This is a genomic window from Streptomyces sp. NBC_01618 (assembly GCF_045209435.1).
GTDB lineage: Bacteria > Actinomycetota > Actinomycetes > Streptomycetales > Streptomycetaceae > Streptomyces.
This window is the reverse complement of the sequence record NZ_CP109297.1, coordinates 6355459-6412059: the sequence shown is the minus strand read 5'-3', so window position 1 is coordinate 6412059 and position 56601 is coordinate 6355459. Positions and strand designations below refer to the sequence as shown.

Here is a 56601-nt window from a genome sequence, read left to right as displayed (position 1 = left end):
CGGGGCAATGATCAGTACCAGACCTTAATCGCCAGTAACGGGCTCGATCCAGTGTCGTGAGTCAGCCGTCGAGGCTACTGCCGACCATGGAGCACGGGGGCGAGGAGACGAGGAGCGTTACATGCTGTTCGAGGTATGGGCACCGGATGCGGACTCGGTGGAACTGCGACTGGCGGGGGCGCCGCGCGCGATGGGGCGTGATCCCCTGCGGGACGGCTGGTGGACGGTCGAGGCGGAGGCATCGGACGGGGACCGCTACGGCTTCGTGCTGAACGGGGGCGAGGCCGGCGCGGGCGGCGAAGGCGCGAGCGCGGGCGGTGGGACCGTGCTGCCCGATCCACGCTCGCGCCGGCAGCCGGACGGGCCGGACGGCGAGAGCGCCGTCGTCGACCACTCGGCGTACGCCTGGCGCCACGACTGGGCGGGCCGGGGGCTTCCGGGCGCCGTCCTGTACGAGCTGCACATCGGTACGTACACCGACGAGGGCACCTTCGACGCCGCGGCGGCCCGGCTCGGCCATCTCGCCGAACTGGGCATCACCCATGTGTCGCTGATGCCGGTCTGCCCCTTCCCCGGCACCCATGGCTGGGGGTACGAGGGTGTGTCGCTCTGGGCCGTGCACGAGCCGTACGGCGGCCCGGAAGGGCTGAAGCGCTTTGTCGACACGGCGCACGGTCTCGGGCTCGCGGTCGTCCTGGACGTGGTACACAACCATCTCGGACCGTCCGGCAACCACCTCCCGGCCTTCGGCCCGTACTTCACCGAGACCCACCACACGCCGTGGGGCGCGGCGGTCAACCTCGACGCGCCCGGTTCGGACGAGGTGCGGGTGTATCTGCTGGGCAGCGCGCTCGCCTGGTTGCGGGACTACCGGCTCGACGGGCTGCGGCTGGACGCCGTCCACGCCCTGGCCGACGACCGGGCGCTGACGTTCCTGGAGGAGCTGGCCGCGGCGACCGACGCGCTCGCCGCCGAACTCGGCCGTCCGCTCTCGCTGATCGCCGAGTCCGACCGCTGTGATCCGCGGACGACGACGCCGCGCGAGTCGGGCGGCATCGGGCTGCACGCCCAATGGAACGACGACTTCCACCACGCTCTGCACACCGCGCTGACCGGCGAGTCCCAGGGCTATTACGCGGACTTCGCCGCGGCCCCGCTGGCCGCCGTCGCCAAGACCGTGACCAGCGCGTTCTTCCACAACGGTACGTACTCCAGCTTCCGCGGCCGTACCCACGGCCGCCCCGTCGACATCGCCCGCACCCCGGCCCACCGCTTCGTCGGCTACACCCAGACCCATGACCAGATCGGCAACCGGGCACGGGGCGACCGGCTCTCCGCCACCCTCTCCCCTGGCCTGCTGGCCTGCGCCGCGACCCTCGTGCTGACCGGGCCGTTCACCCCGATGCTGTTCATGGGCGAGGAGTGGGGCGCCCGTACCCCCTGGCAGTTCTTCACCGACCACACCGACCCGGCGCTCGCCGAGGCGGTACGCAGCGGCAGACGGCGGGAGTTCGCGGCGCACGGCTGGGCGGCGGACGACGTTCCGGACCCGCAGGACCCCGCCACCCGCGACCGCTCCTGCCTGGACTGGAGCGAACCGGCTCGGGAGCCGCACGCCCGGCTGCACGCCTGGTACCGCGAGCTGATCGCGCTGCGCCGCGCCCTGCCCGACCTCTGCGACCCGGACCTGGCGTCGGTGCGCACCGCCCACGACGAGCAGGCGCGCTGGCTGGCGTACCGGAGGGGTGATCTGCGGATCGCCGTCAATCTCGACGAGAAGCCGGCCACGATCCCGCTGGGCGGCGGCCGGCGCCGGGGCGGCGCGGGCAGGGTGGTGGCCGCGTGGGAGCCGCTGGAGGACCCGGGCGGCGACGGGCTGCTGCATCTGCCGCCGGAGTCCTGCGTGGTGCTGGCCGACGACTGATCCGCGGCCCCCGCGGCCGGCTACCCGGATACTCGACTTCCCGGTTAGTCGACTACTCGGTTACCCGGTTACCCGGTTACCCGGTTACTCGACGATCGCGAGTTCGCGCGCGGTGCTGTTGAGGCGACGGCCGCCGTCCTCGGTCACGGTGACGATGTCCTCGATCCGGACACCGAACCGGCCCGGCAGATAGATGCCCGGCTCCACGGAGAAGCACATCCCGGGCACCAGCGGCTGTTCCTCGCCCTCGATCATGTACGGCGGTTCGTGGGTGGTGACGCCGATGCCGTGGCCCGTGCGGTGGATGAACCGCTCGCCGTAACCGAACTCGGTGATGACGGCGCGGGCCGCCCGGTCGATCTCCTGGCAGGCGACGCCGGGCCGGACCGCGTCGCAGCCCGCCTCCTGGGCCTCGCGCACGATGTCGTGGACCCGCTGCTCCTCGGCGGTGGGCTCGCCGACATGGACCGTACGGGAGGTGTCGGATCCGTAGCCGTGCTTGAGGCCGCCGAAGTCGAGCACGACCATGTCGCCCCGCTCGATGGTGCGATCGCCCGCCTCGTGGTGCGGATTGGCGCCGTTGGGGCCGGAGCCGACGACGGTGAAGTCGACCTGGGAGTGACCGAACTGCTTGAGCAGACCGGCCAGATCGGCGGCGATCTCGGTCTCCTTGCGCCCGGCGAAACGCACCTTGAGGATCTCGCCGTACGTGGCGTCCGCGGCGGCCCCGGCGGCCGCGATCCGCTCCAGCTCATGGGCGTCCTTCACCGCGCGCAGCATCGGCAATGCGTCGGTGAGGGAGACGTACGCGGTGCCCGGGAGCGTGCGCTGCAGCCCGAGCAGATGCATCGCCCAGGCGTTGTCGCTGATCCCGAAGCGGCCCCGGTCGTCGAGCAGCGGGGCGGTGACGGCGTACGGGTCCTTGCCGTCGGTCCAGTCCCGCAGGGTCAGGGCCGGTGCGCCGACGGCCTTCTCGGCGTCCGGGGCCTCCAGGGTCGGGACGACGAGGACCGGGTCCTGGCCGGCGCTGAGGACGAGGACGGTGAGGCGTTCGGTGTTCACGGGCTGGTAGCCGGTGAGGTACACCAGGTCGGGTCCGGGGGCGACCAGCACGCCCGCGAGCCCGGCCTCGGCGGCGGTCTCGGCGGCGCGCGCCATCCGGGCCCGGTAGTCGTCGGCGGTGAACGGTACGGGCTGCTGGTTCGGGCTGGGCATGCGGACCTCCTGGCGACGCGACACGGCATACAGCATCCTGCCCGTGCGCTCCGGTCCGCGCGAGCGGGGATCAGGTTTCGCCTGTGATCTCCGCGGACGAGCCGACGGCGTCCCTGGACCCGGAGTCGGCGACGCCGGTGCTCGGTCTGCTGCGGGACGCGGTACGGATCGACGGCCGTACGGTCGTCATGGTCACCCGTGATCCGGTGGCGGCCGCGCATGCTGTGGTCACTGGTCAGTGACCGGCCGCGAGTTCGCCGCTGAGCTTGCCGTGGTGGTGGGCGCTGAAGTCGTTCAGTCCGGCGATCTCGACGGTATTGCCACGCTGGGCGTACTTCGTTTCCACGGCGTCGAGAGCGGCGACGGAGGAGGCGTCCCAGATGTGCGCCGCGCTCAGATCGATCACGACCCTCTCGGGGTCGGTGGCGTAGTCGAACCGGCCGACGAGGTCGTTGGAGGAGGCGAAGAACAGCTCGCCGGTCACCCGGTAGACGACCGTGCTGTCATCGGGGTTGGTGACGGCGGTGACTTCGGCGAGGTGGGCGACGCGCTTGGCGAAGACGACCATTGCAGTGATCGAGCCGACGACGACGGCGAGGTTGTGCGTGGCGACCACGCAGGCGACGGTGATCACCATGACGGCGATCTCCCCGGCGGGCATCCGCCTCCGCCGGCGTGAGGTGCGCTGCCGGACGAACTCCCACTCTTCCCAAGAGCGCCGGGAATTGCCATGCTCCGCCCATGGCCACAGACAAAATGTCTCCGGTGTACGAGGTGCGGTACGGCTGGGACGGCAAGACACTGGGCGTCGTTGCCGCATCGGCTGTCTTCACCGTGATCCTGCTGGTGGCGGACGCTTCGCCCGTCCTGCGGGGACTGGGCCTCGCGCTGTTCGGCGGCGGCGGACTCTTCATGGCCTTCACCGCCATGAGCCGCAAGCCGGCGTTCCGCGTCGACGAGACCGGGGTGCTCCTCGGCGGATCCCCCGCACGCTACCGGGCGACCACGGCGCACGTGCCCTGGCAGGACATCACCGCGATAGTTCTCTGGCGGCAGCGGTCGGCAGCGAACATACCCTGGGTCGGTGTCGCCCGCCGCCCCGGAGCGGCCCCGCTGCCCGGGCCCGGGCAGGGGCGGTTCGCGCAAGCCACAGCGCAAGCATTCGTGCCGGGCGTCCCCGCGGACGTGGTCCTGGCCTCGCGGACGGTCGCGGGCTGGCGTCTCGACCGGACCCGACTGGCTGCGGCCGTCGAGCGCTTCGCCCCAGGAGTCCCGGTGGTCGACGCCGGATAGCGCACCCGCTCTCGTCAGCCCGCCCCAATGCCCTCCAGCGACGCCGGCACCGCAAGCACGCTCCGGTGCACCGTGCCGTCGTCCGGTTGAAGGCCGAGTTCGGCGAAGATCGAGCCGAGGCGCTTGCTCACCGCCCGTTCCGTGACGACCAGTTCGCTACCCGTCCGGCGATTGAGGACAACGCCCGCCGCAGGGCGAGCGCGCCAGGACGGCGGACATCCCGCCCCACCGGGGCACGCGTCACGGCGAAGCCGGCAGCGGCAGCGCCGTCTCCCGTGCCGCCGCCGAGGCCAGCGCGTCGAGCACCGGCGCGATCAGCGGATGGCCCTCCGCGCCGTGCCGCACCGCGGCAAAGACCCGGCGGGTCGGCGCGCTTCCCTCCACCGGCCGGACCACCACCCCCGTGAGGTCCGTTCCGCGCAGCGCGGTCCGCGGCACCAGCGCCACCCCGGCGCCCGCACCGGCCAGCGCGACCACCGCGCGGAAGTCGTCCGAGGAGTGCTCCAGCCTCGGCTGGAACCCGGCGAACTCACAGGCCAGGACCACCACGTCATGGCACGGGTTGCCCGGGTAGGGGCCGATCCACGGGTCCTTCTCCAGGTCGGCGATCGCCACGTGTTCCTGGCCGGCCAGCCGATGTCCGACCGGCAGCACCGCGTCGAACGGCTCCGAGTACAGCGGCACCCGGGTCAGCCGCCGGTCGTCCTCGCCCGGCGCGCCCCGGTACTCCACGGCGACCGCGACATCGACCTGCCGGTCCAGCACCATCGGCACGCTCGCGTCGCCCTCGGCGTCCTGGACGCGGACCCGGATGCCGGGCGCGGTGAGGGTCAGCTCGGCGATCGCGGGTGCGAGGACCAGGCCGATGCCGGTGGCGAACGCGGCGACCGTGACCGTACCGGCGTCCCCCGCACCGTACGCGGCGAGCTCCGCCTCGGCCCGCTCCAGCTGGGCCAGGACGGCATTGGCGTGGGTGAGCAGGATCTCCCCGGCGGCGGTGAGCCGGGCGCCGCGCGCGCCCCGTTCGACCAGCCGGTGTCCGGTCTCCTGCTCCAGCGCGGCGAGCTGCTGGGAGACCGCGGAGGGCGTGAGATACAGCGCGGCGGCTGCGGCAGTCACCGTACGGTGGTCCGCGACCGCACGAAGAATGCGCAGCCGCCGTGCATCGATCATGTGCCCATTGTCCCAGGTCACGGAGGGAACCCCGGCGCCCGGGTGGCGGGGCCGGGCGCTACTCCCCCAGCGCGGCCCGCGCGTCGACGAACGCGTCCACGGCCCGGTTCACGTCCGCCGTGGAGTGCGCGGCGGAGAGCTGGACGCGGATGCGGGCCGCGCCCTGCGGGACGACCGGGTACGAGAACCCGATCACGTACACACCACGCTCCAGGAGCAGCTCCGCCATCCGGCCTGCCTTCGCCGCGTCCCCGATCATGACGGGGGCGATGGCGTGGTCGCCGGGCAGGATGTCGAAGCCTTCCTCGGTCATCCGGGAACGGAAGAGCGTGGTGTTGGCATTGAGTCGCTCGCGCAGGTCGCCGGCCGCCTCCAGCAGGTCCAGGACCTTGAGCGAGGCCGCCGCGATGACCGGGGCGAGGGTGTTGGAGAAGAGGTACGGGCGGGAGCGCTGGCGCAGCAGCGCGACGATCTCGGCGCGGGCCGCGACGTAGCCGCCGGACGCGCCGCCGAGCGCCTTGCCGAGGGTGCCGGTGATGATGTCGACGCGGTCCATCACGTCGTGCAGTTCGGGCGTGCCGCGCCCGCCGGGGCCGACGAAGCCGACGGCGTGCGAGTCGTCGACCATGACCATGGCGTCGTAGCGCTCGGCCAGGTCGCAGATCTCGCGCAGCGGGGCGACGTATCCGTCCATGGAGAAGACGCCGTCGGTGACGACGAGCCGGCGCCGGGCCCCGGACGCCTCCTTGAGCTGTGTCTCCAGGTCGGCCATGTCGCGGTTGGCGTAGCGGAAGCGCTTGGCCTTGGAGAGGCGGATGCCGTCGATGATGGAGGCGTGGTTGAGGGCGTCGGAGATGACCGCGTCCTGTGGGCCGAGGACGGTTTCGAAGACGCCGCCGTTGGCGTCGAAGCAGGAGGAGTAGAGGATCGTGTCCTCCTGACCGAGGAACGTGGCCAGCCGCTGCTCCAGCTCCTTGTGGACCTCCTGGGTGCCGCAGATGAAGCGGACCGAGGCCATGCCGTAGCCCCAGCGGTCGAGCGCCTCGTGGGCGGCGGCGATCACCTCGGGGTGGTCGGCGAGGCCCAGGTAGTTGTTGGCGCAAAAGTTGAGCACCTCGCCGGGGCGGCCGCCCGAGGTGACGGCGACGGTCGCGGACTGCGGGGTGCCGATCACGCGCTCGGGCTTGTGCAGTCCGGCGGCCCGGATCTCGTCGAGGGTGGTACGCAGGTCGTCGCGTACGGAGTCGAACATGAGGGGTGTCTCCCAGCTGTCTACGGTGGCGTCGTCTACGGAGGCGTCGGGTCAGGAGGTCCAGTCGAGGATGACCTTGCCGCCGCGGCCGCTCGCCGCGTCGTCGAAGGCCGCCTCGAAGTCGCGGTAGCCGTACCGGCCGGTGATCACGGGGGCGAGATCGAGGCCGCTCTCAAGCAGTACGGACATGGCGTACCAGGTCTCGTACATCTCGCGGCCGTAGATGCCCTTGATGGTGATCATCGAGGTGACGACGCGGGACCAGTCGACGGGGAACTCCTCGGACGGGAGTCCGAGCATGGCGATCCGGCCGCCGTGCGTCATGTTCTCGATCATGTGGCGCATCGCCTCGGGCCGCCCGGACATCTCCAGGCCGATGTCGAAGCCCTCGCGCAGTCCGAGGCGCTTCTGCCCGTCGAAGATGGTCTCCTCGCTGACGTTGAGAGCGAGGCTGACGCCGACCTTCCGGGCCAGTTCCAGCCGGGCCTCGCTGACGTCGGTGATGACGACGTTACGGGCCCCGGCGTGCCGGGCGACCGCTGCGGCCATGATGCCGATCGGTCCGGCGCCGGTGATCAGGACGTCCTCGCCGACCAGCGGGAACGACAGCGCGGTGTGCACGGCGTTGCCGAACGGGTCGAAGATCGCGGCGACGTCGAGGTCGACGGGGACCCGGTGCACCCACACGTTGGACGCGGGCAGGGCGACGTACTCGGCGAATGCCCCGTCCCGGCCGACGCCGAGCCCGAGCGTGGAGCGGCACAGGTGGCGGCGTCCGGCCAGACAGTTGCGGCACTTCCCGCAGACCAGGTGGCCCTCGCCGCTGACCAGGTCGCCGACGTTGATGTCGACGACGTCGGCGCCGGTCTCCGCGACCTCGCCGACGAACTCGTGGCCGAGGACGAGCGGGGTGCGTACGGCCTGCTGGGCCCAGCCGTCGTAGTTCCGGATGTGCAGGTCGGTGCCGCAGATGCCGGTGCGGAGCACCTTGATCAGTACGTCCGAGGGGCCGATCTCCGGCTCTGGCACGTCCATCAGCCAGAGTCCCGGCTCGGCCTTCTGCTTCACGAGTGCCTTCACGGCTGCGGCTCCCTGCGCTGTACGGCGTTGAGTACCCCGGGCCGGGGCAGCATGGGGGGAAGCCTGCGGCCCGGGGAAGAATGAGAGGGACGGCATGGCAGCGCGCGTCGACCGGCTGCCGCGCTCCATCCTCTGCCGTCACGGAGAAATCTGCCGCACCCCGCGCCACAGGTCCATCGAGGATTTCTTAAGCGCGCCCGCAGCTCCGCTTCATGCCCCGCACCGCACGGCCCGGAGGCCGCCCGCCTCCCGAACAGGCAGAACAGGCGGCCGGCCCCCGCGCACGTGCCGTGATCAGTCGCCGAGCTCCTGCGGCGGGTTGTCGCGGCCCGGCACTTCATGGGGTGCGAGGACGCGGCTGTCGCCCGGGTACGGCTTGGTCCATCCGGTGGACGCGTCCCACTGCGCGGCGACCTCCCGCAACTGCTCGGTCACCTGCGGGCGCTGCGCCCTGAGCCCCAGCGCGAACAGGAACGGCGCGACGAGGCGGCCCGGGCAAACACGGCACGGCACATCACGGGGCGGGGGCAGCTACCGGGAAGCTCACGACGCGTGCCAGCCGCTCCAGCGCAGAACCGAAACCCTGACCACCGGTCCGCCGGGCGGCCGGTCGGCGTACTGCTCGTATTTCGCCGTCAGCAGGCTGATGCCGCGGGCTGCCTCGGAGGACCGGTCCGGCGGCGGGAGCACGCGGGCTTCACCGTCGGCCCTGGCCCACCACAGTCGGCCCCACTCCTCCTCGTAGTGATCGGTGAGCAGGCAGACCGACGGGTTGGCGGCGATATTGGCCAGGCGCTTCAGCCGCGTCGTCCGCTTCGGTTTGTCGTCCACGGCCAGCAGCACCGTGTCGCCGTCCACGGCGAACACCACGGGAACCAGGTGCGGGCGGGCCGCCTCGTCGGCCGTCGCAAGGCGGGCGATGCGCGCCGCGGCGAACCTCTCCCGTGCCTCAGCACTCGTCAGGGCGGGCATCGCCCTCCTTTCCCGGTAATGCGCCAACTAACCGCGATTCAGTGCCACTTGGTGCAGGCCCAGTCTCCGCCGACACCGTCGTAGTGCTCTACGCACGCCCGGTACCGGTAGCTCGACCACACCATGGGGGTATACATGACACGGGTGAACGAAGCGGACTCCACGTACGTCACACCCTTGTGGACCTGGAGCTTGAACCGGAACCCGTCGAAGCCCTTGGGGACGTACGCCCAGGCGGCACTGCACTTGGACGACACCCGCAGCTGGACCACGGGACCGCCACCGGCCGACTTGACCCGGTCGAGGGTCTTCGCTCCCTGGTCGCACTTCGTGGAGTGCGGGTTCTTCCCCGTGCAGGACGACCCCTTGCATCCGGCGGCAGCCAACGACTGCGCCTGGGCCGGAACTTCGGTCTTGGACCGCGGCGCCGCGTGGGCCTGCACGGACGGCACCACCAGAGCCCCCACCGCCGCCATCGCAGTTACCGCAGTTACCGCAGTCGTGATGCGCACACGTACCATTTGTCGCTCTCCTGATGGATCATGGAATTGGTCAGGAGATTTGTACGGTGCGCGCGGATCGACCGCCACCTAATCGGACACCCTGCCCTTCCGACGGGTGAAAAGTCGGATCGCGTCACGACCGGGCGGAGCAGTGAGCAGGGCAGGGCTCCCGGCGTACGGGGTCAGGCTCCGGTGCCGGCGGCTTCCAGAAGGGCCTGGCGGAGCTGACCGACACCGGGCGCTCCGGCCGGGCCTCCAGGGGTGCGGTAGATCCGGCAGGAGAGCGACGGCGTGGCGCCGGGCTCGGCGAACGGGTCGCGGCCGTCGATGAGGACCGTCGGAGAGCCGGTGAAGCCGGACCGCTCGGCCTCGGCCTGGTCGGCGACGACCCGGGTGACGACGGTCGTCGTGGACAGCCCGGCCCCGTCCAGCGCCTGCCGCAGCCGCGTCTCGGCGAGCAGCTGGTTGGGACAGTCGGGCACCACCAGGATCTCAATCTTCATGTGTTCAGGTTCGCACGTCCCGGCGCCGTACGGGCCGCAGGCCCCGACCTGGCCAGACGGCGCGCCCAGCAGAGGGACACCGCCCTCGCAACTGGTCATTCATGAGAATCGTCGCCTGCGACGATCGGCTTCTTCGGTTGCCGGACGGACCGGGTGCTGCGCCCGCCCGAGCCCGCGCCCGTGGCGTACGCCGGAGTGCACGCACCCCGCACTCACAACTCGCCTGTGTCCAGGTCCAGATCAAACGGCTCGGGCAGACGCAGCACGGCCCCGAGTCCCCCCGGCCCCGGCGGGCGCCGCTCGCCCCGCATATCACTGACCTCGATCCGCAGGACGCCGAGCGCGTCCGTATCGCCCGGCGCGTGGGTCAGCCGCAACTCGAAGTCGCGGCCCGGCACCCGGCCGTGCGTTGCCGCGTTCGCGGCCAGCTCGGCGACGATCAGCGCCGCCGCCTCCGATGCGTCACTGCGGTACGGGATGCCCCAGTCGTGCAGCACGTGCAGTGCCAGATGACGGGCGAGACGGCAGCGCCGCCGCTCCGTCTCATCAGCCCCGGCGCGCACTCGGCACACGCGCAGGCGTTCACGGGCCTGGTAGCGGCGCCCTCCTGACCCGAGGGGTTCAGGCGGGGTCGGCCTCGATATGGAAGGGGACGGTGACGATGTTGGAGGCGACGCCCATCAGGCTCAGGTCCTTGGCATCGATCTTCCCATCGCCGTTGAGGTCCTTCACGACGCTGGGTGCGTCGTTGTAGATGCCGTCGTGGTCCAGGTCGTCGACTACGGCCACAGTCAGGGTGGTGTCGACATTCTGGCCCGCGATGGGAGCGCCGACGATCCAGGTGTCCCACAGTTCGGTCTTGTGCGGGGTGCGGTTGGTGACGCCGGAGAGGTTGAACAGGTTGGCCAGGTTGGTGCCGGGCCCGGAGAACCCGGGGAGGGTGCTGTTGGTGGTGGAGTCCAGCACGACCAGTCCAGGGATCTTGTCGTCCTGGCCGGTGGAGAACGTGCCGGGGAAGGGGGCGATATTGTTGTGCGCGGCCGGGCCGGTGAGCTGGAGCCCGTTGAAGCCGGTCTGGGCCAGGGTCTTGCCCCGGAAGGAGAGCTTCAGGTCCACGATCCAGCCCTTGCCCTCCACGCCCGCGTTGTCCCCGCGCTTGGGTGCCAAGACCTCCACCTTGACCGGGTGCGTTGCGGTGGAGGCGGACGTGTCCGGGCTCGAGGCGTTCGCGCTGGACAGCCCGGAGGCCGCGGCGCCCAGGCCGAGGACCATGGCCGAACCCGCGCCGAGGGCCCAGCCGAGCTTCTTCTTCGTCATGACTTGTTCTCCTGAGTGTTGAGAGGCTTGCAGCCATGTGTACGACCACCTGCACCACTCGGTTCAGCCCGCAGGCCGATCAGTAATGCTTTGTTGGGTGGCGCGCGCCGGGGCTGGTAACGGTCGTGTCCCGGTGGTTCCTTGTCCGTGTGACGCCGGACGGTCCCGCAGGGCGCCCCGGGCGATGCCGTCCAGCGCGCCCGTGATCTCAATGCCGGCCCCGTGTCGGCGCTCCTGTGCACACCCCTGCTACCAGGGGCCCCGACGGGCCTTCGCTCCAACGGACGGCGAGAACCCGAATTCGTCCGCTGCCTGCGGGTGAACTCAAACCGCCGACTCGTCGTATACGTAGCCGCAAGGGCACGCGATCAGTGCCTCAGGACGTAAGAAACCGCATGTCGCAGCCGCCCTCGAAGACGACGCCGGCCGGTGCGGTCAGGTATGGAAGTGAGTCGGATGGATCGGATCTGTTACCGCGCCTCCCCAGGGCGCGGACTGTCCACCGCCTGCAGCCCGGGCCCGGCGATGCTCCAAGCGACCCCAGCCTGCGAGACGAGGACATCGAGCGTGACGCCGGACGAGCAGTTGATGACTGCGTTGTACACCGAGCACCACGATGTGCTGCTCTCCTTCGTGCGTAGGTACGTGCACGGTTCTGAGCAGGCGGAGGACGTCGTGCAGGAGACGCTGTTGCGGGCGTGGCGCAGCATCAACAAAATCGAGCCACGCCACGCCACCATCCGCTCCTATCTCTTCACGATCGCCCGCAACGTGCTCACCGACGGCTGGCGCGCTGAGCAGCGGCGTCCGGAACTGCTCTACGACAACGAGGCACTCGCGGCTGTACCTTCTGCCGACGATGTGGAGGCGGCGCTGGAGGGGCACGTGATTACCGCAGCGTTGGAACGCTTGTCCGGCGAGCATCGTGACGTGATCCAGGCGCTGTACTTCGAGGGGCTGACTGTCGCCGAGTCCGCGTCACGGCTCACGATCCCGGAGGGAACGGTCAAGTCCCGCGCCTACTATGCCGTACGCAACCTGCGCGCAGCCTTTGAAGAAATGGGAGTTCTGCGGTGAGCACCGACCACGATGGCGTGCGCATGCTGATCGGCGCGTATGTGCTGGGCGGTCTCAGCGAGACCGACCGCCGCGTCCTGGAGTCCCACCTGCCCATGTGCCAGGAATGCCGTGACGAGCTCGCACACTCGGCCCCGCTGGCGGGACTCCTCCGCCGTGCCCCGGGCATGTCCGCGCCCCGTCCCCAGGCCACGCGCGAGGCCGACACCGATGCGGCGCCCCCGGCTTCGTCGGCCTGGCTCGACCGTTTGCTGGAGCAGGTCCGCGCCGCCGATGTCGCACGCAGGCGCCGGGCTCGTCGGCAGTGGCTGGCATTGGCTGCGGCCCTGATCGTGGTTGCCGGACTCGGACTGGGGTCGATGCTGCCGTTCCGGCACTCGACCGGCCCGGCCACGGCCTTCACCTCGGCCGCCGGGTACTCCGTGTCCGGCCGTGCCACGCTCACGGCCAAGCCCTGGGGCACGGCGGTGAGCGTCACCCTGGCCGACCTGCCCGCAGGAGCACCAGGCCCCTTCGTCCTCCAGGTCTCCTCGGTGGACGGCCGCAAGGAACAGGCGGCCACCTGGGCGATCACCCCCAACGGCAGCGCCGCCGTGACGGGGGCGAGTGCCCTGCGCCTTCCCAACATCCGATCCATCTCCGTGATGGACCACGCGGGACGCCTGGTCGCCACGGCCCGACCACTCTGACCTGCCTCGACCACCATCCCGCGGACCGCTCCACTGCCGGGCCCACGGGATGGTCCCACCTGCCCTGATGCGGGGCCACACGCCACTGAGCTGACGTCGTTGCCCCTGCGAAGCGTTTGCCCCAGCACGTGCGACTCGGGGCAACCGGGCGTGGCGCCGCACCCAAGCCACCTCACCGCAATTCCTACTTCCTACCAAAAGGGGTTACCCCGATGAAGATTCACACCCGCGTCGCATCTGCCGCGGCCATCATGCTCGCCGTCGCCGCCCTGGCGACCGCCTGCTCCTCCGGCGGCGGCAGCACAACCACCGCAGCATCCGCACCGGCTTCGTCGGATGCCGCCGGCGCCGCCGGGGCGGTGAGCACGTCGTCGTCGCCGACGCTGGGCACCATCATCGTCAACGAGGCGGGCCATACCCTGTACGCGTTCGAGAAGGACACCACAAGTCCTCCGGTGTCGAACTGCTACGCGGACTGTGCCGCCAAGTGGCCGGTGGTCCCGGCCACTACCAACGTCAAGGGCATCGACTCCAGCCTGCTCGGCTCGGTCACGCGCAAGGACGGCACCAAGCAGCTCACCATCAAGGATCACCCGGTCTACCTCTTCGCAGGCGACCAGGCGGCCGGTGACACCAACGGCCAGGCACTGAAGGGTGTCTGGCACGCCCTCACCCCCCAGGGAGCCGAGATCAAGACGCCGAAGGCTTGATCGCCGATCTCGGTGCGCAACTGGTGAGAGGCCGTCCGCCGCGTGAACCCCGGCGCACGCGGGCGGCCTTGTGGTTGATCTTCTCCGGGATCACGTGCTGGATGCCTCGATGTCGCAGACAGGCCCCGATCTTGCTGGGCGACGCGGCGAACCGCTCCCGTGCCTCAGTACTCGTCAGAGCAGGCATCGCACGTCTTCCCAACAGTCACGGCGAGTTCGGGATTTCGGATCGGTCCCACTGCCGAGGCGCAGCGGTCTCGGGCACCTCAGCGGTACCGGGCAGCGACTTCGGCCAGTCGGTCCAGGTACTCCAACGTCTCCCGTTCCGGCATTGTCGGTACGTAGAACAGCAGCCGCTCGACCCCCAGACCGGCATAGCCCTCGACCTGCTCGGGGTCGTCGGGAGCCGCGTACACCGTCACCGGCACCTCGCGGTCGGCGAGGGCGCGCAGCCGCTCGATCTGCGGACCGAGTTCCTGCGGCGAAGCGCTGTTGGCCAGCCACGCGTCTCCGAGCTGCGCCACCCGTCGGAACGCGCCCTCGCCACCGCCGACGTAGATCGGCGGATGGGGGCGCTGCACGGGCTTGGGCCAGGCGTAGACCGGATCGAAGTTCACGAACTCGCCGTGGAACTCGGCCTTCTCCTCGGTCCACAGCTCCCGCATGGCGCGCAGCCGCTCGTCGGTGAGCCGACCGCGGGTGGAGGGGTCGGTGCCGTGGTTCCTCATCTCCTCACGGTTCCAGCCGACACCGATGCCGAGAATCACGCGGCCACCGGAGACCAGGTCGAGCGAGGCCACCTCCTTCGCCGTGATGATCGGGTCGCGCTGCGGGATCAGCGCGATGCCGGTCCCCAGCAGCAGCCGCTCGGTCACCACACCGATCGCGGTCAGAGCGACGAAGGGGTCGAGGGTGCGGTAGTAGATCTCCGGCAGCTCACCACCGCCGGGATAGGGCGTCTCGCGGCTCGCCGGGACATGGCTGTGCTCGGCGATGAACAACGAGTCGAAGGCGCGCTCCTCAAGGGCGGTTCCGAGCGAGGTCGGGCTGATGCCCTGGTCGGTGATGAAGGTCGAGACCCCGAATTTCACGACGGCTCCTCGAAGGGTCGGGTACGGGACTGCACAGGTGGCACAGATCCCTGACTACCCGCCCCGGGGCATCCCGCCCCCATGACCACCCGGGAGAACCATCACGGCGCGCTGCGCCCGTCCAGCGTTCCCCTCGTCTGTGTCGCCTCGATGGTCGAGGCGTTCTTGGATTTGAACGCTCGGCTTCGCACCCCGCCGTTACCAGCGACGCACGTGGGCGCGGGGACGGACCTGGACACCAGCCCGAAGTCCGGCCTGCCTACCGCTCCACCACCGCGCAAGCTGCGGAAAACCTTCCTCGGACCCGTTGACCCCCCTGCGACCTGCACTTAGCATCGTCAGTACACCAATGATTGGTGTACTGACTACTTGCTGGCCGGCTTGCAGACACCGTCCCGCGTTCCGCTCGCCGCCCATCCCCGTCTCAACGAGGAGGCCGTATGCCGTCGTCCTTTACATCCCCGCAACTCGCCGTGGTCGGCGGAGGCATCGGCGGGCTGGCCGCCGCCCTGGCTGCCGCCCGCGCGGGGAGGCAGGTGACGCTCGTGGAACGAGCGGCCGAGTTCGGCGAGATCGGAGCCGGCCTGCAGCTGGCCCCCAACGCCTCCCTGGCACTGGAAGAGCTCGGCGTCCTGGCCGAGGTGCGGCAGACGGCCGTCGTGCCGCCCCGGCTGGTCATGATGGACGCCCTCAACGGTGACCGGATCACCGAACTCGACCTGCGCAGCGATGCGTTCCGCGAACGCTTTCGCCACCCGTACCTGGTCACCCACCGCACGGACCTGCATACGGCCCTGCTGACCGCTTGCCGGACACATCCCGCCATCACCCTCCGCACCGGGCGCACCGTCGCCCGCGTCGAGCAGGACGGCTCCGGCGTCCGCCTGCACTTTGCGGAGACCACAGAGGTCCTGGAGGCCGACGCAGTGGTGGCTGCCGACGGGCTGCGCTCCGTGTTGCGCCAGGCACTGGTCGGCGACGGTGATCCGGTCTGCTCCCGCTACGTCGCCTTCCGCGGCGCGCTGCCCACCGTCCGGATGACGGGCCGTATGTCGGAGATTGCCGCCTCGGAGGCGGTGATGGTGTGGGCCGGCCCCCGTATGCACCTCGTGCAGTACCCCGTGCGCCGTGGCGAGCTGTACAACCAGGTCGCGGTCTTCGAAAGCGACCACTACCGGCCCGAGTCGGACGACTGGGGCACGGAGGCCGAACTCGAGGAGCGGTTCGCCGGCGCGTGCCCGGCCGTGCGTGCCGCATTGCCGCTGGTCTCCCGCGACCGTCGCTGGCCGTTGTTCGACCGCGCACCGGTCGACACCTGGGTATACGGACGCATCGCCCTGCTCGGCGACGCGGCACACCCCATGCTCCAGTACCTGGCCCAGGGCGCCTGCCAGGCCCTGGAGGACGCCGTAGCCCTCGGCCGTGCGCTGGTCGAGTCCGCAGACGCGGCCGACGCCTTCGCCTCCTATGCCAAACGGCGCCAGGGACGGGCGGCCCTGATCCAGACCACGGCCCGCAGCTTCGGGGAACTGTGCCACCTGGAGGGCATGGGAGCCGCCGTCCGCAACGCCCTGCTCGCCACCCGTTCCTCGCACGACTTCGACGACATCTCCTGGGTGTGGACACCGGCCCCCGACACCGATTCCGCAGTCTGACCGACCGTACGGAGGACCACCATGACCGACGACGCCGCCTACAAGGCCCTGGAGAACCTGGGCGCCGCCCCGCTGTGGCGCTTCTACGGCAACCTCTTCCCCGCCGAGCCCCGCAGCCGGGCGGTCCCCCATCGCTGGAGCTGGCAGGACCTGCGCCCTCACCTGCTGCACTTCTCGCGGACACTGTCCCTCGACGAGGCCGAGCGCCGGGTACTGATGCTGGTCAATCCCGGTCTCATCGACCCGCCGGCCACCGTCAATACCCTGTACGCCGGGCTGCAGATCATCCTGCCCGGCGAGACCGCCCAGGCCCACCGGCACACCTCCAACGCGTTCCGTTTCATCCTGGAGGGCACCGGCGCCTGGACCACCGTCAACGGGGAACGCGTCCACATGGCCCCCGGCGACCTGCTGCTGACCCCCGGCTGGCACTGGCACGACCACACCCACCAGGGTGACGCGCCCATGATCTGGCTGGACGCCCTGGACTACCCCCTGGTCAACGCACTGGAGGCGGGCTTCTACGAGAAGTACCCGCAGCGTCTGCAGCCGGTCACCCGACCCGACGACGCGGGCAGTCGGCAGTTTCTGCACGGCCGTCTCACGCCGGCCTGGCTGACCCCCGACGGGCCCAACTCACCCGTCACCCGCTACACCTGGGAGGAGACCGCACGCGCCCTCGACGCCGTCGCGGACACCGCCGAGGGCAGCGACATCGACGGCATCGTGCTGGAGTACACCAACCCCTGGACCGGTGGCCCGGTGATGCCGACGATCGGCTGCCGGGTGCAGCGTCTACGCCCCGGGTTCCAGGGAACGGGCCGCCGGCACACAGCGTCCACGATCTTCAACGTGGTCCGCGGCGAAGGTGCCACCGTGGTCGACGGCGTACGGCTGGACTGGTCCGAACACGACACCTTCGCAGTCCCCGGCTGGGCCTCGTACCGGCACCTCAACGCGTCCGCCTCTCAGGACGCCGTCCTCTTCTCCTACAGTGACGAACCGGTGATGCGCTCGCTCGGCCTGTACCGCACCGAGGCATCCGACCCCGGCGCCTGACATCCCGGACGTCCAACCGCTCACCACAGCAAGGAACATGACATGCGTCTGACTCTCTTCAACCAGGGCCGGCTCGGGCTCGTCGACGGCAGCGACATCATCGACGTGACCGAACAGCTCGCCGGCTCCGGTCCCTACGGGCCCGAAGGCGCGCTGCACCGCCACATCGAGCGCCTGGCCGACGGCCACACCGGCCCGCTGGACCTCACCGGCGTCCCCCACACCCCCCTGGCCGGGGCAACACTCGAAGCGCCCCTTCCCCGCCCGGGGAAGATCATCGGCGCTCCCGTCAACTACCTCGACCACAAGGCCGAGATGGCGTACACCACCTCGGTCGCCGACCTCGGCGTCTTCCTCAAGGCGAACTCCTCCGTGATCGGGCCAGGCCAGGACATCCTCCTGCCCTACACCGACAAGCGGACCGACCAGGAGGGCGAGCTGGGTGTCATCATCGGACGCACCGCCTCCCACGTCTCACGTGACGACGCTCTCGATTACGTCTTCGGATACACCTGCCTCCTGGACATCACCGTCCGCTCCGGCGAAGACCGTTCCACCCGCAAGTCCTTCGACACCTTCACTCCCATCGGACCCTGGATCGTGACCGCGGACGAGATCCCGGATCCGGACACGCTGGACCTTCGTTGTGACGTCGCCGGGACCACACGACAGCGAACCAATACGGCAGATCTCATTTTCGGTGTGCGAGAGCTCATCGCTTACACGAGTTCCGTCATGACACTGCGCCCCGGTGACGTGATCGCAACCGGAACCCCAGCGGGTGTCGGCCCGCTCAGCCACGGCGATCGCGTCGTGCTGGAGATCGAGCACGTCGGACGCCTCGAAGTCGGCGTGGACGGGTCACGGGCCACTGCCTACGCGCGACGTCCCGGGCACCACTCCCGCTGACGGGACAGCGCGCACCGAGGCAATGCCGCTCGCTCGTAGACTCCCGGATGGGCCTGCCGTCCGGGAGGAGGGCACCACCTCAGCGGAAGAAAGATGGAACACCGTGGCACGCGCACTGAACCTGGAGAACTACATCGGGCATCTGATCCGCCGCGCGGAGCAAGTGCATACCGCGATGTGGGCTGCTCAGGTTTCCCAAGAGGTCACCTCTCAGCAATTCGCCGTTCTCAACGCTCTGCGGCAGCAGCCCGGTATCGATCAACGCACTCTCGCCTCCGTCATCTCGCTGGACCGCTCCACCGTCAATCTCATTGTCCGCCGCTTCACCGATCAGCAATACGTCACTCAGGTGCGGGACGCGGCAGACCGCAGACGCACTCTGCTGAGTCTGACCGACGATGGCGACCGCCTTCTGAGCTCCCTCATCCCGCCCGCGCAACGCGTCAACGAACAGCTTCTGTCGGCTCTGCCCGCCAGTGAACGCGCTTCGGCCGTGAGTGTCCTGCGCACCATCGCCGACATGGAAGTCACGTCGCCAACCGGCAGTTGACAGCCTCCTGGACTGCGGCTCATCCACCGGCCGGATCAGGACGACTTGTGAACTCTCTATCTGTCCGAGGAGTCACCCATTGCTGCAAGACCACTCTCGCGCAACCGGGGACGACGGACCGGAACACAGCCCAAAAGCACAGGCCAAAGGCGCCTCCGGTACGGGACCTGTGATCAGTCGCGCCCTACAGATCCTCGACGCCTTCAGCGCCCAGTCCCCTCACCTGTCACTCAGTGAACTGGCGCGAAAAGCGCAACTGCCCGTGTCAACCGTCCACCGGATGCTGGGAGAACTACTTGCCTGGGGAGCACTGGAGCGTGACGCCCAGGGACGCTATCGCATCGGGCTGCGCCTGTGGGAGATCGGCTCGCTGGCACCACGCGGTCAGGGGTTGCGCGAGCGAGCCTTGCCCTACCTCGAGGATCTCTCGCTGGTCACCCGCGAAAATGTGCAGCTAGCCGTGCGCGAAGGCACGGAGGCAGTGTTCGTCGAGCGGATCGGGGGAAGCTGCGCAGTCCCGACGCTCACACGTGTAGGCGGCCGACTCGCCATCACCGCGACAGGCGCGGGGCTGGCCCTGCTAGCCCACGCACCGGCCTCCGTCCAGAACGACGTGCTGGAACGGCCCATCGTACGTAACACGCCTTATACGATCACCGATGCCAGCCGGCTGCGAGGGGTGCTGGCACAGGTTCGTGCACGCGGCTACGCGGTGAGCGACCGACAGTTGTCGCTCGACACGCTTTCGGTGGCCGCGCCGGTGCGGTCCCCGCAAGGAGAGGTCGTCGCGGCCGTTTCACTTGTCGTGCCTTGCGGCTCTGCCACCCCTGCGGCCCTGGCCGACCTCGTCCTCACCAGCGCCCGTGCCATCAACCGCGCACTTCACGTGCCCGTTTCCTGACCGGCTCTCTTGCGAAGCAAATGGTTTCCCGGCATACGGAAAAGTGGCTGGTTGCAGCCGCGCCGGATTCGGACCATGTGTGCGTCGACTGCTGGAGCGAGCCGCTGGATGTGAGCTGGTTCAAAGGCGTCGGCCCTATCGCAGTCGACAACGGAGTGCTCCCATGTTCATGCGTTTCGAGTTCCATGCCACCCAGCGAGTCGTCCGGTGAGCGCGCCCCTGCGCGAGGCCCTGGATAACGGGCCCATGACCCGTTTTCAGTGGACTGCGATCGGTGTGTGTGTCCTGCTGAATGTGCTCGACGGGTTCGACGTCCTGGTCATGGCCTTCACCGGGAAGACCATCTCCGGTGAGTGGAATCTGAATTCCGGCACACTGGGGCTCCTCCTCAGCTGCGGCCTCATCGGTATGGCTGTGGGAGCACTGCTCGTGGCACCCTGGGCGGACCGGATTGGACGAAAGCCCGTCATACTGGGCGGTCTGTCGCTGGCGGCTGCGGGCATGCTGCTGTCCGCGACGAGTCAGAACTGGCAGCAGCTGGGATTGCTGCGCATTGTCACGGGCATCGGCATCGGCGCTGTCCTTGCGTCCAGTAACGTCATCGCCGGCGAGTTCGCCTCCCGCCGCTGGCGCGGCCTGGCCGTCAGCCTGAACTCCACCGGTTACGCGGTGGGCGCGACAGTCGGCGGTCTCGCGTCCGTCACCCTCATCGACCATTTCGGGTGGCACTCGGTCTTCCTCGCCGGCGGCATTGCCACCGTGGCCGCCATTCCCCTGGTGATGTTCCTGCTACCGGAGTCTCTCGACTTCCTCATCACGCAGAGGCCGCCAGGGGCTCTCTCCAAAATCAACAACCTTGCCCGGCGCATGGGACAGGCGGAACTCGACTCACTTCCCCCCGCTGCCGCTGCTCACCGGCTGAGTGCTGGATTCCGCCTCCTGCTGGCACCGGGCCTGCGCCGCGTCACGCTCGTGCTGTGGTCCGCGTTCTTCCTGGTGATGGCCGCTTTCTACTTCGTGACCAGTTGGACGCCGACCCTGCTCGTCGAAGCCGGCCTGTCCTCCACCCAGGGTCTCACCGGCGGCACTCTGCTCAATCTCGGCGGAATTTTCGGCGCCACGCTCCTCGGCGTACTGGCTGCCCGCTACGCACTGGTGAAGGTGAACCGTGGCTATCTGTTCGCCTCCGGTCTGCTCGTGGTGGCGTTCGCGGTCTCGACCGAGAATCTTGCCCTGGCCTTCAGTTTCGGTGCAGTCGTCGGTGTCGCCGTCAACGGGTGCATCGCGGGTCTCTACGCACTGACCCCAGCCATCTACGACACCCGTCTGCGCGCTACGGGAGTCGGTGCTGCCATCAGTGTCGGCCGCGTCGGCGCCATCATCGCCCCCACTGCCGCTGGGTGGCTGCTGGATGCCGGCTGGACACCGCATGCCCTCTACATCGCCGTCGGCGTGATCTTCGCGGCTGCCGGCCTGCTGTTGTTCTTCATGCAGTCCGGCAGTAGGCCCGCTGCCATAACTGCCGACCAGGCCGCCGCTACGATTTAGACCGACCGGCAAATGGGGGGCGGGAGAAGGAGCGGGGCTGGGTGCGTGCAGCTGCAAGGCGGAGGATTGAGGCAGATGGGGTCTCCCCTGCTCGAGCGAAGCCGAGAGCTTGGGGAAGGAGCGTTGGTGATTGACGACAACGCCGCAGATGCGACGCGCCCCCGCCGCGGCCGGCGGGAAGACGGCCGACGACGACCGCCGGCCACTCCACTGACACGAACCCGACTACATCGCACGTCGTCGAGACGATCACCGGATCGTAGGCTTGTGGCCATGGCTGACACCTATGAACTCCAACTCACGCTCGACCTGCCGGACTCCCTCTCGTCCCGCGATCTCGACCTGCTCCGCTGGCACTTGGCGGAGGAAGGTGGTCGGCAGGACGAAGGGTACGAGGTTCCCCTTTGGGACGGCCGAGGGCCAGCATCGCGCATCGGAGGCCTCCAGGTAGCGGAGTTGCGTTCGGTCCATGGGGGGTGGGCGTTGACCGTGCGGCAGGAGGCGCATCCCGACGGGTTCCACGATCTGCGCAGGCTCGTGCTATGGCTCGGAGCGCGGACGACGACCGCGGGCCCCATCGGGTACCTCCGTTTCTACGAGTCGTACGTGCCCGACATCCTGATCGTCGAGTCCGGGACTGTGAGCTGCGTCGTCCTACGGATGGACGAGACCATCCGGGTGGCGGACCAGGAGTTCCCCTACTCCTGAGCCGCCCTCTACGGCTGGAGTACGTCGTCGAGGCTGCCGAGCAGGCGCTTGAAGGAATCTCCTGTTCCCATTGCTCGCCGCTTTCGGTGAGGCGTCCTCACTGCCCGGATGATCCGGCCGCGACGGGTGATCCCTCGCCGGTCAGTACAGCAGGTCCAGCTCGGCGCGGACCGTCTTGCCGAGCGGCAGGCGGTCCAGCACCGCCCACCGGTCGGCCAGCGCCTCGACGATGATCAGCCCGTTCCCGCTGCCGGAACCGGGCGGCGGCGCCACCAGTTCCCCCGGCCCCGGCGGGCGGGCCTCGCCCCGCGTATCACCGACCTCGATCCGCAGGACGCCGAGCGCGTCCGTATCGCCCGGCGCGTGGGTCAGCCGCAACTCGAAGTCGCGGCCCGGCACCCGGCCGTGCGTTGCCGCGTTCGCGGCCAGCTCGGCGACGATCAACGCCGCCGCCTCCGATGCGTCACTGCGGTACGGGATGCCCCAGTCGTGCAGCACGTGCAGTGCCAGATGACGGGCGAGCCTCGCCCCGCGCGGCGTCGAGCTGAAGCGTTGCGCGAACACACGTACGGTGAACGGCGGTTGGGGGGTGGTGAGTGCTTCCATGCGCCCACCGTGACGGCCGGAGCACCCATAGGGCCAGCTCAGAAACTCGTACGCTGCGTCAGCGTACGGGTGCGGAGGGTGGACAGTACGCGTAACGGTCCGTAACCATGGGTGAGTTGCGGACCGGGGCAGGCACAGGGCACGGGAGGTGGCCGACATGACGGACGGCGTCGGCGGAACGGGTGGAGCGACGGGCGCGAACGGGGAGCCGGAGCCCTCCGACAGCCTGAAGGCGTTCGGGGAGGTCGTCAAGGTCTTCCGCAAGCGAGCACTGCTGACACAGGAGCAGTTCGCGCCGAAGGTGCGGTACTCGGTGCCGACGGTCGCCTCGATCGAGCAGGGGCGGCGGTTTCCGCCGCCTGCGTTCGTCGACCGTGCGGAGGACGTCCTGGACTCGTTCGGGGTCATCAAGGCCGCGGCCAAGCATCTGTCGCGGAAGTCGGGGCTGGCCAGTTGGTTCCGGCAGTGGGCGCAGCTGGAGGCGGAGGCGCTGAGCCTGTACACGTACGAATGCCGGTTGATTCCCGGGTTGTTGCAGCCGGAGGCGTACGCGCGGGCGTTGTTCGCGGACCAGCTCCCTCCGCTGCGCGATGAGCAGGTCGATGCTCAGCTGGCGGCACGAATGGAACGGCAGCGCCTGCTCCGGGATCGGCCGAACACCAATTACAGCTTCATCCTTGAAGAGCATCTGTTCCTGCGACGGACAGGCGGGCGGGTCGTCACCTTGGAACTCATTGACCATGTACTTGATCTGTCGCGACTGCGAAACATCGAGATCCAGGTGATGCCGCAGGTGCGGGAGCGTCATGCGGGGCTCCACGGCCCCATGCGGCTACTGGAAACATCGGAGAACAAGTGGTTCGGCTACTCCGAAGGACAGGAGACCGGCGACTTCATCACCGACCCAAAGGTCGTCAGCACCCTCCAGATGCGGTATGCCAGGATGCGTTCACAGGCTCACTCCCTCGAATACTCCGTGGGCCTGCTGCAGCGGATGCGAGGAGCGGTATGACCACCACAGACCCGGCCTGGTTCAAGAGCAGCTACAGCGGAAGCTCCGGCGACTCCTGTGTAGAAGTCGCCCTCTCCTGGCGCAAGTCCACCTACAGCAGCGGTTCCGGCGACGACTGCGTAGAGGTCGCCACCTGCCCCACCACCGTCCACGTCCGGGACTCCAAGGTCGAGCAGGGTCCGCAGCTCGCGCTCTCCCCCGCCGCCTGGGCCGGCTTCGTCGCCTACGCCGTGAGCGGCTGACCGGACGCGCACGGACACAGCGCCGTGCCGCGCACCGGATCAACTCCGGTGCGCGGCACGGCGGGTATCACGTGTCACATGTCAGGCGTCAGGACAGCGCCAGCTCGGTGACGTTGTTGGCCTCCAGGACCCACGTCGCGCTCAGGCCGCCCTCCTTGACCCGCGCGTCGCCGTCGCCCTTGAGGACGCCGATGCGCTTGCCGGACAGGGCGATCTGGATGGCGTGGGTGTACTCGTGGACCCACGAGGCGCTGAGGCCGCCCTCCTTCACGTACGCGTTGCCGCGGTCGGTCACGACGCCGATGCGGTTGCCCGACAGTTCGAGCTGGATGACGTTGTTGCGCTCCCGGACCCAGGTGGCGTTGAGGCCGCCCTCCTTCACCCAGGCGACGCCGTCACTCGTGAGGACGCCGATGCGCTTGCCCGCCAGGTCGATGCCGATGACGTCGCCGGACTCCTTGACCCAGGTGGCGCTGAGGCCGCCCTCCTTGACGTACGCGTCTCCGTTGCCCGTCACGACGCCGATCCGGTTGCCCGACAGTTCGAGTTCCTTGACCTTGTCGTGCTCCTTGACCCACGAAGCGCTGAGGCCGCCCTCCTTGACGTACGCGTCGCCGTTGTCCTTCAGGACGCCGATGCGGTTGCCGGAGAGGGCGATCTGCTTGACATCGTCGGACTCGCGGACCCACGTGGCGCTGAGACCGCCCTCCTTCACCCATGCGGTGCCGTCACTCGTGAGGACGCCGATGCGCTTGCCGGACAGGACGACCTGCTTGACGTCGCCGGCCTCCTCGACCCACGTCGCGCTGAGGCCGCCCTCCTTCACGTACGCGTCACCGTTGGCGCGCAGAGTGCCGATTCGGTTGCCACCGTCCCCGGAGACCGTGCCGGGCACCGCGCCGGCCGTGGATGCTCCGGTGAGACCGGCCAGGGCCAGAACGGCGGCGGCCGCGGAGAGAGTCTTGAGATTCATCCGTGTAACTCCTGTACGCAGGACGACCCTTGGGACCGGAGATGCGGTGCCCGCGGGGGATTCATCATTCCGAAGAAGATCAACGACCGGAAGGGCCGGGGGTGCGTAGGCCATTGGAGTGATGAAGAAGCACCGAACGGACTTTTGCCGCACGCCGTCCCGTTGGGCTGAACACCTCCGTCGGGGTCGCCCGCGTGACCTTCCGGCAGGGTGCGTGCGGGGGCGGCGCGCCTTGATAGCGTCGCTCCCGCGATTGCGGACCGCTCCCCGCCGGGGTCGTCGCTGTGCCCGGACGGCTTGCCCTCGACGGGCGGCCGTCGGAGCGAGCGTGCTGACGTTACGGGGACGTTCCCGGCAAGGACGAAGAGGGCCTACGCATGAGCCTCGCGCAGTTGCATTACACCTCTGCCTCTGCGGGGGACGGCGATGGGGGCGGTGCGCGGTTCACGGCGGTCAGCGCGGGCATACCCACGCCGGTGCTGGCCGAGGCCGAGCAGCTCCTCGGATACGAGCCGCCGACTGCCGCCCCGTACCACCCGACCGCTGATGAACTCCGGTCGTTTCCAGAAGCGTTCAGCTTCAGCGCGCTGTCCGACGGCAGTCATCTGCTGAGCCGTACGGTGGCGCTCGGCGGCCCCGGCGCGGGCCGTTTCCACGCGCACGCGGTGCATCTTCCGGCCGGTACCCGGCTGCCGGGCGACGCGTTGCCGGTCACGGCCTGGCGGTCGCCGAACTGGGCGTCCACCCCGCCGGACGGCGGGGTGCCCGGCCGCCTGGCCCACCTGCCCGCCTCCGCCACCTTCGGGCCGGAGGCGCTCAACGACTTCGCGGTCTCCCGGAGCCCCTGGCTGGCGGCGGTCTTCGCCGATCTGCGCAGGGTGAGCGAGGAACCGTCGTCGGCGCCTGTGGTGCTCGTGGAACGGCAGAGCGCCGATGTGGCCCGGTGGATCGCCCTGGCCGCGGCCGTGCTCCCGCCGGAGACCGCACAACGGCTGACCTTCACGACGTACACCCGCCGTCCGGCACAGTCCCCGCACCAGGTCGTCGGAGTGCTGCCGGACGACGCGCCCGGAACGGCCGGACCCGACAGCGGGCTGCGGGTGCACGACTGCACCGGTCCGCGTCCGCAGGGGCCGGTGGCCGACGCCTGGGCCGAGACCTGCGCCCGGATCTGGCGGAACCGGACTCCGGAACTGTTCCGGACGGCGGCGGAGCTGCCCGGCGAGCCCTTCGCCGCCGGACCGCTCGCTGTGACGGCACTGTGCACGGGCGTCGAGCTCGGCCCCGACGGGCGGGCCGCGGCAGCCGCCTGGGCCGCCGAGCGGCCGTACGCGCTGGACGAGGAGCGGACGCGGCGGCTGACCGATGCGCTGACCGCTCCCGGCATCGACCGTACGACCAACGAACTCGCTTGTGTCGCACGGCTGTTGACCGCCCTCGACGGTCGCTCCCCGGCCGCCACGACCACGTCGCTCGCGGCTCTGCTGGTGACGGAGGCGGTGCACGGTGGTGATGTCACACTCGAATCGCCCGCGCGCTCGGCCTTCGCCGGGCCGGCCGGGGAGCGTGCCGCCGCCGCGCTCGTCGCGGCCCTGGGCGACGACCTGCGTACCGAACTCGCCACCGGTGCGGCCGCCACGTCCGCGTCGTCGGCCGCGCCCGGCCGGGGTGTGGCGCGCACCGTGCAACTGCTGCGGATCGCGCGGCTTCTCGACGTGGACTGCGCGGCCCTGCTTCCCGACGTCGTACGCCGGATGGCCCGGTCGCTGCTGGACGAAGGGGCGGCCGGCTGCGCGCCGGTGCTGCTCGACCTCCTGGACGAACAGTTCGATGTCCGTACGGCGTTGCTGGGCGAGCTGGACCGGATCACCCCGCACGATCCGGCGGGGACGGAGCGGCTGCTGACAGGGGTCGCCCTGCCGTTCACCGGAACGCAAGCGCTGCCGCATCTGCGGATGTGCGCGGCGGCGCCGGACGCCAGGGCGGGCGGCGGCGACCGGGTGAAGGTGCTGCACACGATGCTCCGCGCCGGCGGCATGTCACCTTTCACCGAACCGCTGGTACTGCTGACCGGGGTGGGTCTGGTGTGGGGCGAGGATTTGCCCACCGCGGGCGAGGCCCGGCAGCTGCTGGGCGGGACCACCTCCGACGCGCACCGTACGGCCGGTACGTGGTCCGCTCTCGTCGCGGCGGCGCTCGGCGCCTCCGCGGACGACGAGGAGGCCCCCGAACTCGCCCACGACCTGCTGCGCGGCTTCCCGCAGGAGATCGACGCGCGGGCGCGCGGCGCCCTGCTGCTCCTGGAGTTCGCGCGGGAGCTGCGGTCGGGGACGGCGGAGCCCGGCTGGGCGGCACGGGCCCGGAAGCTGTACACCGGGGCAGAACCGGTGGAGCCGGGCGTACGCGACCAGGCGTTCGGCGCCCTGGCCCGGCGACTGCTCGCTCCGGACCGGCCCGAGGCGGAGCTGTACGCGTTCGTCCACAGCGACGACGCGGACCTCATCGCGGCCTACGGCAGGGCGGCCCGCCATGAGACCGTCCTCGCCCGGCTGCGGGTCGAACCGGCTTATGCGGCCGACTGTTTCACCGTCTGGACCGTCCACCCGCACGCGGGCCGCGCGTGGACGCGGACCACCGCCTCCTTGCTGGAGGACGTGCTGCGTCCGGCGGTGGGCGCCTTGTCCTCCGCCGCGATCACCGCGGTGGAGGAGGCCGTCGAGCGCGCCGGCAGCAGGCAGCGCGCCGAGGCGTTCCGGGCGTGGAACCGCGCCGGTGGCACTCTCGGCCGACTCGGCAAGCGGCTGGCGCGACGCGTCCGCCGGCCCTGACCGGGGCCGGTCGCCTTGTCGTCGAAAGGCGTCGGCAGCAGGGGCTTGCTGCTTGGTGGTGCGCCGGTCCGTCATGCCCCCACGGCGTTCGTGCCGTGGGAGACATCACATTTGTGGTCTCCCGGCTGCTCCGCTGCCCGGCCGACGCCGTCGCGGACCCCTCGGAGTGACCGGTACCGTGTGACACATCGATGTGACATGTCGATCTCGTGTGCTCCCGGCGGGCTGCGCGACACCCCCAGGAGGAACAGATGACGACGAACCGCGGACGCAAGGACGCCATCCGGGACCGGATGGCCGCGACCGGCGAGTCGTACAACGTCGCCGCCCGCAATCTGAAGGCGATGAAGGACATGGGCGCCACGCGTGAGGCCGTCCTCACCCAGCGCTGGCGTCCCGCCGAATCGCTCGATGTGCCGTGCCCCTGCGGTGGCACGTGCGAACCCGGCGAGCGATGTGAGCGCTGTCACGCGCTGCACCTGCACGTTGCGCGCTACCCCGGGAGTGTCACGGACGTCGAGACCTGGGCGGACCGCTACGACTGCATGGGCTGCGCCTCCTCGTACATCCTGACCGTGGTCCTGCCCGGCCGGCCGTGGGGCGTCGCCGAGACGGTCGTCCGGGGCGGTTCCGCGGAGCCGGTCGTACGGACCCGGGTCTTCCCGGGCGTCGCCCACCCGCTGCTGCGGCCGGAGAACCCCGAGGACGAGGGCTGACGCCCGGCGTCAGCCCTCGCTCAGCTCGTAGCCGTCAGCCCTCGTCGGGCGTCAGTCGCAGCGAGATCGAGTTGATGCAGTACCGCTGGTCCGTCGGGGTCGGGTAGCCCTCGCCCTCGAAGACATGGCCGAGGTGCGATCCGCAGCGGGCGCAGCGGACCTCGGTGCGGACCATGCCGTGGCTGCGGTCCTGGATCAGTTCGACCGCGTCCGTGTCCTTCGGGTCGTAGAAGGACGGCCAGCCGCAGTGCGACTCGAATTTGGTGTCGGAGCGGAACAGCTCCGCGTCGCAGGCGCGGCAGGAGTAGACGCCCGTGGTCTTCGTGTCGGTGTATTCGCCGACGAAGGCGGGTTCCGTGCCGGCCTGGCGCAGGACCGCGTACTCGGCGGGGGTCAGCTCCGCCCGCCACTGCTCGTCCGGCTTCTCGATGTCGTACGACACGTCGCTCCCTCAGCTCGACAGGTGGTCCAGGATCTGCGGGCCGAGGTCCGTGACGTCGCCCGCGCCCATGGTGAGAACGAGGTCGCCGGGCTTCGCCATTCCCGCGATGGTCCCGGGGACCGCCGCCTTGTCGTGGACGGCGGTGACGTCGGCGCCCGCGGCCCTGGCGGCGTCGATGATCAGGTCGCTGGTGATGCCGGGGATCGGGTCCTCGCGGGCCGGGTAGATGTCCAGGACCACGGAGGCGTCGGCCAGCGCGAGGGCCTGGCCCATCTCGGTGCCGAGCTCCTGGGTGCGGGAGAAGAGGTGGGGCTGGAAGACGACCAGGAGGCGGGCGTCGGAAGCGGCGCCGCGCATCGCTTCGAGGTCCGCGGTCATCTCGGTGGGGTGGTGCGCGTACGAGTCGATGACCTGCACGCCCGCGGCCTCGCCCTTGAGCTGGAGGCGGCGCTTGACGCCGGTGTACTTGCCGAGGGCCGAGGCGAGGTTGTGGGCCGGGATGCCGAGGGCGACACCGGCGGCGAGGGCGGCGACCGCGTTGTGGGCGTAGTGGCGGCCGGGCACGGAGACGGTGAAGGTGAGGTACTTCCCGTTCAGGATGACCGTGACCTCGCTGGTCAAGCCACGTGGGGTGACCTTGTGGACGCGTACGTCGGCGGTCTCGGACTCGCCGTAGGTGACGACCTTCACCGCCGAGAGCGCGCGCACCCGCTCGGTGAGCTCGACGGCGCCGGGCTGGTCGGCGGCGATCACCAGGGTGCCGCCGGGGACGATCTTGCCTGCGAACGTCTCGAAGGATTCGTAGATCTCGTCCATCGAGGCGTAGTTCGCGTGGTGGTCCAGCTCGACGTTGAGGACGATCGCGACCTCGGGGTCGTACTTCTGGAAGCTGCGGTCGCTCTCGTCCGCCTCGGCGACGAAGATCGCACCCTCGCCGTGCGCGGCGTTGGTGCCGGGGCCCGCGAGGTCGCCGCCGATGGCGTACGAGGGGTCGAGGTTCAGTTCGGACAGGGCGACGGCCAGCATCGACGTGGTGGTCGTCTTGCCGTGCGTACCGGCCACCGCGATCGCGCGCGCACCCTCCATCACGGAGGCCAGCGCGTCGGAGCGGTGGACGACGGGGATCGACAGCTCGGCGGCGCGCACCAGCTCCGGGTTGTCGGGGCGGATGGCGCTGGAGACGACGACGCACGAGGCGTCGTCCGCCAGATGCGCGGCGGCGTGTCCGATGTGGACGGTCGCCCCCAGCGCCCGCAGCGCCTCGGCCGTACCCGACTCCTTGGTGTCGCTGCCCGCGACCTTCGCACCGCGCTGGGTGAGGATCTTCGCGATGCCCGACATTCCGGCGCCGCCGATGCCGATGAAGTGCGGCCGTTCCATGGCGGCAGGAATACCGGGTGCCATGCGTGTGTCTCCCCAAAAGTCGAAACGAGTCCCGCACAGCCTATTCGCTGTGCGCGAAGAGCTTCAGCACCGGGACGCCGACCTTGTGCCGGGCCCTGGACGCCCAGTCCCGGTGGAAGAACTCCTCCACGTAGTGCGGCGCGGTCAGCACGATGACCTCGTCCGCCTCCGCCTCGTCGACCACGGTCTTCAGCTTGTCCAGCGGGTGCTCCTCGATCACCTGCCCGACCGCCTCGGAGCCTGCCTGCCGCAGCGCTTCGAGCGACACTTCGAGCGCCAGCTCGGCGGATTGCCGGGCATCCTTGCCCTCCGGCTCCTCGGCCTCGCGGGCGGCTTCCTTCAGTTCGCCCATCGCCAGGTCGTCGATGGCCCGCAACAGCACATCGGCCTGGTCACCGCGCGGCTGCATGAGCACGACGAAGGACGTCCGTTCCTCCCCGTGCAGGGTGGTGACGAACTCGACGTCCTCGGAAGTGAGGGCCTTCTCGATCATCAAAACGCTGGTGAACACCACGGGCGCCCTTCTGCTTCAGTGACCGTCTCCGGTCTCTGCTGAAACCATCCTTCCCCGTGCGCGCACGGGGTCTGCGAGAGTAATTGTGCCCACCGGAAGCTAACCGGAACGGTAAATTCCGCCGATTGTCAGATCCGACGGTATCGGGTGAAGAGGAACCCGGCCTCTTCCAGCAGCGATGCCAGGGCAAATCGTTCCGGCACGGCCACCGAGGGCCCCCCGGCGATCCGCTGCGCGTCGCCGGCGGTCAGCATCGGCGAGACGGTCAGACAGAGCTCGTCCAGCACCCCGGCCGCCACGAACTGGCCCAGCAACCTGGGCCCGCCCTCGGTCAGCAGCCGCTTGAACCCGCGCTCCGCCAGCTCCCGTACGGCCCTGGCGGGGTCCACCCGGGAGCCCTCCCCCGCGATCACCACCTCGGCGCCCGCCTGCCGCGCCGCCACGATCCGGTCGGGAGGTGCTCCGGCGCCGGTCAGCACGAGGGTCGGGACGAGGGGCGAGACGAAGAGCGGCAACGAGAAGTCCAGGTCCAGGCTGCCGCTGACCACGGCGATCACCGGCGCGGGCCCCTGCCCGGCCGCGGCCCGGCGGGCGGCGAAGGCCTCGCGCGCCCTGGCGGGCCGGTAGCCCTCCAGCCGTACCGTCTCCGCCCCCACCACGACCGCGTCGGCCAGCCCGCGCAGGGTTCCGAAGATCCGCATGTCGCTCGCGCAGGAGATCGGCTGCGAGCGGCCGTCGTGCTGGGCGGCGCCGTCGAGCGTCGAAACCATGTTGGCGCGCAGCCAGGGGCCGTCCTGCTCGGGGTACGCGTAGGCCACGGCCAGATCGTCCAGGCTCCACTCCCCCTCGTCGTCAGCAGGTGTCGGGTCGGTCACAGGGAAGAGGCGTCGCATGTTCTGCAGTCTGGCACGGCGCTTAAGGTTGATGGTTGTGTCGTCCTCCACCGCCGTGCCTGGGCAGAGCCCCATAGCCGAAACGGCCCCGCTGTCCCTGTGCGCCCTCGAGCCGCACGTCCCCGCCGACCGGCTGGTCGCCGAGATGGTGCCGCCGCCGCGCTTCGACTCCGTGCGCTTCGAAACGTACGTCCCGGACCCCGACCGGCCGAGCCAGGTCGAGGCGGTCAACGTCCTGAGCGGCTTCGCGACCGGGCTCGGCGGGGCGCACGCCACCGGCTCCGGAAGGCGCAAGTGGTTCAGCAAGAAGCCGGCGGCACCCGCGGCACCTCTCGGGGTCTACCTCGACGGCGGCTACGGGGTCGGCAAGACGCACCTGCTGGCCTCGCTCTGGCACGCCACGCCCGCCGCGCCCTCGCTGAAGGCGTTCGGTACCTTCGTCGAGCTGACGAACCTGGTCGGTGCGCTGGGTTTCCAGCAGACCGTGCGAACGCTGAGCGGGCACCGGCTCCTGTGCATCGACGAGTTCGAGCTGGACGACCCGGGCGACACGGTCCTGGTGTCGTCGCTGCTCAGCAGGCTGGTCGAGGCGGGGGTCGCGCTCGCCGCCACCTCGAACACGTTGCCCGGCAAGCTGGGCGAGGGCCGGTTCGCCTCCGCCGACTTCCTGCGGGAGATCCAGGGGCTGTCCGCGCACTTCCGTCCGCTGCGGATCGACGGCGAGGACTACCGCCACCGCGGGCTGCCCGAGGCCCCGGCGCCGTACTCCGACGAGCAGGTCACCAAGGCCGCGTACGCCACCGGAGGCGCGAGCCTGGACGACTTCCCCTCGCTCCTCGACCACCTCGCCCGGGTCCATCCGAGCCGCTACGGCGCGCTGACGGACGGTCTGCGGGCGGTCTGCCTCACCGACGTGCAGCCGGTGCCGGACCAGTCGACCGCGCTGCGGCTCGTCGTCCTCGCCGACCGGCTGTACGACCGGGAGGTACCGGTGCTCGCCTCCGGGGTGCCGTTCGACAGGCTGTTCAGCGACGAGATGCTGAACGGCGGGTACCGGAAGAAGTACTTCCGGGCGATCTCCCGGCTGACGGCGCTGGCGCGCGACGCGAAGGGTCTGGTGGCGCAGTAGGTTCGGGGGCGTACCACCCCTGGGGGAGTACCGCCCTTCGGGGACGTACCACCCGAGGTGCCCCGGGGCGCCTCGAATCTCCCGTATCAACCGCGCACACTGTTTGAAGGGATCCACCATGGCTACCACGCGTCAGGCGCACACGGTCTGGGAAGGCAACCTGATCGAGGGCAAGGGCGTCGTCACCTTCGACTCCTCCGGCATCGGCGACTACGACGTCTCCTGGCCGTCCCGCGCGGAGAAGGCGAACGGAAAGACCAGTCCCGAGGAGCTCATCGCGGCGGCCCACTCCAGCTGCTTCTCGATGGCGCTGTCCAACGGCCTGGCCACCGCCGGTACCCCGCCGACCCGGCTGAACACCAAGGCCGAGGTCACCTTCCAGCCCGGTACCGGCATCACCGGTATTCACCTCACCGTCCAGGGCGAGGTGCCGGGTCTCGACGAGGCGGGCTTCCTCAAGGCCGCCGAGGACGCCAAGGCGAACTGCCCGGTCAGCCAGGCGCTCACGGGCACGACGATCACGCTCACCGCGTCCCTGGCCTGACTCCGACAGGGCCCTCACGGGTACCTCACGGGTACCTTCCGGCCCGTGACGCGCATGAGGCTCAGTGACCCGCATGGTTCCCGCGCGGCGATCCGCGTGGTACACACATGCGGGTCACATCTCCTGTCCGCCAGCAGGGAGTTGCCTCATGTCATCAGCACTGTCACAACAACGCGCAACACGACGACAGGTCCTGGCCGGCAGCGGCGCGGCCGTTGCCTCGATCGCCTTCGCCGGGGCGTTCTCCGAACTCTTCGCGGGTACCGCCGCCGCCCGCGGGCACAGCGGCTACGGCCCGCTCGTGCCCGACCCCGACGGTCTGCTCGACCTCCCGAAGGGCTTCCGCTACCGGGTCCTGTCCCGGGAGGGCGCCCCGCTCCGCTCCGGCGAGGGCCAGGTCCCCAGCAACCACGACGGCATGGCCGCCTTCGCAGGCCGGCACGGCCACGTCACTCTCGTCCGCAACCACGAGAACCGCGCCACCGGCAGGATTCCGGTGCCGGTCGTCGAGGGCCTCACCTACGACCCCATGGGCAAGGGCGGCTGTACGGCTCTGGAGCTGGACGGCCGCAACAACGTCCTCGGCGAACGCGTCGCCATCGCCGGTACGGCGGTGAACTGCGCGGGTGGCCCCACCCCTTGGAACACCTGGCTGACCTGCGAGGAGACCGAGGACAAGGCCGGTACCAACGGCTACACCAAGGACCACGGCTTCATCTTCGAGGTGGACGGCGCCGATCCGCACCGCACCGGGGCCGTGCCGCTCACCGCGATGGGCCGCTTCCAGCACGAGGCGATAGCGATCGATCCGAAGAACGGGATCGTCTACGAGACGGAGGACGCCTTCGACAAGCCGTTCGGGCTCTTCTACCGCTTCCTGCCGAACAAGCCGCTCGGCGGGACGGGTTCGCTGCGGGCCGGCGGCCATCTGGAGGCCATGCGGGTGCCGGGTGTCCCCGACCTCTCCGCGATCCAGGAGACCGGTACGAGCTTCGAGGGCGTCGAGTGGGTCCCCGTACCGGATCCGCTGGCCACCGGGACCCCGATCCGGTTCCAGGACTTCGGCCCGAAGGGCATCACCCACGCGCAGAAGCTGGAGGGCTGCTACTGGGGCGGGTCGTCGGTCTACTTCGTCTCCAGCTTCGCGCACAGCTCGCAGGGTTCGGCGGCCGATCACTACGGCCAGGTGTGGCGGTACGAGCCGAAGCGGCGCCGCCTCACGCTGGTGATCGTCTTCGGCCCCGATGCGGACGTCCAACTGCCCGGCGAGTCCCCCGACAACATCTGCCTGGCCGCCGACGGGGGGCTGATGGTGTGCGAGGACGGTGACGGCGCGCAGCATGTGTTCGGCGTGACGCGGGGCGGCGAGGTGTACGCGATGGCGCGGGGCCGGCAGAACATCGGGACGCCCGAGGACCCCTCGTGGGGCGAGTTCGCCGGGGTCACGTTCGCTCCGGACGGCGGGACGATGTTCGTCAACTGCTATACGCCGGGGACCACGTTCGCGGTGACGGGTCCGTGGCGCTGACGCACTGACGGACTCGTTGCGCTGAGGCGCTGAGACGCTGGGCCGGTCGGGGGTGGCGGTGTGTTCGTCTGCCTCCGGCCGGAGCGCCGCCGCCCGCGGCGAGCAGCGACGCGAGGTGGACGCGCGGCAACCCCTCCGCGGCGGCGACGGTACGGGAGGCGGCCCGCCCCGCGCAGGTTCAGTTGGCCGACGCCTTCTCGGGCTTGACCTCGCTGGGCCGTACGATCACGAACCCTTCCCCGTCCAGCCGCAGTTGGACGGCCTCCCCGGAGCCGCCGCGGATCATCGAGCCGAAGCTCTGCGAGCGGTGCAGCGATGTGTTCAGGCCGGCGCTCCAGCCGACCACCGCGTCCGTGTCGACGCACACCGGCTGATGGGGCGTGACGGGTATCACTATGGGGTGGCCCTCACACATCAGGCCGAGCTTGCCGTACCCGGTGAAGACGCTGTTGAAGAGCCCGCCGCCGGTCATCCCGGCGCCCTTCACGGTCTTGATCTCGTAGGAGAGCGTGGGGTCGAAACAGAGCACGTTGCGGCCGTTGACGGTGAGGACGTCGCCCTGCTCCATGTCCACGATGAAGCAGTTGGCGGCCTCGTGCGCGAACCACGCCTCGCCCTGGCCGCGGACCGCCATCAGCGCCAGCCCCTCGCCGGTGACGGCGCGCTTGAGCATGCCGCCGAGACCCTGGCCCTTGCGCTCGAACTGCAGATCACCGCGGAAGGCGATCATCGATCCCTGCCGGGCGTGCATCTCGCCGTTGACAGCGTATTTGATGGACTTGGCGTTCTGCAGGGTCATCCCGGGGGCTGTTGCCTGCTGCGCCATGTTCTCGCTGGAAAAGAGATCGCTCTTCATGCGGTGCATCCTCACCCGGAGCGATTCATTCCGCCAAGAAGGGTCTCCCGGGCGGCTGGCAGACTGGGACGGGTGAGCGAAAACGACACCCCCGTATCCCGGTCCGGACAGCCGGAGACGTCCCGCGCCCCCGCGGCGGACAGCCCGTTCAGGTCCGGGCGCACGAGCCGCGACGAGGCGCCGCAGTACGTGCTGCCGCTGGTCGTGCACATCGAGAAGGCGGCTCCCCCGGCCCGGACCGACGCCCTGCGGACCGCCGCCCGCGCGGTGCTCGTGATCCTCTCCGACGAGCGCTCGGCCGGCGAGGGCGAGTGGGCGCGGGCGATGCGGGACTGGCAGGACGCCCGGATCCGCAAGGTGGTGCGGCGGGCGCGCGGCGCGGAGTGGCGCAAGGCGTGCGCGCTGCCCGGCATCACGGTCACGGGCGAGAACGCCGAGGTGCGGGTCTTCCCGCCGGTGCCCCTGGACGGCTGGCCGAAGGAGCTGGCGAAGCTCCAGGTCTCGGGGACGGATCTGGACGACCCCGAGCCGCCGGCCGCGCCCGATCTCGCGGGCCCGGTGCTGTGGCTGAACCCGGAGCTGGACATGTCGGCGGGCAAGGCGATGGCGCAGGCCGGGCACGGTGCGCAGCTCGCCTGGTGGGAGCTCTCGGACACGGAGCGCAAGGCGTGGCGCGAGGCCGGCTTCCCGCTCTTTGTCGCCGCTCCGGAGGCGGGCCGCTGGCGGGAACTCACGGTGAGCGGGCTTCCGGTGGTGCGGGACGCCGGGTTCACCGAGATCGCACCGGGGTCCTGCACGGTGGTCGCCGACCATCCCGCGCTGCGCGGCTGAGCGGCGAGCGGGGCCCGGCCCGCCGACGGCCACGGCAGCGCTCCGGTACTCGCCGCCAACGGCGGCGGCGCTCCGGATTCCCCGTACGCGGGAACCTCAAATCAACCTCTGAACGTCCCCGTCTTCGGGTTGACCAACGCTCGCCGGGGCCATGAGCCCTGCACAGCACGGACCGGAGCGGAGAAGGGGGCGGCATGGAGCTGGGGATCGGTATCGGCTGGCGGCCGGAGATCGCGGACGCCGTCGAGGCGCTGCCGGGGATCGACTGGGTGGAGGCGGTCGCGGAGAACATCTGCGCCGGCCATCTGCCCGATTCGCTGGTGCGGCTCAGGGAGCGCGGTGTCACCGTCGTCCCGCACGGCGTCTCGCTCGGTCTCGGTGGGGCCGAGCGCCCCGACGCGGGGCGGCTCGCGGATCTCGCGGCCCGCGCCGAGCTGCTCGCCGCCCCGCTGGTCACCGAGCACATCGCGTTCGTACGGGCCGGGGGGTCGCGCACCGCGTCGCCGGGGCTGGAGGCGGGCCATCTGCTGCCCGTGCCCCGCACCTGGGACGCGCTGGACGTGCTGTGCGAGAACGTACGGATCGCGCAGGACTCGCTGCCGGTGCCGCTGGCGCTGGAGAACATCGCGGCGCTGATCTCCTGGCCCGACGAGGAACTGACCGAGGGCCAGTTCCTCGCGGAGCTGGTCGCACGCACGGGGGTCCGGCTGCTGATCGATGTCGCCAACCTGCACACCAACCACGTCAACCGGGACGAGGATCCGGCCGCCGCGCTCGACGAGCTGCCGGTGGAGGCCATCGCGTACGTGCATGTGGCGGGCGGCGTCGAGAAGGACGGTGTCTGGCACGACACCCACGCCCACCCGGTCACCGGGCCCGTGCTCGACGTCCTCGCCGAACTCCGCTCCCGGGTCGACCCGCCCGGCGTCCTCCTGGAACGGGACGACGACTTCCCGCCGGCCGGGGAACTGGCGGGCGAACTGACCACGATCCGCGCCACGCTGGACCGGGCGGCCGCCCTGGGCACGGGCGCGCGGGCGCACGCCGCACGGCCCGTCCCGGGCGCCGGCTCGTCCGCGCCCGGCGCGGAGCCCGTCCCGCGCCCCCGGCCCGCCTCGAACCCCGCGTCCCCGGGCTCCGTGCGTGACCGGGTCGCCGTCGCCCAGACCGCGCTGCTCTCCGCCCTCGTCGCGGGCGCCCCCACGCCGCACGGCTTCGACCGCCGCCGGCTCGGGATCCAGAGCCGTGCCCTGGCGGCCAAACGGGCCGGGGTCGTCGCCAAGGTGGCGCCGGAGCTGCCGGAGATCCTCGGCGCCGACTACCGGGACGCCTTCCTCGCGTACGCCAGGAACCACCCCATGTCCGCCGGATACCGGCGCGACGCACTGGACTTCGTCGAGGGGCTGCTGATCGCCGGCCAACCCGCCGACGACGCGGCACGGCGCCGGCTGACCCACTGGTGGCAGGATCGGGCGGGCGCCCGGCCGCCGCGCCGCTCCACCCGGCTGGTACGAGCGGCCCACGCGGCCCTGATCGGCAGGTGACCGGACGATGCGCGGCATGACCGCCCTCGCGGTGCTGGTGGATCTCGGCGTGGTGGTCTCCTCGGTCCTCCTGATCGTTGGGCTCGCGCGCTCCCGCCGCAGCGCCGCGAGCTCCGTCCACGACCTCTTCGAGGCCGCCTTCCTGAACGGCGGTCCGGGCAGGGTGGTGGACACCGCGCTCACCGCGATGCAGACGGACGGGCGGCTCGCCGTCGGCGGTCCCGGCATCGTCGCCGTCCAGCACGCGGACGCCCGTGATCCGGTGGAACGCGCGGTGCTCCAGGAACACGCCATGGCCCCCAGCGGGGCGCTGCACACCCTGCGCGAGGCGGTGATGCGGCATCCCGCGGTGCAGGAGATCGGCGACGGGCTCGCGGCCCGCGGTCTGCTGGCCTCGCCGGCCACGAGCCGGTTGTGGCGGCGCTGGAGCATCATTCAGGGCCTGGGCTGCCTGCTGGCCGTACCGGTCTCCGCCCTGGTGACGGTGATACAGGTCATGGCCGACGACTCGTCCGGCCTGTTCTCCTCGGTTCCGTTCGCTCTCCAGGTCTTCCCGGCCCTGGTGATCGGCTGCCTGACCGGCTTCATCTGCGGCGGTGTCGCCCGGGGGCGTGTCACCGGGGCGGGGCGGCGGGCAGCCGAGGCGTACCGCACCGCGCATGCGTACGACCCGCGGCCGGCCCGTCTGGTGGCGATGCACGGACTGCGGGCCCTGCCCGATCCCGTGCTGCGGGCGCAGTTGATCGCGGCGGCCCGGATGCATCCGGCCGGGCGCACAGCGAACCGGATCTCCGGCTCGTCCCCGGACTCCGCCGCCCTGCTCCTCGCACCGGCGGTGTGGTGCGCCGGTACGAGCCCCGGCAGTGGCAGTTACGGAAGTTCCAACGGCGGCGGCAGCAGCGGCGGCGGAGGGGGCGGCGGATGCGGTGCGGGGTCGAGCTGCGGCTCGGGGTCCAGTTGCGGCTCGGGTTCCGGCTGCGGCGGGTCGAGCGGATCCAGTTGCTCCAGCGGCGGCGGTTCCAGTTGTGGGGGCGGGTCCAGTTGCGGGGGCGGATCCAGTTGCGGCAGCAGCAGTTCCTGAGCGACGGCGGCGTCCCGTGCCTGGGCCCGGGCCCGGGCTGCCGAACCGTCCGGATGGTGAACAGACCATGGCGTTCCCCGGCCCGCCTCGCATAGGAATCCGTCATGCTCTGGGTTCTGTTGCTACTGGTCGCATGGGGTGCGGCGGCCGTCTCGTGCGTCCGGCTCTGTCTCGTCGCGGCCCGCGCGGGGCTGCTGTCCGAGGCGTCCTCGGATGCCGTACGGAGGGTGCCGGACCGTCATGAACTGACCCTGTACGAGACCGCGTTCCTGTCCGGCGGTCCGCACCGGGTGGTCGATCTGGCGCTGGTCACCATGCATCTGCGGCGGCGCCTGCTGCTCGCGCACACCGGATGGGCGACGGTCGTGGACCCGGAGGGCCAGGACGAGATGGAGCGCACGGTGATACGGGCCATCGGGCCGGCGGGCCAGTCGCCGATTGGGCCGGTACGGGCGGCCGCGGCCGCCGCCGACCCGGTGCGCGCCCTCGCCGACCGGCTCGTCACCGCGGGCCTCGCCGTGCCCGGCGGCGCCGGGGACGGGGTGGCCGCAGCGGTCCGCGCGGTGCGCGGCGCGGCTCTGCTGGTGGCCGTGACGGGTGCCGCGACCCTGTTGATACCCGGTCAGGAGAGCGGCCTCGGGGGCCCGGTGGTGTCCCTGCTGGTCTGGTTCGGGCTGCCGCTCGTGCTGACCCTGGGCTGTCTGGCCATAGCCCGGATGGAGGCCCATCCGTACAGCGGCGCCTGGGCCTCACCGGCCGGGCAGCGGCTGCTCGCCGCGCACCGGGTCCCGGCGGCGGACGCGGACCACGACATCCTGGCGGCGATCGCCGTACGGGGGGCGCGCGCCGTGACCGACCCGGCGCTGCGGGCCGCGCTCAAGGGCGGTCCGGGCCGCGTGGGCCGGTAGCACTCCCCGTCCGCTGGTCTGGAGGGGATGCGTACCTGGTCCCGGGGCGATGCGCAGCGAAAAAACGCCGGTGCGGCGCGCGGAAGGCGCGCCGCACCGGGAGCCGAACCCGGTGTCGCTGGAACGACGGGCGGCGCGAGAACGCGCCGGGTGCCCGCCGTCTGATCTTCCGGGTTGGGGTGGTCGGAGCCCGCTCGCTACGCGAGCCCGGCCACCAGGTCCGCGAGCGACTTCCTGCGGCCCGTGTAGAACGGGACTTCCTCGCGGACATGCATCCGTGCCTCGGAGGCCCGCAGGTGGCGCATCAGGTCGACGATGCGGTGCAGCTCGTCGGCCTCGAAGGCGAGGATCCACTCGTAGTCGCCGAGCGAGAAGGAGGCGACGGTGTTGGCCCGGACGTCGGGGTAGCCGCGGGCCATCTTGCCGTGGTCCGCGAGCATGCGGCGGCGGTCCTCGTCCGGCAGCAGGTACCAGTCGTAGGAGCGCACGAAGGGGTAGACGCTGACGTAGTTGCGCGGCGTCTCGTCGGCCAGGAACGCCGGGATGTGCGACTTGTTGAACTCGGCGGGGCGGTGCAGCGCCATGTTCGACCAGACGGGCTCCAGTGCCAGGCCCAGCTTGGTGCGCCGGAAGAGGTTGTACGCCTCCTGCAGCTCGTCCGCGGTCTCGGCGTGCCACCAGATCATGATGTCGGCGTCGGCACGCAGGGCGGACAGGTCGTAGGTGCCGCGAACGGTGATGTCCTTCGCCGCGAGCTGGTCGAACAGCTCCTGGACCTCGTCGGCGTAACCGGCACGGTCCACGGGCAGGACATCCCGCAGCTTGAAGACGGACCACAGCGTGTAGCGGACGACCTCATTGAGGTCCTTGGCCTTCTTACCCGCGTTGGGGCCCTTGCTTGATTTCACAGTCTCAGGCGCACTCATACGGCTATTGTCCCGCCTCGCTCCCTGTGCCCTGAACCAGGGTCGACGTGGCGATGATCTCTTCCCCGGACGCGCCCGCGAGGTCGCGGGCGATCTCGTCCGCGGCCCGGTGGGCGCTCGCGACGCACGCCGGGATGCCGACGCCGTCGTAGACCGCTCCGCAGACCCGCAGGCCGGGCAGCTTGGCGACCTCGTCGCGGATCCGGGCGACCCGGGCAAAGTGTCCCACGGGGTACTGGGGCAGTCCGCCGATCCACCGGGTGACCTCGGTGTCCACGGGCCTGGCGGCCAGTCCGGTCGCCGCCGCAAGGTCGCGCAGCGATACGTCGACCAGCTCGGTGTCCTCGCGGTGCAGGTGGTCCTCCTCGCCGTACCGGCCGACGGAGGTGCGCAGGACGAACAGGTCGGGGGCGGAGTCGGCGACCCAGTTCCACTTGTGGGTGGAGAAGGTGGATGCCTTGATGGTGCGGCCGTCCACCGGCGGTACGAGGAAGCCGGAGCGCCCGTCGAGTGCGCCGGTCGCGGCCACGTCGGAGCGGCGGAACGCCATGGTGACGAGGGCCATCGACGCGTACTCGACACCGGCGAGTTCGGCGGAGGCGGCCGGGGACTCGGCGGCGAGCAGGGTGGCGGCGGACCAGGCGGGGGCGGCCAGCACGATGCCGTCGGCGGTGATCACCCGGGCGTCGGTGCGGACGTTCCAGCCGTCGGTGGTACGGGTCAGGCCCAGCACGGGGGTGGCGGTCAGGATCTCCCCGCCCGCCGCGCGCACGGCGTCGGCGACCGCGTACGGGAGGGTGCCGATGCCGCCGTCGATGCCCTGGAAGACCGGGCCGGTCTGCTGCCGGGCCGCGGCCCGCTCCTGGATGCGCCGGACGCCGTCGAGCAGCGAGCCGCCCTCGCGCACCACCTCGAAGAGCTGCGGTACGGCGGCGCGCATCGAGATCCGGTAGGCGTCGCCCGCGTACACGCCGCCGAGCAGCGGTTCCACGAGCCGGTCGACGACCTCGCGGCCCAGCCGGTCCGCGACGTACGCGCCGACCGCGACATCGTCGCCGACGGCGGTCGGGGTGAGGTCGCGCTCCTGAGCGATGCGGGCGAGGCCCTGCGGGGAGAGAACTCCGCCGAGCGCCGCCGGGTCGCCCGGCACGCCCATCACATGGCCCTTGGGCATGGGGCGCAGGGCGTCGCGCGTCCAGAGCGACGCGGTGGCGGTGGCGGGCGGCTGGAGGCGGTCGCCGAGCCCGACGGCGCGTGCCAGGGCGACCGCTTCCGGGCGCCGGGCGAGCATCGACTCGGCGCCGAGATCGACCCGGGTGCCCGCGATCTCACCGGTCATGAGCTTGCCGCCGAGCCGGTCGGTGGCCTCCAGGAGGGTCACCCTCAGCCCGGCCCCGAGGAGCCGGTGGGCGGCGGCGAGACCGGCGATGCCACCGCCGATGACGACGACATGACCCGGGTCTGTGTCTGCGCGGTTGATTGAACGCTGCATGCCCCCACTCTCTCAAACCTCATCCGAGTCCCGAACGTGACCGCTTCGAAACCGGAATCGGGCAACCCGTTGCCCTGCCCCGTACGTCGAACCGGCACCATCAACCACCCACCTCGGGGGAGCAGTTATGCAGACAGACCGGCATCCTGGCCGTTCATCCGTCCGTCGTTCGCGCACGATCCTGGCCGCCGGGCTGCTGGCCGGCCTCCTTGCACTGAGCGGCTGCGGCGCCGGCGACAGTGCGAGCGACTCGAGTTCCGGGGACAGCAAGAAGGCGATCTCCGCGGACGAGCGGGGCGCCGCGGACGCCGCGGCCGGAAAGACGGCACAGGATCCGCAGGAGGCCGGCGGTTCGTCGGCGGAGCGGAAGAAGCCCGACGCCCTGCCCGCCGGCACCCATGTCATCCGTACCGCCACGCTCTCCGTGGAGGTGAAGAGCGTGCCGAGGGCCGCCGCGGCCGCGCGCTCGGCCGCGGAGAGCGCGGGTGGTCTGGTGGCCCGCGAGGCGACCGAGCGGGTGGACGACACACGTGAGATGTCACATATCGTGCTGCGCGTTCCGCAGGCCGAGTACGACGCGGTACTGCGGGAGCTCGCGGGCGCCGGGAAGCTGCTGTCGCGCACGACGTCCGCAAAGGACGTCACCGACCAGGTGGTCGACGTGGAGAGCCGGATCGCCACCCAGCGGGCGAGTGTGGCGCGGGTGCGGAAGCTGATGGACCGGGCCGAGAAGCTCACCGACGTGGTCACACTGGAAGGTGAACTGAGCAGCCGTCAGGCGTCGTTGGAGTCACTGCTCGCCCAGCAGTCGTCGCTGAAGGACCGCACCACGCTGGCCACGATCACCCTCGACCTCTCCGAGCCGGAGACGACGGCGAAGGACGGCGGTGACGACGACCCCGGATTCCTGGACGCGCTGGGCGGCGGCTGGCACGCGTTCGTCACGGTGCTGCGGTGGCTCGCGATGGCGGTGGGCGCGGCGGCCCCGTTCCTGGCCGCGGTCGCCGTGCTCCTGCTGCTGGGGCGGCTGCTGCGGGGTTGGCTGCGCGGACGCCGTACGCCGTCGTCGCCGTCGTCGTCGCCCGAGCCGTCGGGCCCCTCCTCCACGCCCCCGGCGTCGTAGCGTGGTCCCTTCGGACTCGGTGTCGAAGGGACCAGGCATGACGGCGGAGCGACTGGTGGTCATCGGAGGTGACGCGGCGGGCATGTCCGCCGCGTCCCAGGCCCGCAGGCTCAAAGGCCCCGACGAGCTGAGCATCGTCGCCTTCGAGCGGGGCCATTTCACCTCGTACTCCGCCTGCGGCATCCCGTACTGGGTCGGCGGCGACGTCGCGGAGCGCGACAACCTCATCGCCCGTACGCCCAAGGAGCACCGGGCCCGCGACATCGAACTGCGGATGCGCACCGAGGTCACGGAGATCGATGTCGCCGGGCAGCGGGTGCGGGCCCTGGACCGGGAGAGCGGTGAGACGTACTGGACGGGCTTCGACAAGCTGGTGATCGCGACCGGGGCCCGGCCGGTGCGTCCGGCGCTGCCCGGCATGGACGCGCCCGGGGTGCACGGGGTGCAGACGCTGGACGACGGGCAGGCCCTGCTGGATTCGCTGGACCGGGTGGCGCCGGGACGCAGGCGGGCGGTCGTCGTCGGCGCGGGCTACATCGGCGTCGAGATGGCGGAGGCGATGCTGAAGCACGGCTTCGAGGTGACCGTGCTCAACCGCGGCGAGCAGCCGATGGCGACGCTCGACCCCGACATGGGGCGGCTGGTCCACGACGCGATGGACGGCCTGGGCATCACCACGGTCAACCGGGCCGAGGTCACCGCGATCCGCACCGGCTCGGACGGCCGGGTCCGCGCGGTCGCCACGGGCGACACCTCCTACCCGGCGGACGTGGTGGTGCTGGGCATCGGTGTGGAACCGGAGACGACGCTGGCGCGGGCCGTCGGCCTTCCGCTGGGCCCGCACGGCGGGCTGCTCACGGATCTGTCGATGCGGGTCGTCGGGCACGGCACCATCTGGGCGGGCGGCGACTGCGTCGAGGTCCTCGACCTGGTGGCGGGCCGCACCCGTCACATCGCGCTGGGTACCCATGCCAACAAGCACGGCCAGGTCATCGGGTCCAACGTGGCGGGCGGCTACGGAACGTTCCCGGGGGTGGTCGGCACGGCGGTGAGCAAGGTGTGCGATCTGGAGATCGCCCGCACCGGGCTGCGCGAGAAGGACGCCCGCTCGGTGGGCCTGCGGTTCGTCACGGCGACGATCGAGTCGACGGGCCGGGCGGGCTACTACCCGGGGGCGCAGCCCATGACGGTGAAGATGCTCGCGGAGTACCGCACGGGGCGGCTGCTCGGTGTGCAGATCGTGGGCCGGGAGGGGGCGGCCAAGCGCGTGGACGTCGCGGCCGTGGCGCTCACGGCCGGGATGACCGTGGACCAGATGACCGCCCTGGACCTCGGCTACGCGCCGCCGTTCTCACCGGTCTGGGACCCGGTCCTGGTGGCGGCCCGCAAGACGGTGACGGCACTGCGGCGGGCGGGCACCGCCTGAGTACGCGGTGCCCGGTCCCTGGTCCCTCGGCTCAGCGCGCGGTCCGCTCGTGCACGTACTCCACGAGCCGCGTCAGGGCGTCCGGGTCCATCGACGGCATCACGCCGTGGCCCAGGTTGAAGACGTGACCCTCCAGGCCGGCGGCCGCGTCCAGCACCTCCTGGGCCTTCTCCTCCACCACCGACGTCGGCGCGAACAGCACCGCGGGGTCGAGGTTGCCCTGGAGCGCCTTGCCGGGGCCGACCCGCCGCGCGGCCTCGTCCAGCGGAACCCGCCAGTCGACGCCGACGACATCCGCGCCCGCCTCGCCCATCAGGCCGAGGAGTTCGCCCGTGCCGACACCGAAGTGGATGCGCGGGACCCCGTACGAGGCGACGGCCTCGAAGACCTTCGCCGAGGCGGGCAGCGCCGAACGCCGGTAGTCGGCGGGGGTCAGCGCGCCCACCCAGGAGTCGAAGAGCTGGACGGCCGAGGCGCCGGCCTCGATCTGGACCTTGAGGAAGGCACCGGTGATCTCGGCGAGCCGGTCGAGCAGGTCGGCCCAGAGCTGCGGGTCGCCGTACATCATGGCCTTGGTGTGCTCGTGGTTGCGGGACGGGCCGCCCTCCACGAGGTAGCTCGCGAGGGTGAAGGGTGCGCCCGCGAAGCCGATGAGGGGGGTGGCGCCCAGTTCGGCGGTGAGCAGGCCGATGGCCTCGGTGACGTAGTGGACGTCCTCGGGCGTGAGGTCGCGCAGCCGGGCCAGGTCGGCGCGGGTGCGGATCGGGTCGGCGATGACGGGGCCGATGCCGGGCTTGATGTCGAGGTCGATCCCGATGGCCTTGAGCGGGACGACGATGTCGCTGAAGTAGATCGCGGCGTCCACCTTGTGGCGCCGTACAGGCTGCATCGTGATCTCGGCGACCAGCTCCGGCATCATGCAGGAGTCGAGCATCGGGATGCCCTCGCGGACCTTCAGGTACTCGGGCAGCGAACGCCCTGCCTGGCGCATGAACCAGACCGGCGTGTGCGGCACCGGCTCACGGCGGCATGCCTTCAGGAACGCCGACTCATGGGTGGCGGAGGTCTTCGTCTGCTGGCCCAAGGGGCGGTCGTTGGCACTCACACACAGAATCTTCGCATGAAGCCTCAAGCAGCCGGACCCGCCCGGGTGTCCCTCCCTGCGCGAGGCTCCGGTTCCGCCTACTCTTCCCCGCATGGCTCCGGCTCAGGGACAGTTCTCCGATCAATCCGATGGCGCTGACAGCAAGGACAGCGCGGAGGGTGGTTCCGTCCCGCCCGCGTTCCGGTCGGCGGTGGACGCGCTGCACTCGGCGCGGCTGCGCCCCGAGCTGGAAGTGGAGTCGACTCGGCCGCCCAAGCGGCTCGCTCCGTACGCGTACGCGCTGGAAGCCGCGGTCGTCCAGGGCGAGGAGGATCTTGCCGACGGCCGTCTGGTGCTGCTCCACGATCCTGCCGGGCACGAGGCCTGGCAGGGGACCTTCCGCCTGGTGACGCTGGTACGGGCCGAGCTGGAGCCGGAGATGGCTTCCGATCCGCTGTTGCCGGAGGTGTGCTGGTCGTGGCTGACCGGTGCGCTGGAGGCGCGCGGTCTGTCGTACGGGGAGGCGGGCGGCACGGTGACCCGGGCGGGCTCGCACTACTTCGGTGCACTGGCCACGCGCCGCCCGGCGACGCAGATCGAGATCCGGGCGTCATGGACGCCGCGCGAGGGTCGTGGCGGCGTACCGGACACGGCGGCGCACCTGATGGCGTGGGGTGATCTGCTGTGCCAGATCGCCGGCCTGCCGCCGTCGGACCCCGCCGACGCGGCAGTGGTGACGCTCCCTCAGCGGCGCGGCCCCCAGGCTCCCTGAAACCCTTCGCGCGCCTGTTCCCCGACGAAGCCTTCCCCATGCCGGTATCACTGCGTCACGAACGTCGCAGTATTACCGGCATTTTTTTCGTACAATCGATCGCGTGTCCGATTTGCCCGAATTGTTACTCACTAAATCGTGATCTTCCTCTAAAGGAGGACGGGTCTGCTGCCGAAGAGGTCAATGACCCTTCAAGCACGGTTCGCCCCGGCTTCATCCCCGAGCCGGCCCGTCCCGCCACTTCCCAGGAGGCCTGGTGTCCGTTCTCCTAGAGCAGCCCGCAAGCCTGGTCGCCTACCGCCCGAACAAGCCGACGGCCATGGTCGTCGTGGCCGACCCGCGCGTCCGTTCCACCGTCACCCGCCATCTGTGGGCACTCGGAGTACGTGACGTCATCGAGGCGTCGTCCATCGCGGAGGCCCGTCCCCGCGTCGGCAATCCACGCGACATCTGCGTAGCCGACGTCCACCTGCCCGACGGTTCCGGGCTGACCCTGTTGTCCGAGACCCGAGCCGCCGGCTGGCCGAACGGCCTCGCCCTTTCCGCCGCCGATGACATCGGCGCCGTACGCAACGCCCTCGCGGGCGGCGTGAAGGGTTACGTCGTCACCGGCACCCGAACCAATATCGGCCACCCCACCCGTCCCGGCGTCGCCCCCATCGGCGCCAATGCCGCCCGTATGCACCGCCGGCCCCCCGGCGCTCCGAGCCACCCGGGCGGCTACCGCGAACTGTCCGGCCGCGAGGTCGAGGTCCTCCGGCTGGTCGCCGAAGGCCAGTCCAACAAGGCCATCGGTGTCTCGATGGGCCTGTCCGCCCTGACCGTCAAGAGTCATCTCGCCCGCATCGCCCGCAAGCTCGGCACCGGAGACCGCGCGGGAATGGTCGCCGTCGCCCTGCGAACGGGCATCATCCACTGACCCCTGAACCCCCGGCAGGTCCGCGCAGCGACACGGACCGGCTGGTTTGCATTCATCGGCGCCCGTCGACGGAACGTTCCGTCGACGGGCGCCGTACATACACAGATACCCTTGACACGTGACCGACGCCCAAGAGACCGCAGCAGACACTTCACTGCGAACCACCGGGGGCGCTCCCCCGGACGACGTCGCCCCGGCGCCGATCCCCTTGCTCGAACCTCGCGAGGGCATTCCCCCGGTGGTGGCATCCGACGACGCCCTCGCCCGGGTGGTCGCCGCCTTCGCCGCGGGCTCCGGCCCGGTCGCCGTCGACGCCGAGCGCGCCTCCGGCTACCGCTACGGCCAGCGTGCCTATCTCGTGCAGCTGCGCCGCGACGGCGCGGGCAGCGCGCTGATCGACCCGGTCGGCTGTCCCGACCTGTCGGGACTCGGGGACGCGCTGCACGGCAGCGAGTGGATCCTGCACGCCGCCACTCAGGACCTGCCCTGTCTGCGCGAAATAGGGATGACTCCCACCGGGCTCTTCGACACGGAGCTGGCCGGACGGCTGGCCGGCTTCCCGCGGGTCGGCCTCGGCGCCATGGTCGAGAGCGTGCTCGGATACTCGCTGGAGAAGGGCCACTCCGCCGTCGACTGGTCCACCCGTCCACTGCCCGAACCCTGGCTGCGCTACGCGGCGCTCGACGTCGAGCTGCTGATCGATCTGCGCAACGCCCTGGAGGACGAGCTCGACCGGCAGGGCAAGCTGGAGTGGGCGCGTCAGGAGTTCGACGCGATCGCCTCGGCGCCGCCCGCTCCCCCGCGCAAGGATCCGTGGCGCCGCACCTCCGGCATGCACAAGATCCGTCGCCGCCGTCAGATGGCGGTGGTACGGGAGCTGTGGACCGTCCGTGACCAGGTGGCCCGGCGCCGGGACATCTCGCCCGGCAAGGTGCTGGGCGATGCCGCGATCGTCGAGGCCGCGCTCGCCCTCCCGCCGAACGCGCAGGCGCTGACCGCCCTGCCCGGCTTCGGTCACCGCATGGGGCGCCGGCAGCTGGAGCAGTGGCAGGCGGCCATCGACCGGGCCAGGGCGCTGCCGGACTCGGAGCTGCCGCAGCCCGGCCAGACCCTCGCCGGTCCGCCGCCGCCCCGCGCCTGGGCGGACAAGGACCCGGCGGCGGCGGCCCGGCTCGCGGCCGCCCGCGCCGCGGTCTCGGAGCTCGCCGAGCGGCTGCACATGCCGCAGGAGAACCTGATCACGCCGGACACCGTGCGCCGGGTCTGCTGGGAGCCGCCCAAGAATCCGACCCCGGACGCGATCGAGTCCGCGCTCATCGGGTACGGGGCACGGCGCTGGCAGATCGAACAGGTGACCCCGCTCCTGGTCCACTCGCTGAAGTCCGCGGCCTGAGGGTTCTCCGCCGAGGGTCGTATTCACGCCAGGTTGCGCGAGCCTCGGGTCGTACCGCGTCCTCGATCGCCGGACGGGCGGATTTCTCCGCTCGGTCCGGCGATCCGGCGTTTGAGGACGAAACGGTCCTCGCGGCCGGCCCGCCCGCATGTGACCTTCACCGCTCCCGCCGCAAGGGGTGGGCAGTCTGGTTACTCACAAGTAGCATGAGGGGAGCGGCGCGCCTGTGGGCGTGCCCCGCAGCAGTGCCATCCCGCACCCTGGAGGAGAGCCACCGTGCCTCGTACCATCCGGGACGTCGTCTTCGTCGACGGCGTCCGCACCCCGTTCGGCAAAGCGGGCCCCAAGGGCATCTACCACGAGACCCGCGCCGACGATCTCGTCGTGAAGGCCATCCGGGAGCTGCTGCGCCGCAACCCGGACCTCGACCCTGCCAGGATCGACGAGGTCGCCATCGCCGCGACCACCCAGATCGGTGACCAGGGTCTGACGCTGGGCCGTACCGCCGGAATTCTGGCCGGGCTGCCGCAGTCCGTCCCCGGTTACTCCATCGACCGCATGTGTGCGGGCGCCCTGACCGCCGTCACGTCGACGGCCGGTTCCATCGCCTTCGGCGCGTACGACGTCGTCGTCGCCGGTGGTGTCGAGCACATGGGCCGCCACCCGATGGGCGAGGGCGTGGACCCGAACCCGCGCTTCGTGTCGGAGAAGCTGGTCGACGAGTCCGCCCTGTTCATGGGCATGACCGCGGAGAACCTGCACGACCGGTACCCGCAGATCACCAAGGACCGCGCCGACGCGTACGCGGTCCGCTCGCAGGAGAAGGCCGCCAAGGCGTACGCGAACGGCAAGATCCAGCAGGACCTGGTGCCGATCTCGGTGCGCCGCACCGCCGCGGCTGATAGCGGCTCCGCCGCGGGGTCGGCCGGAGAGACGGGCTGGGGCCTGGTCACCGCCGACGAGCCGATGCGCCCCGGCACCACCCTGGAGTCCCTCGCGGGTCTGAAGACCCCGTTCCGCCCGCACGGCCGGGTCACCGCCGGTAACGCCGCCGGTCTCAACGACGGCGCCACCGCCTCGCTGCTCGCCGCCGAGGACGTCGCCCGCGAGCTGGGCCTGCCCGTCAAGATGCGCCTCGTGTCGTACGCCTTCGCGGGTGTCGAGCCCGAGGTCATGGGCTACGGCCCGATCCCGGCGACGGAGAAGGCCCTCGCCAAGGCCGGGCTGACCATCGACGACATCGGCCTGTTCGAGATCAACGAGGCGTTCGCCGTCCAGGTGCTCGCCTTCCTCGACCACTACGGCATCGCCGACGACGACGCGCGCGTCAACCAGTACGGCGGCGCCATCGCCTACGGCCACCCGCTCGCCTCCTCCGGTGTGCGTCTGATGACGCAGCTGGCCCGCCAGTTCGAGGAGCAGCCGGAGGTCCGCTACGGCCTGACCACCATGTGCGTCGGCTTCGGCATGGGCGCGACGGTCGTCTGGGAGAACCCGCACTTCGACACGGCAGACGGAGGCAACAAGTGAGTTCCACCACTGAGCTTCTGAAGGGCGCAGCCGAGCTGTTCCCCGGTGAGGTCGTCACCCAGGCGCACGTACGCCACCTCGACCTTCCGGCGGGTGCGGGGCGCTTCGCCCTCATCACGCTGGACAACGGCCTGGACCACACCAAGCCGACCACCTTCGGACCGCAGTCGCTGGCGAACCTGGACGCCGCGATCGACCAGGTCGAGAAGGAGGCCGCCGAGGGCGCGATCGCCGGTATCGGCATCACCGGCAAGCCGTTCATCTTCGCGGTCGGCGCCGACCTCAAGGGCGTCGAGCTGCTGAAGGAGCACAAGGACGCGCTGGCCATCGGCAAGGGCGGTCACGACGTCTTCCGGCGCCTGTCCGGCCTCGCCGTCCCGACGTTCGCGTACTACAACGGCGCGGCGATGGGCGGCGGTGTCGAGGTCGGTCTGCACTGCTCGTACCGCACCGTCTCCAAGGCGCTGCCCGCGTTCTCGCTGCCCGAGGTCTTCCTCGGTCTGGTTCCGGGGTGGGGCGGCTGTGCGCTGCTGCCCAACCTGATCGGCGCCGACCGCGCGGTCTCCGTGATCATCGAGAACTCGCTGAACCAGAACCGCCAGCTGGGGGGCAAGCAGGTCTTCGAGCTCGGGATCGCCGACGCCCTCTTCGAGGGTGCGGACTTCCTGGAGCAGTCGCTGATCTGGACCGCTTCCGTGCTCAACGGCACGATCACGGTGGAGCGCCCGGACGTGGACCGCGGTGACGCCTGGGACCAGGCCGTCGCCCGCGGCAGGGCCATCGCCGACTCCAAGGTGCACGGCGCCGCCCCGGCCGCGTACCGCGCGCTGGACATCATCGCCGCGGCGAAGAACGGCGACCTGGGCGCCGGCTTCGACGCCGAGGACCGGGCCCTCGCGGACCTGATCATGGGCGGCGAGCTGCGTTCCGGGATCTACTCCTTCAACCTGGTCCAGAAGCGCGCCAAGCGCCCGGCGGGTGCTCCGGACAAGGCCCTGGCCCGTCCGGTCACCAAGGTCGGCGTCGTCGGTGCCGGTCTGATGGCCTCGCAGCTGGCGCTGCTGTTCCTGCGCCGTCTGGAGGTGCCGGTCGTGCTGACCGACATCGACCAGGAGCGCGTCGACAAGGGTGTGGGCTATGTCCACGCCGAGATCGAGAAGCTGCTCGGCAAGGGCCGGATCAACCAGGACAAGGCGAACCGCCTCAAGGCCCTGGTCTCCGGTGTGCTGGACAAGGCGGAGGGCTTCTTCGACGCCGACTTCATCATCGAGGCGGTCTTCGAGGAGATCGGCGTCAAGCAGCAGGTGTTCGCGGAGGTCGAGGCGGTCGCCCCGGCGCACGCGATCCTCGCCACCAACACCTCGTCCCTCTCGGTCACCGAGATGGCGTCGAAGCTGCAGCACCCCGAGCGGGTCGTCGGTTTCCACTTCTTCAACCCGGTCGCGATCCTCCCGCTGCTGGAGATCGTCCGCGGCGAGCAGACCGACGACGCCTCGCTCGCCACGGCGTTCGGTGTCGCGCGGAAGCTGAAGAAGACCGCGGTGCTGGTGAAGGACGCCCCGGCGTTCGTCGTCAACCGCATCCTCACCCGCTTCATGGGCGAGATCCAGAACGTCATCGACGAGGGCACCCCGGTCGAGACCGCCGAGAAGGCCATCGAGCCGCTCGGGCTGCCGATGTCCCCGCTGGTGCTGCTGGAGCTGGTCGGCCCGGCGATCGGCCTGCACGTGTCCGAGACCCTGAACCGTGCCTTCCCGGACCGGTTCACCGTCTCCGAGAACCTGGCCGCGGTCGTCAAGGCCGGCAAGCGGGGCTTCTACGTCTACGACTCCGGCAGGCCGGAGCTGGACCCGGAGGTCGCCGCGCTCCTCAAGCAGGGCGATGTCGTCCTGTCCGAGGAGCAGGTCCGCGACCGGGTCCTGGACGCGGTGGCGCAGGAGATCGGCCTGATGCTGGACGAGGGCGTCGTCGCCGAGGCCCAGGACATCGACCTCTGCCTGATCACCGGCGCGGGCTGGCCCTTCCACCTCGGCGGCATCACGCCGTACCTGGACCGTGAGGGCGTCTCGGAGCGGGTGAACGGAAGGAAGTTCCTGGAGCGGGGCGTGGCGAGCGTTCCGGCGTAGCGCTCGATTTCACGGCCGACGGACCGTACGGGATGATCTCCCGTACGGTTCGTCGGCCTTCGGGCTCTGCACAGGGTGGAGGAATCGGCGGGTCATGATGCACCTTGCCAAGACGCGGGACATGAGGACCACGGCAGCGCGCCGTCTGCTCCGGTGGCCGGCCCTGGCCCTGGTCCTGCTCACCCTGCTGTCTGCTGCGACCCCCACCTCTGACGCGGCGCCGAACCGGCTGCGGATCGCCACGTGGAACATGTGCGGCGTACAGCAGTGGAACTGCCAGGGCACCGGAAGTGGCCGGAGGAAGGTTCAGGCCCTCAAGAGCCTGGCCGACGTCGACGGCGCGCGTGTGATCATGCTGCAGGAGGTCTGTGCGGGGGATCTCGCCGCTGCGCGGCGGGAACTGGGCGCGAACTGGGTGACGGCCTTTCGGGCCTACACCTACCGCAATGCCAAGGGGCAGTTCACCACGGTCAGGTGCGCAACGCGCAGCCAAGGCCGGGCGGGCGTCGCGATCCTCGCTTCCTCGCCACTCTCCGGCGTCGCGGTGGTGCCCTCGCAGCAGCCGGGCCTCGGACTGCACCGGGGCATTCTGTGCGCCACGGTGCTCGCCCGTGACATCCGCGTGTGCAGTGCGCATCTCAGCCTGCCCGGCAGCGACCGGGCGCACCCGACATGGGAGTTGCGCGACGACCAGCTCACCTCCCTGGTCGGCGCTGCAGACTCGCGCACGGTGTTCGGTGGTGATCTGAACAGTGCGCCGCCAACGACCGGGAACGGGCGCGGCTGGATCTGGCCGCACGAGACCTTCCGTCGCTATCGGGAGTGCGACCAGCGGACCGCCTCCTCACGGACCGGCAGGGCAACACTGCACAGCGGTGGGAAGGTTGACTATCTTTTCACCGAACTGCCCCGGATCAGCTGTACGGTGAAACCCACCTCCGCGTCGGATCACCTACCGCTGATCATGGAGGTCGGGACCCGTTGACGGCTGGGCCGATGCCGGCCACCACGCCCACGACTCAGGCCTCGCGCCAGCTGCGACGCGACCCCGTCGCTCAAGACCTGTACGCGACGCTCACCACACTGAACGTCACGACGGTCCGCTGGGACTCCTGCCCCACCGCGTCAACCGCGTGGCACTCCACGGTGTGCTGTCCCTCGGTCCAGGACCACCCCGACTCCCAGGACCAGCTGCTGTCCGGCGCCACCGGGGCAATGCCCAGCCGCATGCCGTCCTCGATGAACTCGACCCGCACGGCTCCTGCGGCATACCCCATCATCCCGATCACCGGTCCCGGAACCTGCTGACCCGGCGCGGGAAACGCGACTGTCGGCGCGGGGACCTGCCAGGCGCTGGCAGGCTGCTGTGCCTGCACAGCCTGCGCCGGCACAGCCTGCGCCGATACGGCAGCCGTCGCAACGGCCGCGGCGCCGACGACCGCCGGCCCGCCTTCCTCCGCCGCGGACACGGTGAACGCGACCTCGGCCCGCTGGGAGTGGAAGCCGGCCGCGTCCACTCCGAGCACCCGCACGGCGTGCTTGCCCACGCTCCACGGGCGGCCGAGGTCCCAGATCCACGACCCGTCGGCGGCGACTTCGGGGGCTCCGAGGAACTTGCCGTGCTCCCAGACGCTCAGCCGTACCGCGCCCTGTGCCGTACCGGCGAACCTGACCGTCTGTCCGTGCACCGTCTCTCCGGACGTCGGCATGAGGACCACGGGAGCGGCGAATGCCTCCTGCACCTGAGAAGTAGCCTTGAGATAGGCGTCGATGGCCGATGTATCGGCATCCGGCCGCTCACCGCCGCTGCGTACGAAGCCGATTCTCGGTGCTATCCCGTCGATGAGGAAGTTGACAAGCCCCATCAGGACGGGGAGGTTACGGCCGGTCACGTGCGCATGGTCGACGATGTGCGGGGAGTCGCTGAAGATGAAGTTGAGGTTCTCGTAGCCGGCGAACAGCGGCAAGAAGGGTTCCACCTGCTCCTTGTACTGCTCGTCCTGAGGCGAGGAGAGGATATAGATGTTGGCGTTCCGGTTCGCCCCGGCCCGGACCAGACTCGGGATCGCATCGTCGATGATGTGGGTGTTCTGCTCGGTGACCTCACCCATCATGTGCTGGGCGATGGACGGATACTGCAGGACGTAGGTGCCGATCCTGAACTGCGGAACCATCGACACGATGTTCCGGAAGCCGTACTTCAGACCGAAGTAGAGTGCGGCGCTGCCTCCCTTCGATCCGCCCCACATGGTGCACTGGTCCGGGGTCAGTCCCAGCGAGTTCAGCACATTCGAGATCAGCGTGGCGACGGACCGCTCCAGGCCGAAGTCCATCCCCTTGCACAGGTAGTAGCTGTTCTTGCCGTGGAAGCGATCACGGATCCAGAGAATGTTCGAGCGGAGAGTGTTGAACACACCGTTCGACCATCCGTAGTCGCCGGGAACCGAGAAATTGGCGAAGACAACGACCAGGTGCTGATTTCCGTTTCGGGCGTGCGAGAACCGGTACTCGACCGGGAAGGTCCCGGACGCGTCGATACCGGTATGCAGAGGACGGCCGGAGGCTGCTTTGGACAAGGCTCGGGAGTTCCAATCTCATACGGGGAGGGCGTACACGACGAGTCCCTGATCTCGTGACCCATGACCGAGAGACGTCATGCGTGCTTCACGGAGAAGGACAGGTCATTGTCGTCGGTGATGTACGCGACGATTCGATGCGCGACACCCAGGTCTGACCGGTCCAGAGAGCTGGGAAACCTGTCGGTGTGCTTGCGACGGATGATGTCCCCTCCGATACGGCCGGCCCGCACATCGGCAACCCCGCCGCCCACCCTGATCCACAGATCCCAGATGTCGGTGGCGCCGATGCGGCGGGCCAGGAATTCCCGATGCGGAACGGCGAACGCGATCCCGGCACCTCCGGTCGGCTGGACCTGGACGGCGAACTCGGCCGTCCTGTCGCTCCGGTGGCGCAGCACTGCCTGGGGCGCCGTACCGGCCGGGGCGGGCTTCGGGAGCAACAGGTTGGCGTGGAAGCCGGTGCTGCCCTCATCGACGACCACCTGACCGATCTCCGCGTGGGCGGCCCGGTACCACGTACGCAGGGCGATGAAGTCGTCCATCGTACGATAGGGAATTGCGGAGGACACCCCCTGCCCGTCGAGCCAGGGGGCCTGGCCACTGAGGTGCTGGGTCTCCACCCCCTCGGCCACAATGCGCTCGTCCTGGCCGTCGGGGGTTCGCAGCCGGAAGTCCCACGTGCCCTCGTGCGGACGCAGCAGGCGAGGATCGATCACCACCTCCGTCCACAGCCGCCCCCGGCCGTCCTTGACGAGCGTCCCGGGAACCAGCGGGACCGTGCGGATCTCCTGGCTGTCGCGGAGCTTGATCCCCACTTCGTAACCGGCCGCGGCCTCACCGGTGACCTTCAACTGGAGCCGGAAGACTCCTTCGGGGGCCGCGATGAGACGCCCTTGGGCCAGGATCCGTGACATCGGCCGCACCGGTCGGCGGACGCGGTTGGTGACGAGGTGGTCGAAGAGTTCCTCGTACCTCTGTGCGATGACGTCAGGAGCGAAGCGATATGCATTCTGCCGGGCCGCCTCACTCATGCGTCGGCGCAGCTGGTCGT

General features: G+C 70.5%; 54 protein-coding genes and 2 pseudogenes (1 of these 56 only partly in view). 32 read left to right on the top strand and 24 right to left on the bottom strand.

The genetic code is table 11. The features are described from left to right. Nucleotides 1-121: 121 nt before the first annotated feature. The gene (gene treZ, locus OH735_RS29635; RefSeq protein WP_406384709.1) at nt 122-1924 is read left to right on the top strand and encodes a malto-oligosyltrehalose trehalohydrolase; all 1803 of its coding nucleotides are present in this window, start codon (nt 122-124) and stop codon (nt 1922-1924) included. Between the two features lie 84 nt (nt 1925-2008). Here treZ and OH735_RS29630 read toward each other — a convergent pair whose 3' ends face one another. Further along, entirely contained in the window at nt 2009-3139 is a 1131-nt protein-coding gene (locus OH735_RS29630; protein WP_406384707.1) for an aminopeptidase P family protein, read from the bottom strand. An 83-nt stretch (nt 3140-3222) separates the two neighbouring features. On the opposite strand from OH735_RS29630, the pseudogene OH735_RS29625 reads away from it, so the two are divergent. Next, nucleotides 3223-3381: pseudogene (locus tag OH735_RS29625) on the top strand (ABC transporter ATP-binding protein); the annotation flags it as partial. Here OH735_RS29625 and OH735_RS29620 read toward each other — a convergent pair. Next, a pseudogene (locus tag OH735_RS29620) lies at nt 3375-3809 on the bottom strand (STAS domain-containing protein); the annotation flags it as partial. The pseudogenes OH735_RS29625 and OH735_RS29620 overlap by 7 nt on opposite strands. A gap of 71 nt (nt 3810-3880) precedes the next feature. Between OH735_RS29620 and OH735_RS29615 the strand changes: the two are divergent. Further along, on the top strand, nt 3881-4432 hold the full coding sequence (locus tag OH735_RS29615) for a hypothetical protein (protein ID WP_406384705.1): 552 nt from the start codon (nt 3881-3883) through the stop codon (nt 4430-4432). 240 nt (nt 4433-4672) lie between these two features. Here the strand turns inward: OH735_RS29615 and OH735_RS29610 are convergent, their stop codons facing one another. The 9 genes from OH735_RS29610 to OH735_RS29570 form a co-directional block, all read right to left on the bottom strand. After that, nucleotides 4673-5605 carry a LysR family transcriptional regulator gene (locus OH735_RS29610; protein WP_406384704.1) on the bottom strand — a complete coding sequence of 311 codons (933 nt, stop codon included), beginning with the start codon at nt 5603-5605 and terminating at the stop codon, nt 4673-4675. A gap of 58 nt (nt 5606-5663) precedes the next feature. Continuing rightward, the gene (locus OH735_RS29605) at nt 5664-6857 is read right to left on the bottom strand and encodes a glycine C-acetyltransferase (RefSeq protein WP_406384703.1); all 1194 of its coding nucleotides are present in this window, start codon (nt 6855-6857) and stop codon (nt 5664-5666) included. Between the two features lie 51 nt (nt 6858-6908). Then, the gene (gene tdh, locus OH735_RS29600; protein ID WP_406384702.1) at nt 6909-7937 is read right to left on the bottom strand and encodes an L-threonine 3-dehydrogenase; all 1029 of its coding nucleotides are present in this window, start codon (nt 7935-7937) and stop codon (nt 6909-6911) included. Nucleotides 7938-8231: 294 nt separating this feature from the next. Next, a complete protein-coding gene (locus OH735_RS29595) occupies nt 8232-8450 on the bottom strand; it encodes a hypothetical protein (RefSeq protein ID WP_406384700.1) in 219 nt (72 codons plus the stop codon). Nucleotides 8451-8480: 30 nt separating this feature from the next. Further along, nucleotides 8481-8909 carry a TIGR03668 family PPOX class F420-dependent oxidoreductase gene (locus OH735_RS29590; protein WP_406384699.1) on the bottom strand — a complete coding sequence of 143 codons (429 nt, stop codon included), beginning with the start codon at nt 8907-8909 and terminating at the stop codon, nt 8481-8483. Nucleotides 8910-8947: 38 nt separating this feature from the next. Then, nucleotides 8948-9430, bottom strand: coding sequence for a DUF2690 domain-containing protein (locus OH735_RS29585; protein WP_406384698.1), 483 nt, complete (start codon nt 9428-9430; stop codon nt 8948-8950). 164 nt (nt 9431-9594) lie between these two features. After that, nucleotides 9595-9915: a hypothetical protein gene (locus OH735_RS29580; protein ID WP_406384697.1), complete on the bottom strand. Its 321-nt coding sequence runs from the start codon at nt 9913-9915 to the stop codon at nt 9595-9597. A gap of 212 nt (nt 9916-10127) precedes the next feature. Then, nucleotides 10128-10487: an ATP-binding protein gene (locus tag OH735_RS29575; RefSeq protein ID WP_406384695.1), complete on the bottom strand. Its 360-nt coding sequence runs from the start codon at nt 10485-10487 to the stop codon at nt 10128-10130. Between the two features lie 49 nt (nt 10488-10536). Further along, nucleotides 10537-11232, bottom strand: coding sequence for a hypothetical protein (locus OH735_RS29570; protein ID WP_406384694.1), 696 nt, complete (start codon nt 11230-11232; stop codon nt 10537-10539). A gap of 567 nt (nt 11233-11799) precedes the next feature. Between OH735_RS29570 and OH735_RS29565 the strand changes: the two genes are divergently transcribed. The 3 genes from OH735_RS29565 (at nt 11800) to OH735_RS29555 (ending at nt 13708) form a co-directional block, all read left to right on the top strand. Continuing rightward, nucleotides 11800-12309, top strand: coding sequence for a sigma-70 family RNA polymerase sigma factor (locus OH735_RS29565; protein WP_406384693.1), 510 nt, complete (start codon nt 11800-11802; stop codon nt 12307-12309). Next, nucleotides 12306-12998, top strand: coding sequence for an anti-sigma factor family protein (locus OH735_RS29560; protein ID WP_406384692.1), 693 nt, complete (start codon nt 12306-12308; stop codon nt 12996-12998). The genes OH735_RS29565 and OH735_RS29560 overlap by 4 nt, the downstream gene beginning before the upstream one ends. Before the next feature lie 212 nt (nt 12999-13210). Then, complete coding sequence (locus OH735_RS29555; RefSeq protein WP_406384690.1) at nt 13211-13708, top strand: hypothetical protein; 498 nt, start codon at nt 13211-13213, stop codon at nt 13706-13708. A 266-nt stretch (nt 13709-13974) separates the two neighbouring features. Here the strand turns inward: OH735_RS29555 and OH735_RS29550 are convergent, their stop codons facing one another. Then, nucleotides 13975-14799, bottom strand: a complete 825-nt coding sequence (locus OH735_RS29550; RefSeq protein WP_406384689.1) for an LLM class F420-dependent oxidoreductase — start codon at nt 14797-14799, stop codon at nt 13975-13977. Between the two features lie 440 nt (nt 14800-15239). Here OH735_RS29550 and OH735_RS29545 point away from each other — a divergent pair, with 440 nt between their 5' ends. The 7 genes from OH735_RS29545 (at nt 15240) to OH735_RS29515 (ending at nt 22129) form a co-directional block, all read left to right on the top strand. Further along, on the top strand, nt 15240-16454 hold the full coding sequence (locus tag OH735_RS29545) for an FAD-dependent monooxygenase (protein ID WP_406384688.1): 1215 nt from the start codon (nt 15240-15242) through the stop codon (nt 16452-16454). 21 nt (nt 16455-16475) lie between these two features. Then, nucleotides 16476-17513, top strand: coding sequence for a cupin domain-containing protein (locus OH735_RS29540; RefSeq protein WP_406384686.1), 1038 nt, complete (start codon nt 16476-16478; stop codon nt 17511-17513). Nucleotides 17514-17555: 42 nt separating this feature from the next. Beyond that, nucleotides 17556-18422, top strand: coding sequence for a fumarylacetoacetate hydrolase family protein (locus OH735_RS29535; RefSeq protein ID WP_406384685.1), 867 nt, complete (start codon nt 17556-17558; stop codon nt 18420-18422). Between the two features lie 103 nt (nt 18423-18525). Then, a complete protein-coding gene (locus tag OH735_RS29530) occupies nt 18526-18972 on the top strand; it encodes a MarR family winged helix-turn-helix transcriptional regulator (protein ID WP_406384683.1) in 447 nt (148 codons plus the stop codon). A gap of 79 nt (nt 18973-19051) precedes the next feature. Continuing rightward, nucleotides 19052-19873 carry an IclR family transcriptional regulator gene (locus tag OH735_RS29525; RefSeq protein ID WP_406384682.1) on the top strand — a complete coding sequence of 274 codons (822 nt, stop codon included), beginning with the start codon at nt 19052-19054 and terminating at the stop codon, nt 19871-19873. 246 nt (nt 19874-20119) lie between these two features. Next, nucleotides 20120-21421, top strand: a complete 1302-nt coding sequence (locus OH735_RS29520) for an MFS transporter (protein ID WP_406384681.1) — start codon at nt 20120-20122, stop codon at nt 21419-21421. Between the two features lie 273 nt (nt 21422-21694). Next, a complete protein-coding gene (locus OH735_RS29515) occupies nt 21695-22129 on the top strand; it encodes a hypothetical protein (RefSeq protein ID WP_406384680.1) in 435 nt (144 codons plus the stop codon). 141 nt (nt 22130-22270) lie between these two features. Here OH735_RS29515 and OH735_RS29510 read toward each other — a convergent pair whose 3' ends face one another. Continuing rightward, nucleotides 22271-22735: an ATP-binding protein gene (locus OH735_RS29510; protein WP_406384679.1), complete on the bottom strand. Its 465-nt coding sequence runs from the start codon at nt 22733-22735 to the stop codon at nt 22271-22273. 157 nt (nt 22736-22892) lie between these two features. On the opposite strand from OH735_RS29510, the gene OH735_RS29505 reads away from it, so the two are divergent. Continuing rightward, entirely contained in the window at nt 22893-23747 is an 855-nt protein-coding gene (locus tag OH735_RS29505; RefSeq protein WP_406384678.1) for a Scr1 family TA system antitoxin-like transcriptional regulator, read from the top strand. Continuing rightward, complete coding sequence (locus tag OH735_RS29500; protein ID WP_406384677.1) at nt 23744-23989, top strand: DUF397 domain-containing protein; 246 nt, start codon at nt 23744-23746, stop codon at nt 23987-23989. Before OH735_RS29505 ends, OH735_RS29500 begins: the two co-directional genes overlap by 4 nt. Nucleotides 23990-24077: 88 nt before the next feature. Here the strand turns inward: OH735_RS29500 and OH735_RS29495 are convergent, their stop codons facing one another. Then, on the bottom strand, nt 24078-24962 hold the full coding sequence (locus OH735_RS29495) for a peptidase S1 (protein WP_406384676.1): 885 nt from the start codon (nt 24960-24962) through the stop codon (nt 24078-24080). Between the two features lie 377 nt (nt 24963-25339). On the opposite strand from OH735_RS29495, the gene OH735_RS29490 reads away from it, so the two are divergent. Continuing rightward, the gene (locus OH735_RS29490) at nt 25340-27790 is read left to right on the top strand and encodes a GTPase-associated protein 1-related protein (protein WP_406384675.1); all 2451 of its coding nucleotides are present in this window, start codon (nt 25340-25342) and stop codon (nt 27788-27790) included. A gap of 251 nt (nt 27791-28041) precedes the next feature. Further along, the gene (locus tag OH735_RS29485) at nt 28042-28506 is read left to right on the top strand and encodes a hypothetical protein (protein ID WP_406384674.1); all 465 of its coding nucleotides are present in this window, start codon (nt 28042-28044) and stop codon (nt 28504-28506) included. A gap of 34 nt (nt 28507-28540) precedes the next feature. On the opposite strand, the gene msrB is transcribed toward OH735_RS29485, so the two are convergent. The 4 genes from msrB to OH735_RS29465 form a co-directional block, all read right to left on the bottom strand. Continuing rightward, entirely contained in the window at nt 28541-28948 is a 408-nt protein-coding gene (gene msrB, locus OH735_RS29480; RefSeq protein ID WP_114247299.1) for a peptide-methionine (R)-S-oxide reductase MsrB, read from the bottom strand. A 9-nt stretch (nt 28949-28957) separates the two neighbouring features. Further along, nucleotides 28958-30352, bottom strand: a complete 1395-nt coding sequence (gene murC, locus OH735_RS29475; protein WP_406384673.1) for a UDP-N-acetylmuramate--L-alanine ligase — start codon at nt 30350-30352, stop codon at nt 28958-28960. Between the two features lie 40 nt (nt 30353-30392). Further along, nucleotides 30393-30845, bottom strand: coding sequence for an indole-3-glycerol phosphate synthase (locus OH735_RS29470; RefSeq protein ID WP_406386794.1), 453 nt, complete (start codon nt 30843-30845; stop codon nt 30393-30395). A gap of 149 nt (nt 30846-30994) precedes the next feature. After that, nucleotides 30995-31759 (bottom strand): pyrimidine reductase family protein, encoded by a 765-nt coding sequence (locus OH735_RS29465; protein ID WP_406384672.1) that lies wholly within the window; start codon nt 31757-31759, stop codon nt 30995-30997. 37 nt (nt 31760-31796) lie between these two features. Between OH735_RS29465 and zapE the strand changes: the two genes are divergently transcribed. From zapE to OH735_RS29450, 3 genes are all read left to right on the top strand, one after another. After that, the gene (gene zapE, locus OH735_RS29460) at nt 31797-32888 is read left to right on the top strand and encodes a cell division protein ZapE (RefSeq protein WP_406384671.1); all 1092 of its coding nucleotides are present in this window, start codon (nt 31797-31799) and stop codon (nt 32886-32888) included. 118 nt (nt 32889-33006) lie between these two features. After that, the gene (locus OH735_RS29455) at nt 33007-33432 is read left to right on the top strand and encodes an OsmC family protein (RefSeq protein ID WP_384448485.1); all 426 of its coding nucleotides are present in this window, start codon (nt 33007-33009) and stop codon (nt 33430-33432) included. A gap of 148 nt (nt 33433-33580) precedes the next feature. Continuing rightward, a complete protein-coding gene (locus tag OH735_RS29450) occupies nt 33581-34960 on the top strand; it encodes an alkaline phosphatase PhoX (protein WP_406384669.1) in 1380 nt (459 codons plus the stop codon). 178 nt (nt 34961-35138) lie between these two features. Here OH735_RS29450 and OH735_RS29445 read toward each other — a convergent pair whose 3' ends face one another. Continuing rightward, nucleotides 35139-35816, bottom strand: a complete 678-nt coding sequence (locus OH735_RS29445) for an AIM24 family protein (RefSeq protein ID WP_406384667.1) — start codon at nt 35814-35816, stop codon at nt 35139-35141. Between the two features lie 72 nt (nt 35817-35888). On the opposite strand from OH735_RS29445, the gene OH735_RS29440 reads away from it, so the two are divergent. The 4 genes from OH735_RS29440 to OH735_RS29425 all read left to right on the top strand — a co-directional run bounded on the left by OH735_RS29440 (nt 35889) and on the right by OH735_RS29425 (nt 40180). Continuing rightward, nucleotides 35889-36647: a peptidyl-tRNA hydrolase gene (locus tag OH735_RS29440; RefSeq protein WP_406384666.1), complete on the top strand. Its 759-nt coding sequence runs from the start codon at nt 35889-35891 to the stop codon at nt 36645-36647. Nucleotides 36648-36841: 194 nt separating this feature from the next. Next, the gene (locus OH735_RS29435; RefSeq protein ID WP_406384665.1) at nt 36842-38191 is read left to right on the top strand and encodes a DUF692 domain-containing protein; all 1350 of its coding nucleotides are present in this window, start codon (nt 36842-36844) and stop codon (nt 38189-38191) included. 16 nt (nt 38192-38207) lie between these two features. Next, complete coding sequence (locus OH735_RS29430) at nt 38208-39272, top strand: TIGR04222 domain-containing membrane protein (protein WP_406384664.1); 1065 nt, start codon at nt 38208-38210, stop codon at nt 39270-39272. A 104-nt stretch (nt 39273-39376) separates the two neighbouring features. Then, nucleotides 39377-40180 carry a TIGR04222 domain-containing membrane protein gene (locus OH735_RS29425; protein WP_406384663.1) on the top strand — a complete coding sequence of 268 codons (804 nt, stop codon included), beginning with the start codon at nt 39377-39379 and terminating at the stop codon, nt 40178-40180. A gap of 197 nt (nt 40181-40377) precedes the next feature. Here the strand turns inward: OH735_RS29425 and hemQ are convergent, their stop codons facing one another. Both hemQ and hemG read right to left on the bottom strand, forming a co-directional pair. Further along, nucleotides 40378-41106 (bottom strand): hydrogen peroxide-dependent heme synthase, encoded by a 729-nt coding sequence (gene hemQ / locus OH735_RS29420; protein ID WP_406384662.1) that lies wholly within the window; start codon nt 41104-41106, stop codon nt 40378-40380. A gap of 4 nt (nt 41107-41110) precedes the next feature. Continuing rightward, the gene (gene hemG / locus OH735_RS29415) at nt 41111-42598 is read right to left on the bottom strand and encodes a protoporphyrinogen oxidase (protein WP_406384661.1); all 1488 of its coding nucleotides are present in this window, start codon (nt 42596-42598) and stop codon (nt 41111-41113) included. A gap of 127 nt (nt 42599-42725) precedes the next feature. Between hemG and OH735_RS29410 the strand changes: the two genes are divergently transcribed. Together OH735_RS29410 and OH735_RS29405 are read left to right on the top strand one after the other, a co-directional pair. Beyond that, nucleotides 42726-43721, top strand: coding sequence for a DUF4349 domain-containing protein (locus OH735_RS29410; RefSeq protein WP_406384660.1), 996 nt, complete (start codon nt 42726-42728; stop codon nt 43719-43721). Between the two features lie 37 nt (nt 43722-43758). After that, complete coding sequence (locus OH735_RS29405) at nt 43759-45147, top strand: FAD-dependent oxidoreductase (protein ID WP_406384659.1); 1389 nt, start codon at nt 43759-43761, stop codon at nt 45145-45147. 31 nt (nt 45148-45178) lie between these two features. Here the strand turns inward: OH735_RS29405 and hemE are convergent, their stop codons facing one another. Further along, a complete protein-coding gene (hemE, locus tag OH735_RS29400; protein ID WP_406384658.1) occupies nt 45179-46252 on the bottom strand; it encodes a uroporphyrinogen decarboxylase in 1074 nt (357 codons plus the stop codon). 91 nt (nt 46253-46343) lie between these two features. Between hemE and OH735_RS29395 the strand changes: the two genes are divergently transcribed. The 6 genes from OH735_RS29395 (at nt 46344) to OH735_RS29370 (ending at nt 53956) form a co-directional block, all read left to right on the top strand. After that, entirely contained in the window at nt 46344-47003 is a 660-nt protein-coding gene (locus OH735_RS29395; RefSeq protein WP_406384656.1) for a DUF3000 domain-containing protein, read from the top strand. A gap of 256 nt (nt 47004-47259) precedes the next feature. Next, a complete protein-coding gene (locus OH735_RS29390) occupies nt 47260-47922 on the top strand; it encodes a response regulator transcription factor (protein WP_093542274.1) in 663 nt (220 codons plus the stop codon). Nucleotides 47923-48040: 118 nt separating this feature from the next. Continuing rightward, entirely contained in the window at nt 48041-49315 is a 1275-nt protein-coding gene (locus OH735_RS29385; protein ID WP_406384655.1) for an HRDC domain-containing protein, read from the top strand. Nucleotides 49316-49591: 276 nt separating this feature from the next. Next, nucleotides 49592-50845, top strand: coding sequence for a thiolase family protein (locus OH735_RS29380; RefSeq protein ID WP_406384654.1), 1254 nt, complete (start codon nt 49592-49594; stop codon nt 50843-50845). Beyond that, nucleotides 50842-52971, top strand: a complete 2130-nt coding sequence (locus OH735_RS29375; RefSeq protein WP_406384653.1) for a 3-hydroxyacyl-CoA dehydrogenase NAD-binding domain-containing protein — start codon at nt 50842-50844, stop codon at nt 52969-52971. The genes OH735_RS29380 and OH735_RS29375 overlap by 4 nt, the downstream gene beginning before the upstream one ends. A gap of 94 nt (nt 52972-53065) precedes the next feature. Continuing rightward, nucleotides 53066-53956, top strand: a complete 891-nt coding sequence (locus OH735_RS29370; RefSeq protein ID WP_406384652.1) for an endonuclease/exonuclease/phosphatase family protein — start codon at nt 53066-53068, stop codon at nt 53954-53956. 70 nt (nt 53957-54026) lie between these two features. Here OH735_RS29370 and OH735_RS29365 read toward each other — a convergent pair whose 3' ends face one another. Together OH735_RS29365 and OH735_RS29360 are read right to left on the bottom strand one after the other, a co-directional pair. Next, nucleotides 54027-55547, bottom strand: a complete 1521-nt coding sequence (locus tag OH735_RS29365; protein WP_406384650.1) for a hypothetical protein — start codon at nt 55545-55547, stop codon at nt 54027-54029. A 77-nt stretch (nt 55548-55624) separates the two neighbouring features. Beyond that, nucleotides 55625-56601: the final stretch of a glycosyltransferase family 4 protein gene (locus OH735_RS29360; protein WP_406384649.1), read on the bottom strand. 1024 nt of this gene lie beyond the right edge of the window; 977 of the gene's 2001 nt are visible here — the last part of the coding sequence; its start codon lies off the right edge, out of view; it ends in the stop codon at nt 55625-55627.

Bases quoted from the DNA above. Each gene is read 5' to 3' on its own strand.
- OH735_RS29445 (WP_406384667.1), bottom strand. From the start codon at position 35,816: ATGAAGAGCGATCTCTTTTCCAGCGAGAACATGGCGCAGCAGGCAACA.
- OH735_RS29490 (WP_406384675.1), top strand. From the start codon at position 25,340: ATGAGCCTCGCGCAGTTGCATTACACCTCTGCCTCTGCGGGGGACGGC.
- hemG (WP_406384661.1), bottom strand. From the start codon at position 42,598: ATGCAGCGTTCAATCAACCGCGCAGACACAGACCCGGGTCATGTCGTC.
- OH735_RS29570 (WP_406384694.1), bottom strand. From the start codon at position 11,232: ATGACGAAGAAGAAGCTCGGCTGGGCCCTCGGCGCGGGTTCGGCCATG.
- murC (WP_406384673.1), bottom strand. From the start codon at position 30,352: ATGGCACCCGGTATTCCTGCCGCCATGGAACGGCCGCACTTCATCGGC.
- OH735_RS29555 (WP_406384690.1), top strand. From the start codon at position 13,211: ATGAAGATTCACACCCGCGTCGCATCTGCCGCGGCCATCATGCTCGCC.
- OH735_RS29470 (WP_406386794.1), bottom strand. From the start codon at position 30,845: ATGATCGAGAAGGCCCTCACTTCCGAGGACGTCGAGTTCGTCACCACC.
- OH735_RS29455 (WP_384448485.1), top strand. From the start codon at position 33,007: ATGGCTACCACGCGTCAGGCGCACACGGTCTGGGAAGGCAACCTGATC.
- OH735_RS29395 (WP_406384656.1), top strand. From the start codon at position 46,344: ATGGCTCCGGCTCAGGGACAGTTCTCCGATCAATCCGATGGCGCTGAC.
- OH735_RS29410 (WP_406384660.1), top strand. From the start codon at position 42,726: ATGCAGACAGACCGGCATCCTGGCCGTTCATCCGTCCGTCGTTCGCGC.
- OH735_RS29430 (WP_406384664.1), top strand. From the start codon at position 38,208: ATGACCGCCCTCGCGGTGCTGGTGGATCTCGGCGTGGTGGTCTCCTCG.
- OH735_RS29585 (WP_406384698.1), bottom strand. From the start codon at position 9,430: ATGGTACGTGTGCGCATCACGACTGCGGTAACTGCGGTAACTGCGATG.
- hemQ (WP_406384662.1), bottom strand. From the start codon at position 41,106: ATGAGTGCGCCTGAGACTGTGAAATCAAGCAAGGGCCCCAACGCGGGT.
- OH735_RS29535 (WP_406384685.1), top strand. From the start codon at position 17,556: ATGCGTCTGACTCTCTTCAACCAGGGCCGGCTCGGGCTCGTCGACGGC.
- OH735_RS29465 (WP_406384672.1), bottom strand. From the start codon at position 31,759: ATGCGACGCCTCTTCCCTGTGACCGACCCGACACCTGCTGACGACGAG.
- OH735_RS29485 (WP_406384674.1), top strand. From the start codon at position 28,042: ATGACGACGAACCGCGGACGCAAGGACGCCATCCGGGACCGGATGGCC.
- OH735_RS29605 (WP_406384703.1), bottom strand. From the start codon at position 6,857: ATGTTCGACTCCGTACGCGACGACCTGCGTACCACCCTCGACGAGATC.
- OH735_RS29615 (WP_406384705.1), top strand. From the start codon at position 3,881: ATGGCCACAGACAAAATGTCTCCGGTGTACGAGGTGCGGTACGGCTGG.
- treZ (WP_406384709.1), top strand. From the start codon at position 122: ATGCTGTTCGAGGTATGGGCACCGGATGCGGACTCGGTGGAACTGCGA.
- OH735_RS29540 (WP_406384686.1), top strand. From the start codon at position 16,476: ATGACCGACGACGCCGCCTACAAGGCCCTGGAGAACCTGGGCGCCGCC.
- OH735_RS29515 (WP_406384680.1), top strand. From the start codon at position 21,695: ATGGCTGACACCTATGAACTCCAACTCACGCTCGACCTGCCGGACTCC.
- OH735_RS29495 (WP_406384676.1), bottom strand. From the start codon at position 24,962: ATGAATCTCAAGACTCTCTCCGCGGCCGCCGCCGTTCTGGCCCTGGCC.
- OH735_RS29580 (WP_406384697.1), bottom strand. From the start codon at position 9,915: ATGAAGATTGAGATCCTGGTGGTGCCCGACTGTCCCAACCAGCTGCTC.
- OH735_RS29610 (WP_406384704.1), bottom strand. From the start codon at position 5,605: ATGATCGATGCACGGCGGCTGCGCATTCTTCGTGCGGTCGCGGACCAC.
- OH735_RS29405 (WP_406384659.1), top strand. From the start codon at position 43,759: ATGACGGCGGAGCGACTGGTGGTCATCGGAGGTGACGCGGCGGGCATG.
- OH735_RS29630 (WP_406384707.1), bottom strand. From the start codon at position 3,139: ATGCCCAGCCCGAACCAGCAGCCCGTACCGTTCACCGCCGACGACTAC.
- OH735_RS29500 (WP_406384677.1), top strand. From the start codon at position 23,744: ATGACCACCACAGACCCGGCCTGGTTCAAGAGCAGCTACAGCGGAAGC.
- OH735_RS29520 (WP_406384681.1), top strand. From the start codon at position 20,120: ATGACCCGTTTTCAGTGGACTGCGATCGGTGTGTGTGTCCTGCTGAAT.
- OH735_RS29425 (WP_406384663.1), top strand. From the start codon at position 39,377: ATGCTCTGGGTTCTGTTGCTACTGGTCGCATGGGGTGCGGCGGCCGTC.
- OH735_RS29450 (WP_406384669.1), top strand. From the start codon at position 33,581: ATGTCATCAGCACTGTCACAACAACGCGCAACACGACGACAGGTCCTG.
- OH735_RS29510 (WP_406384679.1), bottom strand. From the start codon at position 22,735: ATGGAAGCACTCACCACCCCCCAACCGCCGTTCACCGTACGTGTGTTC.
- OH735_RS29590 (WP_406384699.1), bottom strand. From the start codon at position 8,909: ATGCCCGCCCTGACGAGTGCTGAGGCACGGGAGAGGTTCGCCGCGGCG.
- OH735_RS29545 (WP_406384688.1), top strand. From the start codon at position 15,240: ATGCCGTCGTCCTTTACATCCCCGCAACTCGCCGTGGTCGGCGGAGGC.
- OH735_RS29435 (WP_406384665.1), top strand. From the start codon at position 36,842: ATGGAGCTGGGGATCGGTATCGGCTGGCGGCCGGAGATCGCGGACGCC.
- OH735_RS29505 (WP_406384678.1), top strand. From the start codon at position 22,893: ATGACGGACGGCGTCGGCGGAACGGGTGGAGCGACGGGCGCGAACGGG.
- OH735_RS29370 (WP_406384652.1), top strand. From the start codon at position 53,066: ATGATGCACCTTGCCAAGACGCGGGACATGAGGACCACGGCAGCGCGC.